The sequence below is a fragment of the Luteococcus sanguinis genome (genome assembly GCF_039527675.1).
GTDB classification, from domain to species: Bacteria; Actinomycetota; Actinomycetes; order Propionibacteriales; family Propionibacteriaceae; genus Luteococcus; species Luteococcus sanguinis.
The window spans coordinates 107,831-149,427 of sequence record NZ_BAAAKI010000025.1; the positions used below are offsets into that span (position 1 = coordinate 107,831).

Sequence of the window (41,597 nt, forward strand, 5' to 3'; positions counted from 1 at the left end):
GCGGCGCGGTTTGCGTTCGTGATGGGTCAGTTCTCGCGGTGCGCCAGGTAGTAGTCGATCAGGCCCTGGGTGGACGAGTCCTGCTTCGCCTTGGCGTCCTGGTCGCCTTGGACCGCCGGGGCGATCTGCAGCGCGAGCTGCTTGCCGAGCTCGACGCCCCACTGGTCGAAGGAGTCGATGCCCCACACGATGCCCTCGACGAAGGTGATGTGCTCGTACAGGGCGATCAGCTCACCGACCACGGCCGGGGTCAGCCACGACGCCATGATCGAGGTCGTCGGCCTGTTGCCCGGGAAGGTGCGGGCCGGGACGATCGCCTCGGCCGTCCCCTCGGCACGTACCTCGTCGGCCGTCTTGCCGAAGGCCAGGGCCGCGGTCTGGGCGAAGAAGTTGCTGAGGAAGAGCTCGTGGACGTCCGTCTCCCCGTCCTTGACCGGGTGGGCCGGGTTGGCGACGGCGATGAAGTCGGCCGGGATCAGCTTCGTGCCCTGGTGGATCAGCTGGTAGAAGGCGTGCTGGCCGTTGGTGCCGGGCTCGCCCCAGAAGATCTCGCCGGTGCCGGTGGTGACCTCCGAGCCGTCCCAGCGGACGCGCTTGCCATTGGACTCCATCGTCAGTTGCTGCAGGTACGCCGCGAAGCGGTGCAGGTACTGCGCGTAGGGCAGCACCGCGTGGCTCTCGGCCCCGAAGAAGTTGGTGTACCAGACATTCAGCAGGCCCATCAGCAACGGGACATTCCTGCCCGGCTCGGTCTCGCGGAAGTGGACGTCCATCGCGTGCATGCCGGCCAGGAAGTTCTCCCAGTTCTCCTTGCCGAGCGCGACGATCACCGACGTGCCCACGGCCGAGCCGACCGAGTAGCGTCCGCCGACCCAGTTCCAGAAGCCGAAGGCGTTCTCCGGGTCGATGCCGAAGGCGGCGACCTTGTCCAGCGCGGTGGAGACCGCGACGAAGTGCTTGGCGACGGCGTCGGTGGCCTGCTCGTCCGAGCCGTCGATCGCACCCGACTCGGCCAGCTTGCCGAGCAGCCACTCGCGCGCCATCCGGGCGTTGGTGAGGGTTTCGAGCGTGGTGAAGGTCTTAGACGCCACGATGAACAGCGTCTGCTCGGGGTCGAGGTCGGCGACCTTCTCGGCGCAGTCGTTGGGGTCGATGTTGGAGATGAAGCGCGCGTCCGGGCCGGTCTTGTAGGGCTTGAGCGCCTCGTAGACCATGACCGGGCCCAGGTCGGAGCCACCGATGCCGATGTTCACGACCGTGGTGATCGGCTTGCCGGTGACGCCCTTCCACTCGCCGCTGCGGATCTTCTCGGCCCAGACGTAGATCTTGTCGAGCACCTCGTGGACGTCGGCGACGACGTCTTGGCCGTCGACGACCAGTTCGGCGTCGCGCGGCAGGCGCAGGGCGGTGTGCAGCACCGCGCGGTCCTCGGTGACGTTGATGTGCTGGCCGGTGAACATGGCCTCGCGCATCTCGGGGAGCTTGACCTGTTCGGCCAGCTCGAGCAGGGCCGCGAGCACCTCGTCGTCCAGGAAGTTCTTGGACAGGTCGACGTGCAGGTCTGCTGCATCGAAGGAGTAGCGGGACGCGCGCTCGGGGTCGGCGGCGAAGGCGCCGCGCAGGTCGGGAGTGAAGGCGTCGTGGAGCTTGGTCAGTTCCGCCCAGGCGGACGTTGAGGTGGCATCAACCGGTGTCTGCATGGCTCCACCCTATTCACCGCCGGTGCGCCGCGGACAGGGGTGTGCCCATCAGGGCACCGACATGACGGCATCATTGGCAGAACCGGATGGTAGACAGGACGACATGTCCGAACCCCGTTACCTGCCCTGGCTGCGCAAGCTCGTCGCGGTCGACACCACCTCCCGCAACCCCAACGGGAAGCTGATCGCGATGATCGCGGACGAACTGCGCACCCATGGGCTGGAGCCGGTCGTCTTCGACAACCCAGATGGCACCAAGCAGGGGCTGGTGGCCACCATCCCTGCTGCGGACGGCACCACCACCGGCGGCGTGGTGCTGTCGGGGCACACGGACGTCGTCCCCGTCGACGGCCAGCAGTGGACCAGCGACCCATGGACCGTCACCGAACGCGACGGCAAGCTCCATGGCCGCGGCGTGGCAGACATGAAGGGCTACCTCGCCACCATCCTGGCGCTGCTCCCCGAACTCACCGCCGCGCAGCTTTCCCAGCCCATCCACCTGGCCTTCAGCTACGACGAGGAGGTCGGCTGCCGGGGCGGGGACGCCATCGTCGCGAAGCTGCACGAACTGGGACGTGAACCGCGCGCCGCGCTGGTCGGCGAGCCCACCTCCATGCGGGTGATCCGCGCGCACAAGTCGGTGAACCTGTACACGGTCACCTTCACCGGGGTCGGCGCGCATTCGTCCCTGACGGCCAACGGCGTCAATGCCGTCGAGTACGCCGCTCAGCTGGCCTGCTGGTGGCGCGACCTGACCGACGCATGGAAGGCCGAGGGACCCTTCGACGAGGCCTACCCCCTGAAGTGGTCCACCGGTGGCGTCAACCAGTTCACCGGCGGGACGGCGGTCAACATCGTCCCCGCGAAGGCAGAGCTGGTGCTGGAGTTCCGCTCCATCGCCGAGGTGGACGACGACGACGTGCTCGCGCGCACCCGCGCCGAGGTCGACCGGCTGCGGGCGCTGATGCAGGCCGAGAACCCGGCCGCCGACGTGCAGCTGGTGGTGGACGCGGCCGTACCCAGCCTCGACGTACCCGCCGACGCATGGGCCGCGCAACTCGCCGAAGCGACCGGCGGCACCCGCTGCGACGACAAGGTGACCTACGGCACCGAGGCCGGCCAGTTCGCGCGTGGCGGCATCCCGGCCGTGGTGTGCGGCCCCGGCGACATCGCCCAGGCCCACACGCCCGATGAGTGGATCGAACCGAGCCAGCTCGACGCCTGCGCACACCACCTGCTCGCCCTGGTGGCCGAACTCAGCTGAGCTGCGTCAGCCCACTTCCGCCAAAAAAGGCACCAGGGACGGATTCGGTCCCGTGGGGAGACCGGATCCGGCACGGATGCCGATATTGGCGGCGCAGCACCCCGGCGGGATCAGCCGACGGTGAGGTGCACGTGGTCGTAGTGGTTCGCGGTGGTGCTGCCGCGATCCGACATGGAGCGCCAGCCCTCGGACGCACGCTGGGTGGTCCAGATCTGCTGGCTGTAGATGACTTCGGTGATGCCATAGGCGGACGCATTCGCGCGCGCCCAGTTGGCGATCGCCCAGCCGGACGAGCCGGAGATCATCACGTCGAGCGCGCGGCCCTGGCCGTGCTCACCAGAGTCGCCCGCACGGTAGCCGCCGTAGCTGGTGACATAGGGGAAGTTCGCGCACACGGCTTGGTAGACGCTGCGCGTCGAGGAGGTCAGGTGGTTCACGATCGAGGTGCTGACGGTGCAGCTGCCCGAGGTGCTCGCGGCCTTCGTGGAGGTGCTCGACGTGCTGGAGCTGCTGCTCGAGCTGGACGAGCCTGACGAGGATGACGAGGACGACGAGGCGTCGGCGTCGGCGTCGTCGGCGGTCGCGACCACCGGCTTGGCGCGCGCGAGGTAGTCGCGGCTCACCCAGGCGGACGTGCCGTCGAGGCTGACCTGGCGGAATCCGTTCATGAAGTTGTCGGTGACCGAGATGCTCTCGCCCACCTGCAAGGTGTCCAGCTTGCGCGCGCTGGAGCTGGGCAGCGCTCGCACGTTCACCACGGAGGTGGCGTAGCGGGTTCCGGTGATGGTGCCGAGCGCGGGCACGGTCGCGGTGGCGCTCGCGGTCGCTGCCGGGGTGGCCTTCTTCGTCGCGGACGCACTGGCGGTGGCCGAGGCCTTCGCGGTGGTGTTCGGCGCCGAGGGCTTGGCCGACGCCTTGGGGGTGGCGGTCTTCGTCGCCTTCGAAGTGGCCGAGGCTGAGGCGCTGGCGCTGGCGGTGGCCGAGGCCACGGCCGGCCGCACGAGGGAGCGCGAGACGCTGTCACGCGTCCGCACGTCAAGGGTGTCGCTGGTGCTGGTGGGCGCTGAGGGGCTGTGCGCCAGATCGCCCGCCGCACGCGAGGGGACGAACACACCGGCGCCCAGCACGATCGCCAGGGCTGCCGTGGCGGCGATCGGGGCGATGGTGGTGCGCACCAGATCGCGGGGAGCCTCCGTGGCGAAGCTGCCCTCGTCGCCAGCGAAGGCCGCCGGGATCTCGACCGCCTCGAACGCGTCGCCGGGGACGGCAACGCCACGGCGAGGGTTGGTGGACACCTCGGGCGTCAGGTCGGCATCGGACAGGGAGCGACGGGGCGTCGACAAGAGAGGGTCCCCTCGGGATCGTGGTCAGGAAAGTTCGGCGTACCGCGAACGGCACCACCAAGGATACTGAGACAACTATAAGGATTTCCTGAGTGTCACCAAACCCGCTGGTCACAGCAGGCCCACGGCCGCGCCACCCTCTCGAGTGGCGCGTCGTTGCCGAGCTGAAGTCAGGCCGCGATGCTCCCGACCATCGTCGAGCAAGACCCGGCGACTCCACGCACCAGCCCCTCATCATGGGTGGCGAGGTAGGTGCCGGTCATACCGTCGCAGGTGACGAGCAGGTATTGCGCGAAGTCATCCACCGGCCGCGGCAGCCGAATGCCGGACGCCCTCTCGTGGGCCTCCAGCGACGCGGTCAGCTGCTCCAGACGACGCTGGCGCCATTCGGCGGGCACCTCCTGCAGGCCCTCGGTACGCAGCGCGTAGTCGCACAGCTCGCAGAGGGTGCGATGCACCTCGGTGCGTGCCACCAGGTCGTCCAGGTGGTGGCCGAGGATGCTGGCCACCAGGCCCTCCACGGAATCGCCCTCGGGCCGCCAGGCCACGTCGTCGGCCAGTTCGCCGGTGACCAGGGCGGAGAGGGCCTCGCCCATCAGATTCTGGTGGCTCTCGAAGGCGTAGTGGAAGCTCGCCAGCGGCATCCCGGCCTCGGCCGCGATCGCCCGTGTCGTCGCGGCGGGAACGCCGCTCTCCCCGATCACCCGCAGCGCGGCCTCGATCAACTTGTGGCGGCGCTCCGCCAGACTCATCCGAGTCATCCCCGAACCTCCAACTACCAAGAACACGGCCCGCGCCCGTTGACAGAGGCGCGGGTGCCTTCTCCCCCCGAGGGAGTCGAGCACAACAGACAATGGTCCATTTCAACCATCGCTTCCCAGTGTGGCACGGCGAGCCCCCCAATTCGCCACCGCTTGCATGCCTAGATTTGGTCGCGCCGGCACGACGGGAGGACCATGCGAACACAACACCCAGCACTGGCTGCAATGGTGCTGGCAGCTGCGATCGCGGCGCCCTATGGCGGCGTCGCGGCAGCGGCCCCCAGCCCACCCACTTCCCTTCAGGTACTGGCAGAACCGCGCCTCAATGCCAGCTTTGCGGGCCAGGGCAGCACCCTCTCGGTGACTGGGAAACTCGTGTCGGACACGGGGCGCCCGCTTGCTGGACGAACGATCCAACTGACCCTGGACGGTGTGTGGCAGACGTCCCAGACCACTGCCCGAAATGGTTCGTTCAACTTTTCGCATCGGGTGCCGGCGGGCACTCCCGTGCGCAGCCACGAGGTGGTCGTCTCCACCGAACCGGTCACCGGCTGGACCGAGGCGACCGTCCACGGGAAGGTAACCGTCGGACGGCTGCGGACCGCCCGGTTGAGCGCGGCGATCAACAACCCGCGCGGGCGTGCGTCCAGCAGCCTGGTGCTGTCGGGACGTGTGACCGACACGGCCGGAATGGCCCTGGCGGGCGTCTTCGTGCAGGGCCATTTCCCCGACGGCGAGTGGACGGACTCGTTCGCGACGGACGCCCAGGGACGGTTCTCGGGAAGCTTCACCATCCCTGCCGACAGCACCGTGGGAACGGCGACGATCCAGGTCGTGCTGGATGGTCTCAGCGGGTATGGCGCCAAGCCCGTCCCCGTGACCTATGCGGTGCTGCCCGGGAGCGCGAGCCCGTCTGCCCGTGCCGAGCCGAGCGCCACCGAGATGGCCTCCCCGGAGGCGATCGGCACGCTCGACCCTGACCTGAACCGCCCGACGGTCGCGAGCGCCCCCCCGGCTCCGGTGACCCCGCCGACGACACCACCGGCTGGTGGCGGGGTGGCTGCCGTCCCCGCTGGTGCGTGGGCGATGGCGGGGCTGGTGGGCATCGGGCTGGCCGTCTCGGTGGGGATGCTCGGGCGCGGGATGGGCGATGAGGCCGGCGTCGAGGAAGAGGTCGAGGGACGCCTGATCGGCGGCCCCGACTAGGGTTGGGCCATGTCTTCCGAGCAGTCCGAACCCGGCCCGCACATGTCCGAACCGTCAGCGCAGACGGCGCCGGGGAACGCCCCCTCGGACGGCTGGATGCGGCCGGAGCAGATGCGCGCCAGCAAGCCGACGAACCGGTTGCCGTGGGTGCTGGTGGCGATGCTGACCGCCTTGTCGATCGGACTCACTGGTCTGTTGTTCGCGCAGGGGCAGGAACTTCAGCGGCTGCGTAACCAGACCACGACGGCAACGCCGAGTGGGGCTGCTACCGGGGCAGTCGCGTCGGCCGCGCCCTCCACCCCGTCCGCCCAGGCCGTGGAGCTGATGAAGAAGCTGCCGCACCGCACACCGGGTGACCCGACCGCGATGGGGGAGGTGGACGCGCCGGTCGTCATGGTGACGTGGAGTGATTTCCGCTGCCCCTTCTGCTCGGTGTGGTCCCGGACGACCTTGGAGGAACTCAAGCCCTATGTTCGCTCCGGTTCGCTGCGCATCGAGCACCGCGACCTGGTGCTGTTCGGGGACGAGTCACTGAACACCGCGAAGGCGGCGAGAGCGGCCGGGGAGCAGGAACGCTTCTGGCAGTTCTACGCGGCGGTGCATGACGAGGCCCCGACCAGTGGTCACCCCACCATCACCGAGAAGAACCTGCTCGCCTTTGCCGAGAAGGCAGGCGTGAACGACATGGTGCAGTTCAAGAAGGACTACGCCTCGGCCGAGATCGCGGCAGCCGTGAACAAGGACACCGCGGAGGCCCGCGAGATCGGGCTCACCGGGACGCCGTTCTTCATCATCAACACGACCCCGCTCTCGGGAGCGCAACCCCTTGCCGTGTTCACCCAGGTGATCGAGGGCCACGGCGGCAGGAAGTAGTAGCTGGCCACAGGGACCCCTCGGCGAGTGTTGGCCGGGCTCCCGGGCTCGCCCCCTCGGGAACTACTCGACGGCGGTGACGAAGGTCTGGCAGCGCTCCCGCAGGCTGCCCAACGGACCGCCGGTGAAGGCGTCCCCGACCAACGCAGCGTCCAACATCACGAAGGCGGCGCCGTTCTCGACCCAGCGACGGGCGGAGTAGGCACCCAGACCCCCGCGAGCGCCCAGCACGACGCCCGGGGTCAGGTCGGCCAGGAACTCCGGGTAGGACGCCCCCATCACCTCGGCCGGGGCGACGACCACCGCGTCCACGCCCGTCGAGGCCGTCGCTCGGATCTCGGTGGGGGTCAGCGCCAGGCCGACCACCGCACGTCCGGCGTCGTGGATGCGGGCGACGATCCCAGCGTCCACCCAGCGCGGCATCACGACTGGCGCGGGGCCGGCCAGCACCTCGTCCAGCTGGTCGAGTTCGACGTCGTGCGCGATGAAGGTGGCTCGGGGACCGAAGATGGCCGCCAGCCGGGCGAGGTCGTCCGCGCGTCCGGCGGGCAGGCTGAACACGCGGATGCCCTCCTGCACCATCACCTCGATCGCGCCGACCAGCGAACCGGTGGCCGCCTGCGGCACCAGCGCGCAGATCTTCGTGTCGAGCAGTGCGGCGGGCAGGCGGGTCTCAGTCTCCATGCGGCAATCCTGCCCGATCGCGTTCGTCCAACCACACCCAGGCCAGCCCGCCGGCCAGCAGCACGACGCCGACCAGCACGCCCACGGCGGCGCCGGTGCCGCCGAGCCCATGGATCCAGTTCTCCAGCCGGTACTGGCGATCGGCGTCGAGCAACCCGCCCGCCGTGCCGCCGGTGATCAGCAGGAAGCCGCCCAGCGCGACGAAGACCAGTCCGGTGATGATCTGGGTGACGGTGGTAATGAGCGGCCCGATGCCGCCGATCGGCCCGAAGGTGACCGGACGCGGGCGCAGCCAGCTGCGGCGGGACAGCCCGAGACGGTCCCAGACCAGCGCGAGCAGGAACAACGGCACCACCATCCCCAACGCGAAGGTGGCCATCAGGAGGGCGGCATGGACGGGTGATCCGCCCATCGCGGCCATGGTGAGCACCGAGCCGAGGATGGGCCCGGTGCAGCCGGTGGCCAGGCCATAGCTGGCGCCAAGGGTCCAGATCGCCAGTGGGGTGGCCGGGTCGAGACGGTTGGCGCGGGTCCCGGCACCGGGCAGGCGCAGGGAGAAGCCAGCGGCGGTGACCAGCCCCAGTGCCAGCAACACCACGGCGCCCACGCGCAGGAGTTGCTGGGGGTTGATCGGGAGCGCCTGCCCCAGTGAGCCGGCGAGCACACCCAGGGGAACCATCGTGCAGAGCAGGCCGAACCAGAACAGGACGCAGCGCCCGACCAGGGTTCCGGTACGGGTGAAGGCAAAGGCGAAGAAGCTGGGCAGCAACAAGGCCGCGCACGGGCTGAAGAGGGCCGCGACGCCGCCGAGGAAGGCCACCACGAAGCTGGTCTGCTGCACGTCCCGAAGGCTATCGGGGGATGGTTGTCAGCCCGCCGACGCCACCTTTTCCCGGTCCATGACAGCATGGAGCGCAATGAACCTCCTCGAGCACCTTCCCGCCGCGGGCGACCGCGGCCCCGACGCCCTCTACGCCGCCTTCACCGACTGGACCACCAGCCGCGGGATCAGCCTGTACCCGCACCAGAAGGAGGCGATCCTGGAGATCCTGAGCGGCAACAATGCGATCGTCATGACCCCGACCGGCTCGGGCAAGTCGCTGATCGCGCTGGCGGCGCACTTCGCTGCCGTCGCCGAGGGGCACCGCACCTGGTACACCGCGCCGATCAAGGCCCTGGTCAGCGAGAAGTTCTTCGCGCTGTGTGATGCCTTCGGCGCCGAGAACGTCGGCATGGTCACCGGTGACGCGTCGGTGAACCAGGACGCGCCGATCATCTGCGCCACCGCGGAGATCCTGGCGAACCTGGCGTTGCGCGAGGGACGCACGGCCGACGTCGGCCAGGTCGTGATGGACGAGTTCCACTTCATCGCCGACCCCGACCGCGGGTGGGCCTGGCAGGTCGGCGTCCAGGAACTGCCGCAGGCGCAGTTCGTCATCATGTCGGCCACTCTCGGCGACGTCACCCAGTTGTGCGACGACCTGACGCGCCGCACCGGACGCGAGACCGCCGTCATCGCGGACGCCATCCGCCCGGTCCCGCTGGTCTACACCTGGGCGATGACGCCCATCCACGAGACCGTCGAGGAACTCGTCAAGACCCACCAGGCGCCGGTGTACATCGTCCACCAGACCCAGGCCGCTGCCCTGGAGCGCGCGCAGTCGCTGCTGTCGGTGACCCTGGTGAACACCGCCGAGAAGCACGAGATCGTCGACGCGATGGGCCACTTCCGGTTCGCCGGCGGCTTCGGCAAGACGCTGGAGAAGCTCGTCCGGGCAGGGATCGGCGTGCACCACGCCGGGATGCTCCCCCGCTACCGGAGGCTGGTCGAGACGCTTGCCCAGCGTGGCCTGCTGAAGGTGATCTGCGGCACCGACACCTTGGGCGTCGGCATCAACGTCCCCATCCGCACGGTGCTGTTCACCGCGTTGACGAAGTTCGACGGACGACGCGTGCGGACGCTGCGTTCGCGGGAGTTCCACCAGATCGCCGGACGTGCGGGGCGGGCCGGTTTCGACACCACCGGTTATGTCGTCGCGCAGGCACCCGAGCACGTGATCGAGAACGAGCGACTGCTGGCCAAGGCCGGCGACGACCCGAAGAAGCAGCGCAAGGTGGTGCGCAAGAAGCCGCCGGAGGGTTTCGTCAGCTGGACCGAGGAGGGCTTCCATCGGCTGATCGGCTCCACCCCCGAGACGCTGCACGCGCGAATGCGGATCACGCACGCGATGCTGTTGAACCTGCTGGAGCGCGACGAGCCGATCACCGAGTCGGTGGTCTCACTGGTGCAGGGGGCGGTGTCGGATCCCAAGGCCCAGAGGCAGTTGCTGCGCCGGGCCCTGCAGATCGGACGCTCCCTGATCGAGGCCGGGATCGTCGTCGCGCACCATGAGCCGGGCAAGCCGACCCGCTACGAGCTGGACGTCGACCTGCAGTCGAACTTCGCGTTGAACCAGCCGTTGTCGGCGTTCGCGATGGCGGCCTTCGAGCTGCTGGACGAGGACTCGCACACCTACCCGCTCGACCTGGTCAGCGTCATCGAGTCGACGCTGGAGGACCCGATGCCGATCCTGCTGCAGCAGCAGTTCCGGGCGCGTGGGGAGGCCGTCGCGGAGATGAAGGCGGACGGCTATGAGTACGAGGAGCGGATGGCGGCGCTGGAGGAGGTCACCTGGCCCAAGCCGCTCGAGGAGCTGCTGCAGCACGCGCTGACCGTCTACGCCGCCGCGCATCCTTGGCTGGCCGAGGCGCAGCTGAGCCCCAAGTCGATCGTCCGGGAAATGTTCGAGCGGGCGATGACCTTCGGTGAGTACGTCGCCTTCCACAAGATCGAGCGGGTCGAGGGGCTGCTGCTGCGCTACCTCAGCGATGCCTACCGGGCGCTGCGGCACAGCGTCCCCGAGCGCTTCGTCACCGAGGAACTGGAAGACCTGGTCGAGTGGCTGGGCGAGGTGATCCGGCTGACCGACAGCTCGTTGTTGGACGAGTGGGAGGCGCTGACCGACCCGGACGCCGATGCCGAGGCCCGGTTGAAGGCGCTGACGCACCCGACGGCGCCACAGCGTCCGGTGACCGGGAACGCGCGGGCCTTCCGGGTGCTGGTGCGCAATGCGATGTTCCGGCACGTGGAGCTGATGGCCGACGACCTGGTCGACGAGCTGGCTGAGCTGGATGCTCGCGATCCGCAGGTCGTGATGACCGCGGATGCCTGGGACAAGGCCCTGGGTGCCTACTGGGACGACCACGACGAGATCGGTCTGGACGGGGACGCGCGCGGCCCGAAGCTGTTCGTCGTCGAGGAGTTCGGACGGACCTGGCGGGTGGCGCAGATCATCGCCGACCCCGAAGGCGACCACGACTGGCAGCTGCACGCCTCCATCGACCTGGACGCGTGTGACGAGGCCGGCGAGCTGGTGTTGCACGTGCTCGGTTTCGCCCGGGTGGATTCGTAGTTCGTCGCGAACTGCTGTTGGTTCGGCTCGTCTGGTCCTAGGCTCGTCGTGAGCGACCACCGAGGAGGAAACATGGAGCTGACCAGCACCTCGATCCCTGCCGGGACGAACATCGACCTGCGGTACGCCGAGCAGGGAGCGGGCGGTGAGAACGTCCGTCCGGCCCTGGCGTGGAGCGATGCGCCGGAGGGGACGAAGAGTTTCGCGATCACCTGCTACGACCCGGACGCCCCGACCGGCTCGGGCTGGTGGCACTGGGTCGCCGTGGACATCCCCGCGGACGTGACCTCGCTGGAGGAGGGCGCCGAACTGCCGTCGTCGGTACGGGAGTGGGTCAACGACTACGGCTATGTGGGCTACGGCGGCCCGTGCCCGCCACCCGGACCCGCGCACCACTACGTCTTCACCGTCTACGCGATGCCGACCGAGAAGTTGGACGTGCCCGACGACGCCCCCAGTGCGCCGCTGCGGTTCACGATTCTGGCGCAGGCGCTGGACGAGGCGAGCTTCACCGGCCTGTTCGCGCTGCAGAGCTGAGTTCGCAGGCTGGTTCAGCGGGCGACAAGAACCTCTGGACGCTGGGCGGCGCACCCCCTAGCGTCAACCATGACGGCACAACCATGACGACACAACCATGACGACACAACCATGAAGGGAACGACCATGAGCGAGCACACGCCCGACGGCAGCTACAACGAGGCCGAGCGCACTGACGTCGAGCTGGACCAGACCGGCTACCGCAACACCAAGCGCGACGAGACCCACGTCGACCAGACGGGCTACAAGGGCGTCACGCGCGGCGTGGTGCACCACGAGCACGCGCACAACGACGGCACCGTGAAGAACGACGAGCACTGAGTTCTCAGCACCCCGGACTGGGTGGAGTTACTGCCGTAGTTGGCAGGAACCCCACCCAGTCCGTCGTCGTTGGGCGCTGTCAGCCCTGCACCTGGTCACCGAGAGCATGGACGTGCTGCAGCCCCCTGGGTGGCGTCGGCGCGTGTCGTCGCGAATCGGTGCTTGCCAGTGGTGCTGATCAGCGACAGCACCTGCCCGGCACCGAGCGGGACGACGGACTCGACGCCCTTCACCGGATCGGCTTGACGCCGGATGACGGATCAGGCGAGGTGCCCTCGACGATGACCCCTTCCGAGGTCCAGCCGTCGAGTGCCACGTCCAACCCCTCGAGTGAGGTTTGTGGTTACGTCGTGGGCGTCATCAGCGCGTGGAGCAATGATTGTGATTTCGTGACCCAGCCGACGATGCCGCCCTGCGCGCTGATCATGGCCAGGGCATGTTCGTGAAATTCGGGGAAGTATGAGGCGGTGCAGTCGGACAGAACGAGGCACTCGAATCCGCGGTCGTTGGCTTCGCGCGCGGTGGTCTGGACGCATACCTCTGTCGTGACTCCACAGATGACCAGCTGGGCGATGCCTTGGGCTCGAAGTATGGTTTCGAGGTCAGTGGCGTAGAAGGCCCCTTTGCCGGGCTTGTCCAGCACGACCTCCCCTGGGATTGGGGCGAGTTCGTCGATGATTTCATGGCCTTCTTCCCCGCGGATGAGGACGCGTCCACGGGGGCCGGGGTCGCCGATTCGCAGCGTGCGCTTGCCGCGGTTGAGCTTCGAGGGGAAAAGGTCTGACAGGTCGGGCCGGTGTCCTTCTCGGGTGTGGATCACGGGTCGGCCTGTTGACCGCCATGCTCCCAAGAGTGCGCGGGTGGGTTCGACCGAGGCACGCAGGGGGGTGACGTCGTTGCCCAGGGAGGCACCGAAACCGCCTTCCTCCATGAAGTCGCGCTGGAAGTCGATGCACACCAAGGCGGCACGATCCAGGTCGAACTCGAAGGGTGATGGGATAGCCCTGATCGTGGTCATCGTTCCTCCTGGTCGTGCAGCCATTGCGCCCAGTTGCCGGTGGCGGTGATGTCCTCGCCGGTGGCGCCGATGCCGACGCAGGCCAAGGTGGATGAGCCATTCGCGGTGGTGATGTGTCCGAGGCCGAGTGGCGGCTTGAACAGGTCGGTGACCAAGGTGCCCACGTTTGCGGTGGGAATGCGCCAAAGCTCTCCGCGCAAGACGGCACCGGTGCCCGGGGCGGGGACGATCGCTGGACGTGGGGGAGTCATGTCGAGCACGATCATGCGGTAGTCGTTGCTGGTGGTGATCTCGCCGAGGTGGCGGGCGCCCAGCTGTTCCAGTTCGTGGTTGAGGGGCTGGCCGCTCATGTGGGCGCCGAAGATTGCGACCTCGGTCCCGCCCGGCGGGAGCAGGGGTGATTGCTCGCCCAGGATCCGGGCGCCCACGTCGAGCAAGACTTGGTCGTGGAAGGCGGGACCGATGAGCGTGATGCCGTCGGTGGTGGTCGTTGTCTGTTCGGGCAGGCCCGGAATGGCGACGGCGCACAGGTCCAGCAGGTTCACGAAGTTGGTGAATGTGCCGATCGTGCTGTTGAGCCCGATGGGGTCGTCGGCGACGGCGTCGGTGGTGGGGTGGATCGGCGACGTTGGCACGAGCAGGATGTCGATGTCACGGAACAGAGTGCGTACGTGGCGTTTGGCGGCGAGCAGGTGGTGCTGGTCGCGGATGACCTGGGCCCCTTGGGTCTTGCAGGCGGCAGCGACGATCTTCTCGACCACGGGATCGAGCTCACCGGGGTGTTGGGCGGCGACCTCACCGAATGCCTCGGCGCGCTCTGCGACCAAGGCGCCGTCGTAGAGCAGCCGCGCGGCTTGGAACAGGGGGTCGATGTCGACCTCGACGGTGGTCAGTCCGAGAGAGGCGAGGCGCTCACGGGCTGTAGCAAAGTCACGGGCCGTTTCTCGGTCCAGGCTGGTCAGGTTGGGCGGCGCGGGGATGGCCAGGCGCGGGCTTCGGGGAGCGGCCAAGGGCGCGTCAGCGGGCCAAGTCCGTGAGCGGGCATCGTGGGGGTCGCACTGGGCGATCGTGCGCAGGGCGGCAGTGGCGATCGTGAGGTTGGCACCGAATACGGAGACGGTGTCGTAGCTGCGGCACGCGGGCACTACGCCGGTGGTGGAGACCAGGCCCAGAGTGGGTTTGAGGCCGACGCCGACCTGCGCGCGCTCATCCAGGCCACCACTCCCTCCGCCGAGTCCCGGACCACGCTGGATTGACGGGCGGCGGTGGCCGTCAGGTGATCGAACGCGAAGCCTTCTGCGCGAGTTGGGCTACGGACGTCGCCAACTCCTTGGCGCAAACGGCCTAACTCCTTGCCCACAAGGCCTGACGTGCCCTGATGCCGCGCCAAAAACACGGGCGAATGTTGGGTCACGGTCACCGGGCCAACCGCTCGGCACAAGAACGGCCTCACCTTGCTCTTGATCTCGTTCCGGCCTCGTGGGTCGCGCAACCCCGCTCCCACAAGGGATGACTGCTCGCCGCTCGCCCAGGAAGCGACCTGGGGAGTCACAGGGAGACCGGTCCGGGGGCTGCGGCCTGGAGTACGTCGAACCGGTCTTGTGTCCTTGAGGCCCCGCCAGGGCCCAGGAAGGGACAGTGCCATGACCATACGGACCTACGAGTCGTTGCCCACGGCCGCCGCCCGGATCGGGGTCAGCGTGAAGACCATCCGCCGGCGAATCGCCGAGGGCGTCCTGCCCGTGTACCGATGCGGCCGCATCCTCAGGCTGGACCCGGACGACGTCGACGCCATGTTCCGTCGGTACCCGCAGTGGACCCCCGAGTCGGAGTTCAGTTCTACGCGACGCCGGCAGGCGCGACGGGCGTCGTAGCGCTCGCCCCTCGAAGCCAATGGCTGCGGTGTGGGGGGTGGCCCAGATCACGGCGCGGGTCAACTCATTCGGCCCTGGTGGTCGATCGTGTTCTGTACCTCGCCGGACGGGAACCTTTACACGCCGCGAACTGGGATGACTGAATGGTGACGTCGTAGGGGATATTGGTCCGTGTCGAGGGGGCTGGTGATGCGCTGGAGAGGCCCACGAACGCCCATTTCTGTTTCAAGCGGGGAGACGCGGCCGATGGGTTTGTCGACGTTCTTGACGGGTCGGCGATCTCGTCGGGAGATTGGGTCGCCTGAGCCCGGTGGTCAGGCGAACAGGCTGGTGCCGTATCGCAGCACGATGGCGGCGACGATGAAGGTGAGCCACAGCCACACGACGAGGGCGTCCAGCGCCATCCGCTGCGCCGCAAGCAGCGCGGCTTGTGCCCGTGGGGGTAGGTACAGGTTGTCGTGGCGGATGTTGTACCGCGTGAGGGAGGCGAACACCAAGGTGGTGGACAGCGTGACGAGCAGGCACCAGGGGCAGAGTGCTCCGATGTTGAACATGGCTTCATAGAACAGCCAGTAGGCGAAGAGGAATCCGAGGGTGTAGACGACTTGCGCGGCGAACATGAACCATCTGGGGAACCGGACACTGGCCAGGCTGGCGAGGGCGATGGTGATCACGACTGGTTCGGCGATGAGACCGAGGAAGGCGTTGGGAAATCCGAAGACGCTGGCCTGCCAGGACTGGCCGACGGTGCCGCAGCTGATGGTGGCGTTGATGTTGCAGGAGAGGTTGACGTCGGGATTGGCGGCCAGGGCGACCGCGTCCACGGACAGCACGAAGGAGGCGGTCAGGCTCAGGGCTGCCGAGAACAACATGGTGGCGAAGGTCCAGGTGTCGGCCTGCCGCAGCCGATGCCAGCGTTCCATCAGCTCAGTCATTCGCGTCGGCCTTGATCGCGGTGGTGAGGGGCCCGACGGAGTAGAGGTCGCCCTTGAAGGGCTTGCCGTCGATGAGAACGGTGGGGGTGCCGGTGATGCCGGAGGCGAAGTCGGCCTTGGTGCCCTGGTCGACCCAGCTGGTGTTGGCCTGCTGCTTGAAGCCGGCGACCACGTTTGGGTCCACCCCGGCGGCGGTCGCCAACGTGGCGATTTGGTCGTCAGTGAGTCCGTTGCCACCCTCGGTGGGCTGGTTGGCGAAGAGCGCGTCGTTGAAGGCCATCGCGCTGTCGGGGTCGGCCTTGGCGGCGGTGACGAACGCGTTGGCCGCGCGTGTGGAATAGCGGGTGCCGTTGGAGGCCCGGTCGAGGAAGGACATGGGGTGGATCTCGAGTTGGATGGTGCCCTCGGCCACCAGACGGTTGAGTTCGTCGCCGTTGGTGGCGTCGAAGCGGCCGCAGAAGGGGCACATGTAGTCCTGGTACACGCTCACTCTCACCGGCGCGCCGGTTTGGCCAACCGTGATGGTCCAGGCATCACTGCCCGCAGCAGCGGCGTTGGCTGTGACGGTCCCCGGGGTTGGGGTGCCGGGCTTCGGGGTCTGGGCGAGTACCGCGACCCAGACCAGGACGCCGATCAGGGTGGCGGCGACCGTGGCCACCAGGATGATGGTGACGCGTCGGCGGATGCGTTGCTCTCGGGCAGCCTGGGCCTGTTGGGCGGCCAGTTGCTGGCGGCGGCTTCCGGACGGAGGGGTGGACGCAGGGGGCGGAGTGGTCTTGGGCATGCGTGTCAGCTTTCGATTGGCTTGGGTGAGGGCGCGGTCGCCCGGGGGCCGGTGCTGGACGCGCTGACACCAAGGCAGCGGGGAGGGGCGGCCTCCACCAGGGAGGCCCTCAAGCCGCGTGCATTCGCTCACCGGCTCGCCCGTGACGGCGGCCGATGGTGGCAGTCAGCCCAGCAGAAGAAGCCTGGGCGGACCCCGCCGGCTGAGCGCTCGCCGCGAGGCCACGCGACGGAGGTCTGGAACCCGGGGCGCGCCAAGCCGCGGGGCTCGGGGACTGACTGGCACCGACAGCGTGGAGCGTGCCACAAGGGTGTGTCGGCTCAGCCAGGCGCGGGCACGGCGCAACAGCACCCGGAACGCCACACCGAGGCCGACAACGTTCAGCAGTCCGAGCAGGGCCAACCCCAACGTGGACAGACAGAGGGCTAGCACCAAGTGGTTGGCATGCACCACGGCCTGCGCAGCGTCGACCATGCCGCTTGCGCACGCCTGGTTCTCGCGGACCAGGTCCAGGTGCAGCCCTAGCCAGGACAACCCGGACGGCAGGCTGACACAGGCCATCTCGGGGCCCGATCCCATCTCGATCCGAGGCAGCACCGACGAGGCGGCCAGCGCGAGCAGCGCCAGTGGCACCACGCGCCCGGCCACCACCCCGACGCCCTGTAACCGTCTCAGCGGAGGACCTGCCTTTCGAACAAGCTAGCGGCCCCATCATACGGTCGAGTGCAACCGATCCCACTCCTAACCCGCCATGCGCTATCATCGTCGCATGACGATCACATCGACTAGTTCGGGCTGTACGGTGACCGAGGCCCAGGGGGGCCTCAGCGTCGCGGCAGCGTTGTTCCACGGGCTATCTGACCCTTCCCGGCTGGCGATCCTGCAGCACCTGACCTTGGGCGAGCACCGGGTGCGGGACCTGACCGAGCACTTGGGGCTGGCGCAGTCGACGGTGAGCGCACACTTGGCCTGCCTGCGCGAGTGCGGCCTGGTGTCGTCGCGGCCCGAGGGGCGGGCGTCGTTGTTCTCGCTGACCTGCGCGCCACAACTGCTGGCGGTCCTGGGGGCGGCCGAGCAGCTGCTGGCCAGCACCGGCTATGCGGTGGCGCTGTGTCCCAACTACGGCGTGGGGACAGTCGGGAACCCGACACCAGATGAGTTGAAGACCCACGCCAGCATGGGAGGCACGCGATGAGCCAGCACGACACGTCCGGGCGAAAGACACCCGTCGACACCCAGGAGGCTGACGACGCGCTGGCGGATCGGGACGTGCTCGGCGATGTTGAAGACCACGAGGATGACGACGACGATGCGGTGGAGCACCTGTGGCAGGTGCGTGACATCCAGCTGGGGTTGGTGTCCGGCGTCCTGCTGCTGGCCGGTTTCCTGGCCGGCCTGGCCGGATGGGAGACGGTCGGGCTCGTCCTGAGTGGGGTGGCGTTGCTGGTGGGCGGGTCGACGTTCGTACCGGGTGCGTTGAAGAAGCTCGCGAAGGGCAAGCTGGGAGTGGGTCTACTGATGACCATCGGCGCCGTGGGCGCCACCCTCCTGGGCCAGGTCGAGGAAGCCGCGACTCTGGCGTTCCTGTTCTCCCTCAGCGAGGGCCTGGAGGACTACTCGCTGGCCAGGACCCGGCACAGTTTGCGCGCCCTGCTTGACCTGGTCCCCCGGCAGGCCACCGTGCTGCGCGACGGTGTGGAGGTTGTCGTCGATCCCGACGAGCTCATCCTGGGCGACCTGATGGTGGTCAAGCCGGGCGAACGGCTCGCCACCGACGGCGTCATCCGCACCGGACGGACAGCCTTGGACACCTCGGCGATCACCGGCGAATCCATGCCGATCGAGGTCGGCCCCTCCGACGAGGTGTACGCCGGTGCGATCAACGGCACCGGCATCCTCGAGGTGGAGGTGACCTCGACGGCGGACAACAACTCGCTGGCCCGGATCGTGCACATCGTCGAGGCCGAGTCGTCCCGGCGCGGGGCCACCCAACGGCTCGCCGACAGGATCGCGAAACCGTTGGTACCGGGGATCCTCTTTGCAGCGGCCTTGACTGTGGTCGCCGGCTTCGCCGTGGGCGACCCCGGCCTGTGGCTGCAACGAGCGCTGGTCATGGTGGTCGCCGCGTCCCCCTGCGCCCTGGCCATTTCGGTGCCGGTCACCGTCGTGGCATCCATCGGGGCGGCCAGCCGGCGCGGCATCCTCGTCAAGGGTGGCGCCGCGATGGAGGTCCTCGGCAAGGTCCGCACCGTCGCCCTGGACAAGACCGGAACCCTCACCCGCAACCAACCCATCGTCATCGAGGTGACAACCACCGGCCCGCACACCCGCGAGCAGGTGCTCGCCTGGGCCGCCGCGCTTGAGGCACGCAGCGAGCACCCCCTCGCCAAAGCCATCCTCGCCGCCACCGAAACCACCACGACCGCCGACGACGTGCAGGCGGCCGTCGGCGCCGGACTGACCGGCACCCTGGACGGGCACAGCCTAAGGTTGGGGCGTCCCGGCTGGATCGAGGCAGGCCCACTCGCCGGCGACATCGACCGGATGCAACAAGCCGGGGCCACCGCCGTCCTCGTCGAGGTCGACGGGCAGACCACCGGCGCGATCGCGGTCCGCGACGAACTCCGCCCCGAAGCCGCCCATGTCGTCGCCCACTTCCGCTCCCACGGCTACGCCGTCGCGATGCTCACCGGGGACAACCCCACCACCGCCCGAGCCCTCGCCGCCGAGGCCGGGATCACCGACGTGCACGCCGACCTGCGACCCGAGGACAAGTCGACCATCATCCACAGGCTGCGGGAAAGGGGCCAGGTCACCGCGATGGTCGGCGACGGCGTCAACGACGCCCCCGCGCTGGCCAGCGCCGACCTGGGCGTGGCCATGGGCGCCATGGGCACCGACGTCGCCATCGAAACCGCCGACGTCGCCCTGATGGGCGACGACCTGCGCCTCCTGCCGCACGCGTTCGATCACGCCCGCTACACGCGCCGGATCATGCTGCAGAACGTGGTCCTGTCGATCGCGTTGATCGCGGTCCTGATCCCGCTCGCCCTGTTCGGCGTCCTGGGGTTGGCGGCCGTGGTGCTGGTTCACGAGGTGGCCGAGGTGTTCGTGATCGCCAACGGTGTCCGCGCTGGCCGCACCACCCACCTGCCCACCCTCACCGCATTGGCCGACAGGCCCGCCCTCCAAGGAGCGACAGCGTGAGCACGGGCCACGACCACGCGCCGCAGGGCACCCATCGGGGCAAGTTGGCGATCGCGTTCGGGATCACTGTCACCATCCTGGTCGCCGAGCTCATCGGCGCGTGGTGGACCAACAGCCTGGCGCTGTTGGTCGACGCCGGCCACATGCTCACCGACGCCTCGGGCCTGCTGATGGCGCTCATCGCCGCAAACCTCGCCCTTCGTCCACCCACCCCCGAACGCACCTGGGGTTGGCGGCGCTCCGAAGTGCTGGCCGCTGGAGCCCAAGCCGCGGTCCTGCTCGGGGTCGGGGTGTACGCGTTCGTCGAGGGTGTTCGGCGCCTGTGGACGCCCCCGGAGGTCACCGCCGGCGGGCTGCTGGTGTTCGGCATCGTCGGTCTGGTCGGCAACATCGTCTCGATGCTGGTACTCAGCTCGGGCCGCGGTGCGAACCTCAACATGCGCGCCGCCTTCCTTGAGGTCGTCAACGACGCCCTCGGATCGGTGGCGGTGATCGTGAGCGCGGTCGTGATTGCGCTGACAGGGTGGACCCGGATCGACGCCCTCGCAGGCATGCTGATCGCGACCCTGATCGTGCCGCGGGCGATCACCATCCTGCGGGAGGCGGGGAGCATCCTGCTGGAGTCCACTCCTCCGGGGTTGAACCTCGAAGAGGTCCGTCGTCACATCCTGGAGGTGCCGCACGTGGTGGGGGTGCACGACCTGCACGCTTCCACCATCGCCACCGGTCTGCCGGTCCTCACCGCCCACGTTGTGGTCGAGGAGGCCTGCTTCGCCGACGGCCACGCCGCCCAGATGCTGACTGATCTCCAAGCGTGTGTGGCCGACCACTTCGACGTGAGCGTCGAGCACTCCACCTTCCAACTCGAATCACCCGACCACGCGCAACGCGAACACACCACACACAGCTAGCTCCCCCCAACCCGCAGGCCAGGGGTACACAGCTCTTGGCGACACTCCGAGCTGGGAAACTTGCACCATGGACACACTCAGATCAATCGCCTTGTTCATCGCGGCAGCCATCGCCGAGATCGGCGGAGCCTGGCTCGTCTGGCAAGGAGTACGCGAACACCGCGGCTGGATCTGGATCGGTGCCGGCGTCATCGCCCTCGGCCTGTACGGCTTCGTCGCCACCCTGCAACCCGACCCGAACTTCGGCCGCATCCTCGCCGCCTACGGCGGAGTCTTCGTCGCAGGCTCCCTTGTGTGGGGCATGACCTTCGACGGCTTCCGTCCCGACCGCTACGACATCCTCGGCGCCCTCATGTGCCTGATCGGCGTCGCCGTCATCATGTACTCGCCACGCGCCGCCTGACCCCAGTCCCACGCGCATCTTCTGAGACGGCGATGACCAGACCGGCAGTGTGGTGGCCGTTTCCAGCGTCAAGGATCTGGCTCGGTGACCGGAACTGCTCGCCGTGGCGCCCCCTGTGCCGGGCCAAGTCAGAGGATCGAGCTGAGGTCTGACCCGACGGTGGGATAGGCAGCAGTCATTGACTTCAGTTGACTGGTGGTCAGGTTGAGCTTCATGGCGAGGGCGATGAGATTGACGACCTCGCCGTACTCGGGGCCGAGAAGGTGCGCTCCGACAATCCGGTCGCTGGATCGGTCGACAAGGATCTTGGTGGCTGCGGTGGTCTCACCGATCCGGTAGTTGGAGTACCAGCCACTGGTGTCGCGGTAGCGGACGTCGATGTCGATGCCTTGATCGCGGGCTTCTTGTTCGAGCATCCCGACCCGAGCCACTTCGGGGATCGTGAAGACCGCCGTGGGGACACCGCTGTAGTCGGGGACGGTCGTCGAGGCCTTGAGCATGTTGGACGCGGCGACCTTGCCCTCAAACACCGCGACTGGGGTCAGCGGCATCCCCGGGGTGTTGGCGGCGTCGCCGGCGGCGTAGACGGCTGCGTTGCTGGTGCTCTGCAGGTGGGGAGAGACCCGCACTCCACGTTCGTCCCACTCGACCGCGGCGGCGTCCAGGTTGAGGCCGGCCAGCTCCGGGACTCGGCCGGCTCCGTGCACGACGAGGTCGAACCCCACCGTCTCGGATTGACCGGATCGCTCCACACTGACCTGAAACCCTCTCCGGGACTTCTCGATCGCGGTGATCGTGGTGGAGCGCCACAACTCGATCCCAACCTCACCGCCGCGGCTGACCAGGAGTTCGACGAGGTCGGGGTCGAACGCCTTGAGCGGCCTTGGCCCGCGGTCGAGGATGACCGGGGTGCTGCCCGCGCGTGCCGCGATGTGGGCGAACTCGAAGGAGATGAAACCGCCACCGACGAACAGGATCCGTCGCGGCAATGCGGGGAGCTCCATGAAGTCGGTGCTGTCGACCAGGTGTTCGTGACCGTGGAATTCCAGTGGCCGGGGGCGAGCGCCGGCGGCGATCAGGAAGTGTGCGGCGTGGTAGGAGATGCCCTCGATCGCCATGGTGTTCGGTCCAGTGAACCGCGCCTGGCCGTGCAGCGCGTCCACTCCGTTGCCGGAGAGTCCGTCCTCCATCCTTCTCGGGACCGGGTCGGTGAAGCCGTGCTTGTGCTGGATCAAGTCGGCCCAGTTGATCGACAGGCCGGCAGCGTCGATTCCTTTGCCCCGCATCAGTCGGGCGCTGTCGATGATCTCGGCACCGCGACGCAGGATCTTCTTCGGGTCGCACCCACGCAGTGCGCAGGTGCCGCCGTACGGAAGCGCGTCGACGATCGCGACGCGCCAGCCCGCGGCAGCACACTTGTTCGCCGCAGTCACACCAGCCATGCCCGCGCCGATCACGATCAGGTCATAGCCGGGGGTCATCACGCCTCATCGCGCGAAAGACCAAGCGCTCCCCGGAGTTGCTCCAAGGAGGGCACGCCAGCCATCCCGTCAGGGGTCCGGTAGATCCGGCAGGACAATCCCACGCTCGAGCCTGGCCCAGCGAAGACATCCACACCGTCGACCAGGATGCTCGGCGAGCCGAGGAACCGCAGCCGTTCTGCGTCTTCCAGCGTTTCGACGCGGCGATGGCTTACTACGACCCCCGGTGACTCGGCAGCGATCGCGTCAAGTCGTCGGGCGGCGATCTTCCAGTTCGGGCAGTCGTCGAAGTACAACAGTGAGACGTCCATGTCCACGACGGTAAACCTTGTACCGTGGTAGAAGGTCAAGTAGGGGGCGGAAGAGATGTTGATCGGTGAGCTTGCCCTGGCAACTGGGATGAGCAGGCAAACCATTCGGTTCTATGAACGCAAGGGCCTCCTGCCCGAGGCGTCCCGGGGCCCCAACGGCTACCGCGTCTACGACGATTCGACGCTCGCCCGGTTGCGCTTCGTCAATCTGGCGCAAGCAGCAGGCATGACACTGTCCGAGATCCACCGCATCATCGAGCTTCGCGAGGACGGGATTGTCCCCTGTGCGCACGTGGTCACGCTCATCGACAACAAGCTGGTCGAAGTCCGCGCACGCATAAGACACCTTGCCGCCCTGCAAGCGGAACTCGAAGGACTACTCCAACACAGCCGCCTGCTCGACCCCGCGGACTGCGCAGACGACGACATCTGCCACATACTCACCTGACCTGACTGGAAGTGTCATGGCCGTGCCACGAATCAGGAGCCGCGCCGAACCATCATCGTCTGGCGACTCACCGAGCTACGGCTGAACGTCCTGTCGCAAACGCCGACATGCGTGCAGCCAGTTGAGCGTCGCGTTCGGCCGCCACATGCTGGTAGCGCATGGCCATGTTCGGCGTACTGTGTCCGATCCGCGCCTGGAGCTCGGCCAGGGTGGCTCCCAATTGCGCGGCCAGCGTCGCACTCGTATGACGCAGCCCGTGAACCGTTAAGCCAGGCATGTTGATGGCCGCCTTGCCCTTGTCGTGGGCAACCCGCAGAACGCTGTCGTTGAGCGGCGAGTGTCCATCCCTGGCCGGGAGCAGCAACGCCTCCCGATCACGCACCGGCTGGCGCGCCGCCCACTCCCGCAACGCCGGAAGGAGGTGGGGAGGGATGGATACCGACCTGACCCCGGCGTCCGTCTTGGGTGGGCCGATCAGGAGCTGCCCCTTGAGTCGCACGACGGCCTGACGGACATGCACCACACCGATGTCCAGATCTAGGTCACGAACGCGGAGCCCCCGCACCTCGCCGGAACGCAACCCGCACCAACCGGCCAGCAACAGCGGTACCCGACGCGCCTCGGGCACGGCAGCCAGGTAGCGGTTGAGCTGGTCGACGGTGAGCACGTCGATCTCCCGCGCCCGCTCCTTCTGGGTGCCCGCCTTCACCCGGCACGGGCTGACCTCCACGAGCCGCTCCTCGACGGCCTCTTTGAAGATCGATTTGAGCAGCCCGTAGGCGTTGGCCTGCTGGGTGGGCGTCGACCGCATCCCGGCATACCAGGTGGAGATCTCCGCGGCGGTGATCTCGCCCAGAGGCCGCGTGGCGAACGCCGGAAGGATCGTCAACCGGAGCAGCTTCGCGTACAGCGCCGCCGTGCCGGGTCGAATCCGGCGGCGGACCACCACGGTAGCGGCGTAATCACCCAGCAGCAGGGGCGCCTCCTGAACCTCCCGGACCTGACGGGCCGGCGGCTCCCACTCGCCGCGACTGATCATCCGTTCCTGGTCGACCAGCCACCCCTCGGCGTCGATCCGGGCGACGAAGGTGATCGGAGCGCTGTGCCGGCTGCCGTCGGGGCCGGTGTAGCGCGCCCGGTACCGCCCACTCGGCAGCTGGCCGACCTCACCGAAGCCGCGCTTGCCCTTGGCCCGTGGTCTACCCATGATGCGCCCCTCCCGTCACGCTTCGTAACGGGCACGAGGACGCTTGGGTGGACAGCGGGCGAAGCCGACGATGTTCCCCACGCCCCGGATGTCGTGGGGAATACGTGGGGAACCGTGGGGAATACGTGGGGAATGGGAGGCCTCTGAAGGCCATCCGTGTCCATGAGAGTCCACAACTGAGAAGGACCGAAGTCCTTGTCAGAGGGGATTTGATGTAGTCAGGGGACCATACATCGTTGTGCGCGAGAGAGGAGTTGAACCTCCACGTCCCAAGGGACACTGGCACCTGAAGCCAGCGCGTCTGCCATTCCGCCACTCGCGCAACACCGACCTCTTGCGAAGCCAGCTGGAAGAACTTAGCACAAGCGCCGCGCCCGACGCACATCGAGCCTGATGGGCGCCTGACGCTCGTCCCCAGAACAGCGTTACTGGACGAGCGCCCCATAACAATGGGATCAGCTACCCACAAAGGATCCCCATGCGCACCGCAGCCCTGGCCATTGCCGCCGCACTTGTCCTCGTCCCCGCGACCGCCCTGCCCGCGCAGGCCGCGACGCCGGTGACCTTCACAAAGTGGGTCGCGGACCCTCCTGGTACCGACAAGTCCAACAACGCCAGCTACAACAGCGAGTACATCGTCATCAAGAATGTCAGCTCCAAGGCCGTGAGCATGACCGGCTGGACCGTGAAGGACAAGGGCAACCTGCACACCTTCGCCTTCCCGAAGAACTTCACCCTCAAGCGCGGCGCGTCCGTCACCCTGCACAGCGGGCAGGGGACCAACTCCGCGTCCCACGTCTACTTCAACTCCAAGCGCAACGGCTACGTCTGGAACAACACCGGCGACGTCGCCACCCTGCGCAAGGGCACGACGATCATGAAGGTCTGCACCTACAAGCAGGGCGAGCGCGGCGGGGCGAAGTACTGCTGAACCGCGACGCCGACCCGGCGCCAGTTGCCGGGGCTGGGAGAATCGACGGCGTGAGCGAGACCTTCTACGACGCCGTCGGCGGCCACGAGACCTTCACGAAGCTGGTGCACCGCTTCTACGAGCAGGTCGCCGCCGACCCCGACTTCCGGGCGATGTACCCCGAACAAGACCTCGGCCCCGCCGAGGAGCGGCTGCGGATGTTCCTGGAGCAGTACTGGGGAGGCCCGACCACCTACCACGAGCAGCGCGGCCACCCACGCCTGCGGATGCGGCACAACGTCTTCCGCGTCACCCCCGCGGCCCGCGACACCTGGCTGAAGTACATGCTGACGAGCGTGGACGAACTGGAACTCGCGCCCCAGGCCGACGCCGAACTGCGGGACTACCTCACCCGCGCCGCCCACTCGCTGGTCAACACCTTCGAGTGACCGACGCCCTTCAGGGGATCACTGGCAGGCAGGGATCACTTGGCAGGCAGGGGCAGCGCGCTGTCGACGACGCCCACGGCCAGTAACTCACGGCTGAGGATCGGGGCGAGCGTCCCGGACATAGGTGTTGGTCAGGTGCGAACCCTGCCGGTAGATGAGCACGTCGCCGATCACCGCCGGGCACACCTTCTGGTCCGGGCAGATCCACTGGTTCATCGAGACGAACTGCACGCCCGGGACGCGCGCACTGGCCTGCCTCAGGGCCGGCGTCCCATGCCCGTCGCTGCTGGGGAAGGAGCACTTCGAGAAGTCCTCCCCCTTGGTCTGCACCAAGCACTCGTCCACCGTCTTGCCGGCAGGGAAGTCCGTGGACGTGCTGCTCGGGTTGTCCGCGATCGTCACCACCTTCGCGCCGGTGGCCCGCAGCGCGGTGAGGGACTTCACGTAGGCGTCGATGGTGTCCTGGTCAACCTTCGCGGCGCGGAAGTTCCGGCTGCTGCGCACGCCGCTGACGATCACCACGTCCGGGCGGTGCTCAGGGGTCTGGAGCCGGGCGATGGAGTTGCGGACGAACTCCCCGCACTCGGGGAAGGGCTTTCCGGCCTCCAGCGGGATGGCCTCGTTGAACGAGCACGAACCCTTCAGGTACAGCTCGATCCGCCAGTCGTGGACGGCACCGATCTCCGTCAGCGCGTCGACCCACTGGGTGGCCTTGGAGTCGCCGACGAGGGCCACCCGCACCGAACCGGACGAGTTGCCGACGACGCAGTCGTCGCGGGGCGTCGTCTCCCCGACACCCATCTGGCAGTCCATGCCGTAGACCGCCGGGATGTCCTTGTGGGCCAGCCTCCGGCGGGGCCGATGAGCGCGCCCAACCACGGGCGGGCGGGAGCGCCCGCGAACCAGAAGTGACGCACTAGCGTCGGCGTCGTGGACGAACTGCTGGTGGAGAAGGTGCTGCGCTGCGCCGAGCTGGTGCCAGCCGGACGCGTCGCCAGCTACGGCGACGTCGCGTCCATCGTCGGCACCGGACCACGGCTCGTCGGGCGGGTGATGGCTCAGTGGGGTTCGCAGGTCTGCTGGTGGCGCATCACCAACCACTCCGGCGACCTGCCAAGCCACCTGCTGGCCGAGGCCGAACCCCACTGGCGGGCGGAGGGCATCACGCTCAAGCCGAACGGCCGCGGCTGCCGGTTCGCCGACCACCGCGCCGACCTGGATGAGCTCAACGACCAGTGGCAGCGCGCGACCAACGACCTGACCGACCAGCGACCTGACCGACCCATGACCTGACCGACCGGTGATCCACCGAGGTTGTGGGCCCAACGGTCATAGATCAGCGCTTGGATCGTTCACAAGCCCATTTCCCCTGCCATCCCAGTGGGAATCGCACACAGCTCACGACCAACAGGCGAGCAGGAACCCACCCCAGGGGCCCAACCCGGTCAGACCGTGGTCTCAACCTGCCCTTGAAGGACTGGGGCCTTCAGCTGTTGGTCAGTAGTATCAACTGGGCCACGCGTGGAGAGGAGGGTCCATGGGACTGTTCGACAAGTTCGAGAACCGCATCGAGGGTGCCGTCAGCGGCGTCTTCGCGCGCGCGTTCAAGGGCGACGTGCAGCCCGTCGAGATCGCCCAGCGCCTCCAGCGCGAGCTCGACTCCGAGGCCAAGCTCCTCAGCCGCGACAAGCGCCTGGTGCCCAACGAGTTCACCGTCCTGCTCAGTCAGCACGACTACGACCGCCTGGTGCCCTACTCCAAGACCCTCACCGCCGAGATCGTCCCGGAGCTGCGCGAGCACGCCGCCGAGCGTCACTACGTCTTCAATGGCCCGATCGCGATCGCCTACGAGCTCGCCCCGAACCTGCCCACCGGCCGTTTCCAGGTGCAGTCGCAGGCGATGGCTGGCATCGAGCAGGCCGACGGGCCCGCGTCCACGACGATGATCCGACGCGCCCCGCTGGTGCTCGAGGTCAACGGTGTGCGCCACCCGCTCACCCCGCCCGGCCTGGTGATCGGACGCGGTTCCGAGGCCGACCTGCGCATCAACGACCCGGGGGTCAGCCGTCGTCACGCCCAGATCCACGTCAACGGCGCCGGTGAGGAACTGGCGATCAGCATCGAGGACCTCGGCTCCACCAACGGCATCATCGTCAACGGCGCGAAGGTTGCCCACGCGAACCTGGACGACGGCTCCCGCATCGAGATCGGCTCGACGCGCATGCTCGTCCATTCGCCTGCGGGAGCGTAGCCCTTTGAGCGAAATCGTGGTCGTGGGCCTGCGGATCATCTTCCTGGCCCTGCTGTGGCTGTTCATCCTGTTCGCCGCCAATGTCATCCGCACCGACATCTTCGGCCAGCGGGTCACCCGCGCACGCACCGAGGACGTCCCGACCGGGCCGCGCCGCCTGATCGTGACCGAGGGACGTTCCCAGGGCGCCGCCTACCGCCTCGACCAGAACCTGTTGAGCATCGGACGCGCCGCCGACTCCACCGTGCTGATCGACGACGACTACGCCTCCACCCGCCACGCGCACGTGCTGCGTGACGACCAGGACCGCTGGATCGTCGAAGACCTGCACTCCACCAACGGCACCTACGTCAACGGCCAGCGCATCGAGGCCCCGACCATCATCACGCCGGACGATGTGGTGCGCATCGGCCGCACCCAACTGCGCCTGGAGGGCTGATGGTCTTCAGCCTCGACACCCGGTCGCACTCCGAGATCGGCCTGGTGCGCAAGAACAACCAGGACTCCGGCTTCCACTCGCCCAACATGCTGCTCGTCGCCGACGGCATGGGTGGCGCCGCGGCCGGCGACCTCGCGTCCTCGGTCGCGACCCAGCAGATCAGCAAGGTCGACTCCCGGCAGGAACTCGACCAGGCGCACGAGGTGCTGGCCGGTGCGCTGAGCCGCGCCAATGACGCCATCGCCGACCTGATCGACGCCGATCCCGCGCTGGACGGCATGGGGACGACGGTCACCGCGGCCCTGTTCACCGGCACCCAGCTGGCGATGGCCCACATCGGCGACTCCCGCGCCTACCTGCTGCGCGGCGGACGCCTGCACCGCCTCACCCATGACCACTCCTGGGTGCAGTCGCTGGTCGACGAGGGCAAGATCACCGAGGCCGACGCCGCGATCCACCCGCACCGTTCGTTGCTGCTGCGCGTGCTCAACGGCCAGTCGACCCACGAACCCGACCTCGAGACCGTCGACCTGCAGCTGGACGACCGCCTGCTGCTCTGCTCGGACGGGCTGTGCGGGTTCACCACCGAAACCGAGATGGCCCGGGCGATGCGCGACTGCACCCCCGAGGCCGCCGTCGCGCAACTCGTGCAGCTCGCCCACCGCGGTGGCGGTGCCGACAACATCACCGTGGTGGTCTCGGACGTCGTCCCGCAGTCGGACGAACTGGACGCGCTCCCGGGCACCACGATCGGCGCCGCGGCCGAGTACACCGCCCCGATCCTGGAGCACCACACGCTGAGCGGCGCCGAGGGCGTCGTGCTGGCCCCCGAACCCGCCGCCGAGGCCGAGCGCTTCGTCACCTCCCCCGACCAGGTGCCGCACCTGGACGAGGAGGTGCTGCGCTATGCGCCCCGCGCCCGCAGCCGACGCCCCGTCATCGCCACGCTGGCGCTGTTCACGTCGGTCGCCCTGCTCGCGGCCGCCGCCCTGTGGGGTGCCTGGCGCTACACCCAGGGCCAGTACTACGTCGGTGAGGACGCCTCGCGGGTCGCCATCTTCCAGGGCGTGCCGGGCAATGTCTTCGGCAAGAAGCTCTCCCACGTCGCCGAGGCGGAGTCGACGCTCGTGGACGACCTGCCCGCCTACTACCGCCAGCAGGTGCGCTCCACGATCCCGGTGGCATCGCTGGAGGCGGCCCGCACCACCACCGCCGAGCTCAAGGTCCGTGCCGACCAGTGCATCCGGATCCGGGCCCAGCGCCAGACCGCCCCCTCGGCCTCTGCGTCCGCGTCGGCGTCCGCGACGGCCAACGCGCCCGTGAGCACCGTGAGCCCCACCGCCTCGGTGAGCGAAACCGCAGCGCTGCCCACCCAGACGCCCAGCCAGGCGGTGACAGCGCTTCCCACCCCGTCCGAGGGAGAGTGCTGATGGACGAGGTGCTCGTCTACCGCAAGCGGCGCAACATCGAGCTGCTGATGGACCTCTTCGCCCTGGCCCTCGGCCTGGGCGGTTGGGCACTGACCAACATGAACCTCTACGGCGAGATCCCGGCCTCCTGGCCACGGATCGTCGGCGTGTGGGCGGCGATCGGCCTGGCCGTCCACCTGTTGGTGCGCTGGAAGCTGGCCTGGGCCGACCCGCTGATCGTCCCCTGCGTGCTGCTGCTCAACGGCCTCGGGCTGGCGATGATCTTCCGGCTCGACCAAGTCAGCGAACCCGTCGCCCATGACGCGCGCACCCAGCTGCTGTGGACCCTGCTCGGCGTCATCGCCTTCACCGCCACCATCGTCGTGCTGCGCGACCACCGCCGCCTGCAGCGCTTCCCGTACATCTTCTTCCTCTCGGGCCTGCTGCTCCTGCTGCTGCCGCTGGTTCCCGGGCTGGGACGCGCACAGTACGGCGCCCGGATCTGGATCCACTTCGGCCCCTACTCCTTCCAGCCCGCCGAGATCGCGAAGATCCTGCTGGCCATCGCCTTCGCGGCCTACCTGACCGAGCACCGCGACGTGCTCGCGCTGGCCGGGCGCCGGGTGCTGGGCATCGAGTTCCCGCGTCTGCGCGACCTCGGGCCGATCGTCATCATGTGGCTCGCCAGTCTCGCCGTGCTCGTCTTCCAGAACGACCTGGGCACCTCGCTGTTGTTCTTCGGGCTGTTCGTGATGATGCTCTACGTCGCCACCGAGAAGGCGGGCTGGGCCATCCTCGGCCTCGTGATGACCGCCGTCGGCGGCCTGCTCGCCTACCAGTTCGCCGGGCACGTGCGGGTGCGCGTCAGCTCGTGGCTGCACCCCTTCGACGACTACGACTCCAACTACCAGGTGATCCAGGCGCAGTTCGGCTACGCCTGGGGCGGCCTGACCGGCCGCGGCTGGGGGCTGGGACGACCGGGGCTGACCCCGCTGGCGAAGAGCGACTTCATCGCCGGCGCGATCGGCGAGGAGCTCGGCGTGCTGGGGCTGATGGCCGTCGTGATGGTCTACGCCCTGATCGTCTTCCGCGGCCTGCGCATGGCGCTGGCCAGCAATGATCCCTTCGGAAAGCTGCTCGGCGCCGGCCTGAGCTTCGTGTTCGCGTTGCAGGTGTTCGCGATCATCGGCGGCGTCACCCGCCTGTTGCCGCTGACCGGCCTGACCACGCCCTTCATGAGCCGCGGCGGGTCGTCGATGATCAGCAACTGGGTGATCGTCGCGATCATGCTGGTGATCTCCCACCAGGCCCGCATCCCCACCGTTGCCGCCCCCAGTTCGAGGGAGCTGACCATCTCCGACGACGACACCCAAGTGATCCCGGCGGTGCGCGCATGAACCGTCCGATCAGACGCCTTGCCGTCGTTGCCACCCTGATGTTCTTCGCCCTGTTGGCCAACCTGACGATCCTGTCGGTCGTCCGGGCCGACTCGCTGAACAATGACCCCCGCAACCGCCGCACCCGCGAGGCCGAGTTCGCGCAGGACCGCGGCGCGATCATGGTGGGCAACACCCCGATCGCTTCCACCAAGGCCGCGACCGGACGGTTCAAGTTCGTCCGCAACTACTCCAGCGGCGAGCTCTACGCGCCGGTCACCGGCTACTACTCCTACGACTACGCGCGTTCCGGGCTGGAGCAGACCTACAACACGCAGCTCTCCGGCTCGGACGACTCGCAGTTCTTCCGCAATGTGGTCGCCATGCTGAGCGGCAAGAAGCGCGCCGGAGCCAGCGTCTACACCACCATCGACGCCCGCGCCCAGAAGGCTGCCGCGCAGGCCCTCGGTGACCGGACGGGTGCCGTGGTCGCGATCGAGCCCTCCACCGGCGCGATCCGGGCGATGGTCTCCAGCCCGTCCTATGACCCGAACACGCTCAGCACCACCGACCTGAAGGCCGCGCAGACCGCGTGGAAGAGCCTCAACGCCGACACCGAGCGCCCGATGGCCAACCGCGCCACCCGCGAGATCTACCCGCCCGGCTCGACCTTCAAGCTGGTCACCGCCGCCGCGGCGCTGGAGAATGGGATGAGCGCCGACACCCAGGTCGCGTCCCCGTCGTCGATGACCTTGCCGCAGAGCACGTCCAAGCTCTCCAACGAGGTCGACTGCGGCGGGTCGAAGTCGACGATCGCACACGCGCTGGAGGTCAGCTGCAACACGGCCTTCGCGAACCTGGGCCTCACGCTCGGTGACGCGAAGCTGCGCGAGCAGGCGCAGAAGTTCGGCTTCGACTCCAGCTACTCCGACGACCTCGAGCCAGCCACCAGCGTCTTCCCCGACACCGTCGACAAGCCGCAGCTCGCGATGAGCGCGATCGGCCAGTACGAGGTGGCCGCCTCGCCACTGCAGATGGCGATGGTGGCCGCGGCGATCGCCAACGACGGACAGGCGATGGAGCCCTACCTGGTGCAGGAGGTGCGCGCGCAGGACCTGTCGGTGATCAGCTCGCACAGCGCCGAGAAGCTCCAGCGGGCGATGAGCACGACGAATGCCCAGGCACTGCAACAGATGATGGTGGACGTGGTGACCCAGGGCACCGGCCAGCGGGCCGCCGTCTCCGGGGTCACCGTCGGTGGCAAGACCGGAACCGCACAGTCCGACCCGAGCCGTCCGCCCTATGCCTGGTTCGTGGGCTGGTCCAAGGATCCCGACCTGGCCATCGCGGTGTTCGTGGAGGACTCCAAGATCGAGCGCAGCGAGATTGCGGGCGGAAGAGTGGCCGGCCCGGTCTTCGCGTCCGTGGTGGAGGCCATGCGATGAACACACCGTCACGCGGCGCGGTTGCGGCGCCCCTCAGCCTCCCCTCACCCCCTTCTCACAATGACCACGCACAATGGATCGGTTGCCCGACCGAAAGGATGAGCCGATGAGCGACGACAGCCGCACGCTGCTTGGTGATCGCTATGCGCTCGACCAGGTGATCGGACGCGGAGGCATGGCCGAGGTGTGGAAGGCGCACGACGTCCGGCTGGGCCGCGAGGTCGCCGTGAAGCGCCTGCGCGTCGACCTCGCCACCGACCCCACCTTCCAGGCCCGGTTCCGCCGCGAGGCGCAGTCGGCCGCCGGGCTGAACCACCCCAACATCGTCGCCACCTACGACACGGGCGAGGAGGTGGACGAGAAGACCGGGCTCCACGTGCCCTACATCGTGATGGAACTGGTCGAGGGCCACACCCTGCGCGACCTGCTGCGGCAGGACCGTCGGATCCGGCCCGAACTCGCGCTGGAGTTCGCCCAGGGTGTGCTGGACGCGCTGGCCTATTCCCACAAGGCCGGCATCATCCACCGCGACATCAAGCCCGCGAACGTGATGATCACCCCGTCCGGACGCGTGAAGGTGATGGACTTCGGCATCGCCCGCGCCGTCGCCGACACGTCCGCGACGATGACGCAGACCGCCGCCGTGATCGGCACCGCCCAGTACCTCTCCCCCGAGCAGGCCCGCGGCGAGCAGGTCGACAACCGTTCGGACGTCTACGCCGCCGGCTGCCTGCTCTACGAGCTGCTCGTCGGACGTCCGCCGTTCATCGGCGACTCCCCCGTGAGCGTCGCCTACCAGCACGTCCGCGAGACCCCGACCCCGCCGTCCCACCTGGACCCCGAGTTGACCCCCGCGATGGACGCCGTCGTGCTGAAGTCGCTGGCCAAGAGCCCGTCCGACCGCTACCAGGACGCCAAGGAGATGCGCGATGACATCTCGCGCCTGCTGGCCGGTGAGCCGGTGCTGGCCGCCCCCGTGGTCCCGCCGATGACCGTTGCGGAACCGACCGCCGTGACGCAGGTCGCTCCCGCCGCCGGGGCCGCCGCGGCGGCCTCCATCGGTGCGGCGTCGGCGAACCAGACCAACCTCGACACCCTGCCGCCGGACACCCTGCCGCCGGACACCCTGGCCGGGCAGACGGGCTCCCTGCAGGCGGTCGACGAGAAGCGCCGCAACCCGATCCTGTGGGTGGTGCTCGCGCTGGCAGGCCTGCTCGCCGTGATCGGCCTCGGCGTCGCGGTCTACCTGAACTCCGGCAACGGCACCAACGACCTCATCCCGGTGCGCTCCTATGTCGGCTTCACCGAGACCCAGGCGACGAACATGCTGGAGAGCGACGGCTTCGAGGTCGCCTCCGAGCACGTCACCGGTGCGGACGACTCGACGGTCGGAACGGTCACGAAACAAGACCCGAATGCTGGCGAACTCGCCTCCGGGTCGACAGTGACGATCACCGTCAACGATGGTCCGAAGACCTCCAAGGTGCCCAAGGGCATCATCGGCGCCACCGAGGCGGAGGCGAAGAAGCTGCTGGTGGACGCAGGCTTCGACGAGGACAAGATCACCTTCACCGAGGCGACCGCCGCGCAGGAGAACGCGCACCTCGACTTCGAGGCGGGTCAGGTGGTCGCGGTGAACCCGGCCGAGGCGGCCGACGTGCCCGCCACGCAGAAGTTCACCCTCGCGCTGGCGACTGGAAAGTCCAGCGTCCCCAACCTGCTGGGGTTGACGCAGGAGCAGGCCGCCCAGAAGGCCAAGAGCGCCGGCTTCGAGCTCGAGGTCTCCGACACCCGCGTGCCCGGGGCGGCAGACTCGGTCGACAAGGTGGCCAAGCAGTCCCCCAACGGCGACGAGGTCGTCGAACGGACGCAGAAGATCACGGTCTCGCTGGGCTCGCTCCAGCCCACGGCCGCCACCAGCACCGCCCAGCCGACCCAGACGACGCCCGCGACGGTGACCCTGCCGGACACCGTGGGCCAGACCCAGGGCGCGGCTGTCGCGGCCATCGCCGATGCAGGCTTCACCTCGGACGTCGTCGTGCTGACCCGTGACGTCACCGACGAGACGCAGAACGGTTTGGTCGTGGAGCAGGCCCCCGGCACGGGCAGCTACTCCACCGACCAGGTGATCACGATCTACGTCGGCAGATACACGGCACCGGCCACCAGCGCACCGGCCACCCCGTCACGCGCGTCCGCTCCTGCCTCGAGCGCGGCAACCTCAACGCCCAGCTGATTGAAGCCGTGCTGGCCGGTGTCTTCGGCCCGGCCTGGTGGCACCCGGCGAGTCAGCCCAGCCGCATCAGGGGGGTGAGGTCCTTTGCCCGCTCGATGGCGCCCTCGTCCCCACAGGTCGCGAGCCAGTTGGCGAGCATTTGGTAGCCACCCTGGGTGAGCACGCTCTCCGGGTGGAACTGCACTGACTCGGTCGGGTGTTCCCGATGCCGCACCGCCATGATGACCCCACTCTCGGTGCGGGCCGTCACCTCCAGCACGTCCGGGAGCGTCTCCGGGACGATCGCCAGCGAGTGGTAGCGGGTGCAGGTGATCGGGCTGGGCAGCCCGGCGAAGACGCCCTGGCCCTCGTGGAAGACGTCCGAGGTCTTGCCGTGCAACAGCTCGGGGGCCCGGTCGACGACGCCGCCGAAGGCGACCCCCATCGACTGCAGACCCAGGCAGACGCCGAAGATCGGCACCCGTCCGCTGGTGGTCTTCAGCAACTCGACGCAGACGCCGGCCTCCTCGGGCGTCCCGGGGCCGGGGCTCAGCAGCACGCCGTCGAACCCGTCCGCCCAGTCAGCAGAGGAAAAACGCTCGTCATCATTGCGCCAGACCTGCAGCTCGTCCACGCCGATCTCGTACAGGTACTGGACGATGTTGTAGACGAAGGAGTCGTAGTTGTCGACGACGAGAATGCGGGCCATGGGGGCCATTGTGCCGCGCGGACAGCAACCGGAGTAGGTTTGCCCAGTCGCCGTCAGGGGAATCCGGTGCGAGACCGGAACTGACCCGCAGCCGTGAGGGATCACGCCCCGCGCATCCGCGTGAGAGGTCCCGAGTCGGAATGCCTGCCGGTGACGATGACTCACGAACCCGTCGAGGCCGCGGGAGAGTCCAGGGCCCCACCTCCCTGCTCGCGGCGCACAGGAAAGGACCCACTTCCAATGTTCCGCAAGCCCTCGAGCCTCGCCGCAGGCCTGGCCGCCACCGCGCTCGGCCTTTCGCTCGCCGCCTCCCCCGCACTGACCTCCCCCGCCCACGCAGACGAGAGCACCGCCGCCGGTTGCGTCGCGGCCGGCAAGGTCTGGCTGCTGGTGGTCACCGATGCCGACAAGCAGCTGGCCAACGAGTGCGTGGGCACCCCGAAGACCGGCACCGAGGCCCTGCAGGCCGCCGACCTCAAGCTGGTGCGCGACAAGTCGAACTTCATCTGCACCATCGGCGGCTACCCCGCCGCCTGCCCGGCCACCTCCAACGGGCAGTTCTGGAGCTACTACACGCTGACCCCCGGGGGCAAGTGGACCTTCTCCCCCAAGGGTGCCGACGAGGCCGTCCCGGCCGCCGGCAGCGTCCAGGGCTGGTGCTACAACGCACCCAAGACCAAGAGCTGTGACATGCCGGTGCTGTCGCTCGCCGCTGCCTCCGCCCCCGCGTCGGCGTCGGCGTCGGCGTCGGCGTCAGCGTCCGCTTCAGGTGCGCCCACCAACACCGCGGACGACTCCTCGTCCACGCCGTGGGGCGTGCTGGGGACGATCGCCGTCCTGCTCGCCGCCGGAGCCGGCTACCTCGGCTGGCGCCGCAACCAGACGCGCTGACCACCGCCGTCATGGCCCGCTCGGTCCGCGTCGCCCAGGCACCCCTCGTCCAGGCACCCGCCGCCCCACCCACCTCCTCCGCGAGGCGGGTGGGCCGCGTCGTGCACCCGATGGCGTGGTGGGCCTGGGCATTGTCGGCGGCGATCGCGGTGAGCCTGGTGCACAACCCGCTGCTGGTGGTGCTGATGACCGTGGCGGTGTGGCTGGTGGTCGGGGGCCGGCGGACGCGCGCACCCTGGGCCCGGGCCGCGGGCGCCTACCTGGTGGTGGCGCTGGTGATCGTCGCGATCCGGATGACCAGCCAGGTGCTGATCGGGCTCAACCGGTCCGGGACGGTGCTGTTCACGCTGCCCCAGCTGCAGTTGCCGGCCTGGATGGCGGGCATCAGGCTTGGCGGTCCGGTCACCCTGGACGCGCTGCTCTACACCTTGTATGACTCCTTGCAGCTGGTCGGGATGCTGCTGTGCGTGGGCGCCGCGAATGCGCTGGCGAACCCCAAGCGCGCGCTGCGGGCGGTCCCGCCGGCGCTGTACCAGTTCTCGGTGGCGCTGGTGATCGCGCTGTCGGTCGCGCCGCAGCTGATCGAGAGCGTCCAGCGGGTCCGGCGGGCGCGACGCCTGCGTGGCGGCGCGTCGACCGGCTGGCGTGCGGTGCGAGCGGTCGTCGTCCCGGTGCTCGAGGACTCGATCGAACGCTCGCTGCAGCTGGCTGCGGGCATGGAGTCGCGGGGCTATGGCCGCACCAACCAGCAGGCGCGGGTTGGCTGGGGCACCACGTCGCTGCTGGTCGGGGCGATGTTGCTGCTGGTCAACGGCCTCTTCCTGACGCTGGCGACACTGCACCGCTGGCCCTGGCTGATGGTGCTGGCCGGCGTCGGCTGCGCGTGGCTGGGGCTGCGCACGTCCGGACGACGACTCCAGGTGACCCGCTACCGTCCCGACGTCTGGGAGCGCCCCGAGTGGTCGGTCGTGGCCGCTGGGCTCTCGGCGCTGGCGTGCGTGGTCTGGCTGGGCAGCGCCCTACCGGTCGAGATGACGCCGGTGACCTCGCCGCCCGAGTGGCCGCAGCTGCACCCGCTGATGTTGTTGCCCGTCATCGCCCTCGCGTCGCCGCTGCTGACGACGCCCGCGCCCGCCCGGGACGACCTGTGATCACCTTCGACGACGTCACCATCACCTACCCCGAGGCAACCCGCCCGACCTTGGACCATGTCTCGTTCACCATCGACGACGGCGACCTCTGCCTGGTGGTCGGACGCACCGGCACCGGAAAGTCGACGCTGCTGGGTGCGATCAACGGGCTGGTACCGCACTTCAGCGGCGGTCACCTGCGCGGACGGGTGCTCGTCGACGGACGATCGACGGCCGACTTCCGCCCCCGCGACCTGGCCGAAACCGTCGGCTTCGTCGGGCAGAACCCCTTGTCGGGCTTCGTCACCGACCGCGTCGAGGACGAGGTCGCGTACGGCATGGAGCAACTGGGCATCGCACCGCACGCCATGCGCAAGCGGGTCGAGGAGACCCTGGACGTGATGGGCATCGCCGACCTGCGCCGCCGCTCGCTGGTGGAGCTGTCCGGAGGGCAGCAACAGCGCGTTGCCATCGCCGCCGTGCTCGCAGCCCAGCCCCGGGTGGTGGTGCTCGACGAACCCACGTCGGCGCTCGACCCGACCGCCGCGCAGGACGTGCTCGCCTCCATCACCACGCTGGTGCACGAGGTGGGGCTGACCGTGGTGCTGGCCGAGCATCGGCTGGAGCGGGTGATGCAGGCCGCCGACCAGGTGCTCTGGCTGCCCGGCGACGGACGCGCCGAGCTCGGCCCCGCGGCCGAGGTGCTGGCCCGGGCCGACGTGGTGCCCCCGCTCAGTGAGCTGGCCCGGATGCTGGGCTGGGACCAGGTTCCGTTGTCGGTTCGGGACGCCCGTCGTCGCGTCGCCCGGGAAAAGATCATCCTGTCCGATCGCTCCCCAAGCCTGAGCCGCCCAAACCGTTCCCCGAGCCTGTCGATGGGTGCCGCCCACGTCGCCGACCTCACCGTCACCTACGGCGACCTGCTGGCCGTCGACCGACTCAGCCTCACCCTCAACGCCGGTGAGGTGACCGCCCTGATGGGGCGCAATGGCGCCGGGAAGTCGTCCCTTCTGTGGGCGCTGCAGGGCGCGACCGCCAGCTCCGGCACCATCGACGTCGGGGGCATCGACCCCCGCACCGTCCCCGCCGCCCGCGCCCGGGAGGCCGTCTCGCTCGTCCCCCAGAACGCCGCCGACCTGCTCTACCTGCACTCGGTGGCCGACGAGTGCGCACAGGCGGACGTCGAGTCGGGCGCCGCCCCCGGCACCACCCGCGCGATCCTGGACGATCTGGGCGCCAACCTGCCCGATGAGCGCCACCCGCGCGACCTGTCCGAGGGGCAGCGGCTGGCGCTGGTGCTGGCGATCCAGCTGGCCGCCTCACCCAGGCTGGTGCTGCTGGACGAGCCCACCCGCGGGCTGGACTACGCGATGAAACAGCACCTGCGCACGATCCTCGACCGGCTCGCCACCGACGGTGCATCCGTGCTGGTCAGCACCCACGACGTCGAGTTCGCGGCCGCCGCCACCTCCCGCACCATCGTGATGGCTGACGGGGACGTGGTCGCCGACGGGCCCACCCGCGAGGTCTGCACCTCGTCCCCGGTCTTCGCGCCGCAGACGGCCAAGGTCTTCCACCCGGCGCCGGTGCTCACCCCGCACGACATCGCCGAGTTGCTGGTGCGCGCATGAATGCCGTCGCCCTCACCCACCGCTCCCGGCTCGCGCTGGCCGTGACGGCCGCCCTGGCCCTGTTCGCCTTCGGCTGGCCGTTGTTGTGGCCGCCGTCCGCCTCGATGGACGGGGCTTCGCAGGCGCCGCTGCTGTTCGCGCTGGTGCTGCCGGCCGTGATCGGTCTGGCCGTCGCCGAGATCAGTTCGGACGGGTTGGAGGTCAAGGCGCTCGCGCTGCTCGGGGTGCTGTCGGCGGTGGGGGCGATCCTGCGTCCGCTCGGCGCCGGGACCGCCGGGCTGGAGACCGTCTTCTTCACGGTGATCCTGGCCGGCCGCGTGTTCGGCCCGGGCTTCGGCTTCCTGCTGGGCAACTCGACGCTGTTCGTGTCCGCGCTGCTGATGGCGGGCGTCGGCCCGTGGTTGCCCTACCAGATGCTGGCGGCGGGCTTCGTCGGACTGGTCGCCGGATTGTTGCCCCGCGTGTCCGGACGAGCGGAGGTCGCCCTGCTGGCGGCCTACGGCGCGGTGGCGGGTTTCGGCTACGGCCTGTTGATGGACTTCGCCTTCTGGCCGTTCAGCTTGGGCAACGAGACCCAGCTGAGCTTCGACGGCGCGGCCTCGGCGTGGACCAACATGCACCACTTTCTGCTCTACAAGCTGGCCACCGCCATGGGTTGGGATGCCGGACGCGCGATCAGCAATGCGGCCTTCATCGTCTTGTTGGGTCCCGCGCTGCTGAGGGTGCTGCGCCGGGCCGCCCGTCGCGCTGCCTTCGACTGACCTGATCGTGTGCCCCGAGTCTGTTGCGGGGCCCTCCGGCCACCTGCACCGCAAGAACTAGGGCTGAGCTGTCGCCGACTTCAGGTCCAAGAGCCCCTGATAGGCCGGCAGCGTCGCGCTGGCCAGCCGCTGTTGTGACCAGCCGAGGTGGTAGGCGTCCACGTACTCCCGGTAGATCCGCACCTCGTCCGAGGACGCCAGCGCAGCCTCCATCGCGTCCGGGTCACCGATCGCGGTGATGACATAGGGCGGCGCGTAGGGGATGCCGCGCAGGACGACCGTGTTGCCGACGCATTTGATGCCGGTGATCGAGGTGATCCGCTGGTCCTGGATGGTCATCGCCTCAGCGCCCGCACCCCACAAGACGTTGGCGACCATCTGGATGTCCTGCTGGTGGACGACGAGCAGGTCAGGGTCCAGGCCGGCGGGCTGGACGCTCAGCGGCGCATCGGTCAGCGTGACCCGCACCGCCGGCCCCTTCACCGCGCTCAGACCTGCCTGCGCGCCCGCCGTCGCCAACTCGGACGCGATGGTCGGGTCCGCGGCAGTCTGGCCCGACAAGGCGTCCACCTCGGTGCGCAACTGCTCCACCTGGCGTGACAGTGCCCGGTTCTCCTGCGCTCGGCCCTGCACCAGCCCGATCAGGTCGTTGTTGCGGTTGGGACGAAGATCGGTCCCCCTCGAGGTGGTCGCGGAGCTCGCCATCATGAAGCCGGCCAGGGCAATCACCAGCAGCGATGCGACACGGCCGGGGCCGCTGACCCGCCGGCCGCGGTTGCGGCGGGCGGCCCGGCGCAGGCTCGCGCCGAAGCGCCCACTCAGCGTCTCGTGCTCCACCCGACTAGGCTAGCCCGCGAGGAAGACCCCCAGCCGGACCACGTCCGGCGCCGAAACAGGAGATGAACCTTGCCCGAGTCGAAGCCCCGCAAGGAAGCTGCCGAGAAGCAAAAGGACATCAAGGCGCACGAGCTGGAGGACCAGCGCGCCGCCGTGGCGCGCAAGAGCCTGCCCAAGAACCGCAGCTGGGTGCCGTGGGTGTTCATCCCGGTCGGCCTGCTCGGTGTGATCTGGCTGGTGCTCTACTACATCGCCGGCACCGACATCCCGGGCATGCGCGACCTGGGCAACTGGAACATCGCCATCGGCATGGGCCTGATGGCCGCCAGCTTCGGCCTGGCCACCCTCTGGACCTAGTTGTTGGTGGCAGGGACGTTCATGACAGTTGGCGGGTTGACGTGAAGGGAGGACCCCCGTTGGGTTG

Annotated in this window: 42 protein-coding genes, 1 tRNA gene and 1 riboswitch; of the genes, 26 read left to right on the plus strand and 17 right to left on the minus strand. The window is 68.7% G+C overall.

The genetic code is table 11. The annotated features are described in order from the left end of the window. Positions 1-26: 26 nt before the first annotated feature. Positions 27-1,700 carry a glucose-6-phosphate isomerase gene (gene pgi / locus ABD089_RS13420; RefSeq protein WP_343886967.1) on the minus strand — a complete coding sequence of 558 codons (1,674 nt, stop codon included), beginning with the start codon at positions 1,698-1,700 and terminating at the stop codon, positions 27-29. A 103-nt stretch (positions 1,701-1,803) separates the two neighbouring features. Here pgi and argE point away from each other — a divergent pair, with 103 nt between their 5' ends. After that, entirely contained in the window at positions 1,804-2,964 is a 1,161-nt protein-coding gene (argE, locus tag ABD089_RS13425; protein WP_343886968.1) for an acetylornithine deacetylase, read from the plus strand. 110 nt (positions 2,965-3,074) lie between these two features. On the opposite strand, the gene ABD089_RS13430 is transcribed toward argE, so the two are convergent. Both ABD089_RS13430 and ABD089_RS13435 read right to left on the minus strand, forming a co-directional pair. Then, the gene (locus ABD089_RS13430) at positions 3,075-4,307 is read right to left on the minus strand and encodes an SH3 domain-containing protein (RefSeq protein WP_343886969.1); all 1,233 of its coding nucleotides are present in this window, start codon (positions 4,305-4,307) and stop codon (positions 3,075-3,077) included. 170 nt (positions 4,308-4,477) lie between these two features. Continuing rightward, complete coding sequence (locus tag ABD089_RS13435) at positions 4,478-5,059, minus strand: TetR/AcrR family transcriptional regulator (RefSeq protein WP_343886970.1); 582 nt, start codon at positions 5,057-5,059, stop codon at positions 4,478-4,480. 204 nt (positions 5,060-5,263) lie between these two features. On the opposite strand from ABD089_RS13435, the gene ABD089_RS13440 reads away from it, so the two are divergent. Both ABD089_RS13440 and ABD089_RS13445 read left to right on the plus strand, forming a co-directional pair. After that, positions 5,264-6,274 (plus strand): collagen binding domain-containing protein, encoded by a 1,011-nt coding sequence (locus ABD089_RS13440; protein ID WP_343886971.1) that lies wholly within the window; start codon positions 5,264-5,266, stop codon positions 6,272-6,274. Positions 6,275-6,283: 9 nt separating this feature from the next. Beyond that, on the plus strand, positions 6,284-7,147 hold the full coding sequence (locus ABD089_RS13445; RefSeq protein ID WP_343886972.1) for a DsbA family protein: 864 nt from the start codon (positions 6,284-6,286) through the stop codon (positions 7,145-7,147). A gap of 63 nt (positions 7,148-7,210) precedes the next feature. Here the strand turns inward: ABD089_RS13445 and ABD089_RS13450 are convergent, their stop codons facing one another. Together ABD089_RS13450 and ABD089_RS13455 are read right to left on the minus strand one after the other, a co-directional pair. Further along, positions 7,211-7,831, minus strand: coding sequence for an aldolase (locus ABD089_RS13450; RefSeq protein ID WP_343886973.1), 621 nt, complete (start codon positions 7,829-7,831; stop codon positions 7,211-7,213). Then, on the minus strand, positions 7,821-8,672 hold the full coding sequence (locus ABD089_RS13455; protein ID WP_343886974.1) for a cytochrome c biogenesis CcdA family protein: 852 nt from the start codon (positions 8,670-8,672) through the stop codon (positions 7,821-7,823). The genes ABD089_RS13450 and ABD089_RS13455 overlap by 11 nt, the downstream gene beginning before the upstream one ends. A 76-nt stretch (positions 8,673-8,748) precedes the next feature. Between ABD089_RS13455 and ABD089_RS13460 the strand changes: the two genes are divergently transcribed. From ABD089_RS13460 to ABD089_RS13470, 3 genes are all read left to right on the plus strand, one after another. Then, a complete protein-coding gene (locus ABD089_RS13460; RefSeq protein ID WP_343886975.1) occupies positions 8,749-11,283 on the plus strand; it encodes a DEAD/DEAH box helicase in 2,535 nt (844 codons plus the stop codon). Between the two features lie 72 nt (positions 11,284-11,355). After that, positions 11,356-11,820: a YbhB/YbcL family Raf kinase inhibitor-like protein gene (locus tag ABD089_RS13465; protein ID WP_343886976.1), complete on the plus strand. Its 465-nt coding sequence runs from the start codon at positions 11,356-11,358 to the stop codon at positions 11,818-11,820. 126 nt (positions 11,821-11,946) lie between these two features. Then, positions 11,947-12,141 (plus strand): hypothetical protein, encoded by a 195-nt coding sequence (locus ABD089_RS13470; protein WP_343886977.1) that lies wholly within the window; start codon positions 11,947-11,949, stop codon positions 12,139-12,141. A gap of 343 nt (positions 12,142-12,484) precedes the next feature. Here ABD089_RS13470 and ABD089_RS13475 read toward each other — a convergent pair whose 3' ends face one another. Both ABD089_RS13475 and ABD089_RS13480 read right to left on the minus strand, forming a co-directional pair. Further along, positions 12,485-13,159, minus strand: coding sequence for a cysteine hydrolase family protein (locus tag ABD089_RS13475; RefSeq protein ID WP_343886978.1), 675 nt, complete (start codon positions 13,157-13,159; stop codon positions 12,485-12,487). Further along, on the minus strand, positions 13,156-14,412 hold the full coding sequence (locus tag ABD089_RS13480; protein WP_343887011.1) for an allophanate hydrolase-related protein: 1,257 nt from the start codon (positions 14,410-14,412) through the stop codon (positions 13,156-13,158). The genes ABD089_RS13475 and ABD089_RS13480 overlap by 4 nt, the downstream gene beginning before the upstream one ends. 390 nt (positions 14,413-14,802) lie before the next feature. Here ABD089_RS13480 and ABD089_RS13485 point away from each other — a divergent pair, with 390 nt between their 5' ends. Beyond that, entirely contained in the window at positions 14,803-15,033 is a 231-nt protein-coding gene (locus ABD089_RS13485; RefSeq protein ID WP_343886979.1) for a helix-turn-helix domain-containing protein, read from the plus strand. A gap of 314 nt (positions 15,034-15,347) precedes the next feature. Here ABD089_RS13485 and ABD089_RS13490 read toward each other — a convergent pair whose 3' ends face one another. The 3 genes from ABD089_RS13490 to ABD089_RS13500 all read right to left on the minus strand — a co-directional run bounded on the left by ABD089_RS13490 (position 15,348) and on the right by ABD089_RS13500 (position 17,400). Continuing rightward, positions 15,348-15,968, minus strand: coding sequence for a vitamin K epoxide reductase family protein (locus ABD089_RS13490; protein ID WP_343886980.1), 621 nt, complete (start codon positions 15,966-15,968; stop codon positions 15,348-15,350). Continuing rightward, a complete protein-coding gene (locus ABD089_RS13495) occupies positions 15,961-16,752 on the minus strand; it encodes a DsbA family protein (RefSeq protein WP_343886981.1) in 792 nt (263 codons plus the stop codon). Before ABD089_RS13495 ends, ABD089_RS13490 begins: the two co-directional genes overlap by 8 nt. Before the next feature lie 165 nt (positions 16,753-16,917). After that, on the minus strand, positions 16,918-17,400 hold the full coding sequence (locus ABD089_RS13500) for a hypothetical protein (protein WP_343886982.1): 483 nt from the start codon (positions 17,398-17,400) through the stop codon (positions 16,918-16,920). Positions 17,401-17,521: 121 nt separating this feature from the next. On the opposite strand from ABD089_RS13500, the gene ABD089_RS13505 reads away from it, so the two are divergent. The 4 genes from ABD089_RS13505 (at position 17,522) to ABD089_RS13520 (ending at position 21,273) form a co-directional block, all read left to right on the plus strand. Then, positions 17,522-17,947 carry an ArsR/SmtB family transcription factor gene (locus tag ABD089_RS13505; protein WP_343886983.1) on the plus strand — a complete coding sequence of 142 codons (426 nt, stop codon included), beginning with the start codon at positions 17,522-17,524 and terminating at the stop codon, positions 17,945-17,947. Then, positions 17,944-19,959 (plus strand): heavy metal translocating P-type ATPase, encoded by a 2,016-nt coding sequence (locus tag ABD089_RS13510; protein ID WP_343886984.1) that lies wholly within the window; start codon positions 17,944-17,946, stop codon positions 19,957-19,959. Before ABD089_RS13505 ends, ABD089_RS13510 begins: the two co-directional genes overlap by 4 nt. Continuing rightward, positions 19,956-20,870 (plus strand): cation diffusion facilitator family transporter, encoded by a 915-nt coding sequence (locus ABD089_RS13515; protein WP_343886985.1) that lies wholly within the window; start codon positions 19,956-19,958, stop codon positions 20,868-20,870. The genes ABD089_RS13510 and ABD089_RS13515 overlap by 4 nt, the downstream gene beginning before the upstream one ends. Positions 20,871-20,937: 67 nt before the next feature. After that, complete coding sequence (locus ABD089_RS13520) at positions 20,938-21,273, plus strand: YnfA family protein (RefSeq protein ID WP_343886987.1); 336 nt, start codon at positions 20,938-20,940, stop codon at positions 21,271-21,273. Between the two features lie 128 nt (positions 21,274-21,401). On the opposite strand, the gene ABD089_RS13525 is transcribed toward ABD089_RS13520, so the two are convergent. Both ABD089_RS13525 and ABD089_RS13530 read right to left on the minus strand, forming a co-directional pair. After that, positions 21,402-22,754, minus strand: coding sequence for a dihydrolipoyl dehydrogenase family protein (locus ABD089_RS13525; RefSeq protein ID WP_343886988.1), 1,353 nt, complete (start codon positions 22,752-22,754; stop codon positions 21,402-21,404). After that, a complete protein-coding gene (locus ABD089_RS13530) occupies positions 22,754-23,065 on the minus strand; it encodes a DF family (seleno)protein (protein WP_343886989.1) in 312 nt (103 codons plus the stop codon). Before ABD089_RS13530 ends, ABD089_RS13525 begins: the two co-directional genes overlap by 1 nt. 55 nt (positions 23,066-23,120) lie before the next feature. Here ABD089_RS13530 and ABD089_RS13535 point away from each other — a divergent pair, with 55 nt between their 5' ends. Beyond that, positions 23,121-23,513 carry a heavy metal-responsive transcriptional regulator gene (locus ABD089_RS13535; RefSeq protein WP_343886990.1) on the plus strand — a complete coding sequence of 131 codons (393 nt, stop codon included), beginning with the start codon at positions 23,121-23,123 and terminating at the stop codon, positions 23,511-23,513. Positions 23,514-23,580: 67 nt separating this feature from the next. Here the strand turns inward: ABD089_RS13535 and ABD089_RS13540 are convergent, their stop codons facing one another. Further along, entirely contained in the window at positions 23,581-24,720 is a 1,140-nt protein-coding gene (locus tag ABD089_RS13540) for a tyrosine-type recombinase/integrase (protein WP_343886991.1), read from the minus strand. Between the two features lie 239 nt (positions 24,721-24,959). Next, positions 24,960-25,042 (minus strand) — tRNA-Leu (locus ABD089_RS13545). A gap of 156 nt (positions 25,043-25,198) precedes the next feature. Between ABD089_RS13545 and ABD089_RS13550 the strand changes: the two genes are divergently transcribed. Together ABD089_RS13550 and ABD089_RS13555 are read left to right on the plus strand one after the other, a co-directional pair. Next, a complete protein-coding gene (locus tag ABD089_RS13550) occupies positions 25,199-25,651 on the plus strand; it encodes a lamin tail domain-containing protein (RefSeq protein WP_343886992.1) in 453 nt (150 codons plus the stop codon). A gap of 50 nt (positions 25,652-25,701) precedes the next feature. Further along, complete coding sequence (locus ABD089_RS13555; RefSeq protein ID WP_343886994.1) at positions 25,702-26,079, plus strand: globin; 378 nt, start codon at positions 25,702-25,704, stop codon at positions 26,077-26,079. An 87-nt stretch (positions 26,080-26,166) separates the two neighbouring features. Here the strand turns inward: ABD089_RS13555 and ABD089_RS13560 are convergent, their stop codons facing one another. After that, on the minus strand, positions 26,167-26,892 hold the full coding sequence (locus ABD089_RS13560) for an SGNH hydrolase domain-containing protein (protein ID WP_343886995.1): 726 nt from the start codon (positions 26,890-26,892) through the stop codon (positions 26,167-26,169). 117 nt (positions 26,893-27,009) lie between these two features. Here ABD089_RS13560 and ABD089_RS13565 point away from each other — a divergent pair, with 117 nt between their 5' ends. The 7 genes from ABD089_RS13565 (at position 27,010) to pknB (ending at position 35,235) form a co-directional block, all read left to right on the plus strand. Continuing rightward, entirely contained in the window at positions 27,010-27,372 is a 363-nt protein-coding gene (locus ABD089_RS13565) for an MGMT family protein (RefSeq protein WP_343886996.1), read from the plus strand. A 244-nt stretch (positions 27,373-27,616) separates the two neighbouring features. Continuing rightward, complete coding sequence (locus tag ABD089_RS13570; protein WP_343886997.1) at positions 27,617-28,330, plus strand: FHA domain-containing protein; 714 nt, start codon at positions 27,617-27,619, stop codon at positions 28,328-28,330. A gap of 4 nt (positions 28,331-28,334) precedes the next feature. Next, complete coding sequence (locus ABD089_RS13575) at positions 28,335-28,769, plus strand: FHA domain-containing protein FhaB/FipA (RefSeq protein WP_343886998.1); 435 nt, start codon at positions 28,335-28,337, stop codon at positions 28,767-28,769. Next, positions 28,769-30,199, plus strand: a complete 1,431-nt coding sequence (locus ABD089_RS13580; RefSeq protein ID WP_343886999.1) for a PP2C family protein-serine/threonine phosphatase — start codon at positions 28,769-28,771, stop codon at positions 30,197-30,199. Before ABD089_RS13575 ends, ABD089_RS13580 begins: the two co-directional genes overlap by 1 nt. Continuing rightward, positions 30,199-31,575 (plus strand): FtsW/RodA/SpoVE family cell cycle protein, encoded by a 1,377-nt coding sequence (locus tag ABD089_RS13585; RefSeq protein WP_343887000.1) that lies wholly within the window; start codon positions 30,199-30,201, stop codon positions 31,573-31,575. Before ABD089_RS13580 ends, ABD089_RS13585 begins: the two co-directional genes overlap by 1 nt. Then, positions 31,572-32,999: a peptidoglycan D,D-transpeptidase FtsI family protein gene (locus ABD089_RS13590; RefSeq protein WP_343887001.1), complete on the plus strand. Its 1,428-nt coding sequence runs from the start codon at positions 31,572-31,574 to the stop codon at positions 32,997-32,999. Before ABD089_RS13585 ends, ABD089_RS13590 begins: the two co-directional genes overlap by 4 nt. A 106-nt stretch (positions 33,000-33,105) precedes the next feature. After that, positions 33,106-35,235 carry a Stk1 family PASTA domain-containing Ser/Thr kinase gene (gene pknB, locus ABD089_RS13595; protein ID WP_343887002.1) on the plus strand — a complete coding sequence of 710 codons (2,130 nt, stop codon included), beginning with the start codon at positions 33,106-33,108 and terminating at the stop codon, positions 35,233-35,235. Positions 35,236-35,287: 52 nt separating this feature from the next. Here pknB and ABD089_RS13600 read toward each other — a convergent pair whose 3' ends face one another. Beyond that, positions 35,288-35,923, minus strand: a complete 636-nt coding sequence (locus tag ABD089_RS13600; RefSeq protein ID WP_343887003.1) for an aminodeoxychorismate/anthranilate synthase component II — start codon at positions 35,921-35,923, stop codon at positions 35,288-35,290. Positions 35,924-35,941: 18 nt separating this feature from the next. Beyond that, a riboswitch (cobalamin riboswitch) is annotated at positions 35,942-36,089 on the plus strand. A 74-nt stretch (positions 36,090-36,163) separates the two neighbouring features. On the opposite strand from ABD089_RS13600, the gene ABD089_RS13605 reads away from it, so the two are divergent. The 4 genes from ABD089_RS13605 to ABD089_RS13620 are packed head-to-tail and all read left to right on the plus strand — an operon-like array spanning position 36,164 to position 40,336. Then, the gene (locus ABD089_RS13605; protein WP_343887004.1) at positions 36,164-36,814 is read left to right on the plus strand and encodes a hypothetical protein; all 651 of its coding nucleotides are present in this window, start codon (positions 36,164-36,166) and stop codon (positions 36,812-36,814) included. 11 nt (positions 36,815-36,825) lie between these two features. Next, on the plus strand, positions 36,826-37,965 hold the full coding sequence (locus tag ABD089_RS13610; RefSeq protein WP_343887005.1) for a CbiQ family ECF transporter T component: 1,140 nt from the start codon (positions 36,826-36,828) through the stop codon (positions 37,963-37,965). Further along, positions 37,962-39,575 carry an ABC transporter ATP-binding protein gene (locus ABD089_RS13615; protein WP_343887006.1) on the plus strand — a complete coding sequence of 538 codons (1,614 nt, stop codon included), beginning with the start codon at positions 37,962-37,964 and terminating at the stop codon, positions 39,573-39,575. The genes ABD089_RS13610 and ABD089_RS13615 overlap by 4 nt, the downstream gene beginning before the upstream one ends. Then, positions 39,572-40,336 carry an ECF transporter S component gene (locus tag ABD089_RS13620; RefSeq protein ID WP_343887007.1) on the plus strand — a complete coding sequence of 255 codons (765 nt, stop codon included), beginning with the start codon at positions 39,572-39,574 and terminating at the stop codon, positions 40,334-40,336. The genes ABD089_RS13615 and ABD089_RS13620 overlap by 4 nt, the downstream gene beginning before the upstream one ends. 57 nt (positions 40,337-40,393) lie before the next feature. Here the strand turns inward: ABD089_RS13620 and ABD089_RS13625 are convergent, their stop codons facing one another. Continuing rightward, positions 40,394-41,173 carry a DUF881 domain-containing protein gene (locus ABD089_RS13625; protein WP_343887008.1) on the minus strand — a complete coding sequence of 260 codons (780 nt, stop codon included), beginning with the start codon at positions 41,171-41,173 and terminating at the stop codon, positions 40,394-40,396. 69 nt (positions 41,174-41,242) lie between these two features. Between ABD089_RS13625 and ABD089_RS13630 the strand changes: the two genes are divergently transcribed. Continuing rightward, entirely contained in the window at positions 41,243-41,530 is a 288-nt protein-coding gene (locus ABD089_RS13630) for a cell division protein CrgA (RefSeq protein ID WP_343887009.1), read from the plus strand. Positions 41,531-41,597: the final 67 nt, after the last annotated feature.

What these genes read in the sequence shown, in the direction of transcription:
- ABD089_RS13525 (WP_343886988.1), bottom strand. Translation starts at nt 22,754, where the DNA reads ATGACCCCCGGCTATGACCTGATCGTGATCGGCGCGGGCATGGCTGGT.
- ABD089_RS13535 (WP_343886990.1), top strand. Translation starts at nt 23,121, where the DNA reads ATGTTGATCGGTGAGCTTGCCCTGGCAACTGGGATGAGCAGGCAAACC.
- ABD089_RS13510 (WP_343886984.1), top strand. Translation starts at nt 17,944, where the DNA reads ATGAGCCAGCACGACACGTCCGGGCGAAAGACACCCGTCGACACCCAG.
- ABD089_RS13435 (WP_343886970.1), bottom strand. Translation starts at nt 5,059, where the DNA reads ATGAGTCTGGCGGAGCGCCGCCACAAGTTGATCGAGGCCGCGCTGCGG.
- ABD089_RS13505 (WP_343886983.1), top strand. Translation starts at nt 17,522, where the DNA reads ATGACGATCACATCGACTAGTTCGGGCTGTACGGTGACCGAGGCCCAG.
- ABD089_RS13450 (WP_343886973.1), bottom strand. Translation starts at nt 7,831, where the DNA reads ATGGAGACTGAGACCCGCCTGCCCGCCGCACTGCTCGACACGAAGATC.
- ABD089_RS13520 (WP_343886987.1), top strand. Translation starts at nt 20,938, where the DNA reads ATGGACACACTCAGATCAATCGCCTTGTTCATCGCGGCAGCCATCGCC.
- argE (WP_343886968.1), top strand. Translation starts at nt 1,804, where the DNA reads ATGTCCGAACCCCGTTACCTGCCCTGGCTGCGCAAGCTCGTCGCGGTC.
- ABD089_RS13560 (WP_343886995.1), bottom strand. Translation starts at nt 26,892, where the DNA reads ATGGACTGCCAGATGGGTGTCGGGGAGACGACGCCCCGCGACGACTGC.
- ABD089_RS13600 (WP_343887003.1), bottom strand. Translation starts at nt 35,923, where the DNA reads ATGGCCCGCATTCTCGTCGTCGACAACTACGACTCCTTCGTCTACAAC.
- ABD089_RS13590 (WP_343887001.1), top strand. Translation starts at nt 31,572, where the DNA reads ATGAACCGTCCGATCAGACGCCTTGCCGTCGTTGCCACCCTGATGTTC.
- ABD089_RS13550 (WP_343886992.1), top strand. Translation starts at nt 25,199, where the DNA reads ATGCGCACCGCAGCCCTGGCCATTGCCGCCGCACTTGTCCTCGTCCCC.
- ABD089_RS13580 (WP_343886999.1), top strand. Translation starts at nt 28,769, where the DNA reads ATGGTCTTCAGCCTCGACACCCGGTCGCACTCCGAGATCGGCCTGGTG.
- ABD089_RS13605 (WP_343887004.1), top strand. Translation starts at nt 36,164, where the DNA reads ATGTTCCGCAAGCCCTCGAGCCTCGCCGCAGGCCTGGCCGCCACCGCG.
- pknB (WP_343887002.1), top strand. Translation starts at nt 33,106, where the DNA reads ATGAGCGACGACAGCCGCACGCTGCTTGGTGATCGCTATGCGCTCGAC.
- ABD089_RS13495 (WP_343886981.1), bottom strand. Translation starts at nt 16,752, where the DNA reads ATGCCCAAGACCACTCCGCCCCCTGCGTCCACCCCTCCGTCCGGAAGC.
- ABD089_RS13470 (WP_343886977.1), top strand. Translation starts at nt 11,947, where the DNA reads ATGAGCGAGCACACGCCCGACGGCAGCTACAACGAGGCCGAGCGCACT.
- ABD089_RS13440 (WP_343886971.1), top strand. Translation starts at nt 5,264, where the DNA reads ATGCGAACACAACACCCAGCACTGGCTGCAATGGTGCTGGCAGCTGCG.
- pgi (WP_343886967.1), bottom strand. Translation starts at nt 1,700, where the DNA reads ATGCAGACACCGGTTGATGCCACCTCAACGTCCGCCTGGGCGGAACTG.
- ABD089_RS13490 (WP_343886980.1), bottom strand. Translation starts at nt 15,968, where the DNA reads ATGACTGAGCTGATGGAACGCTGGCATCGGCTGCGGCAGGCCGACACC.
- ABD089_RS13570 (WP_343886997.1), top strand. Translation starts at nt 27,617, where the DNA reads ATGGGACTGTTCGACAAGTTCGAGAACCGCATCGAGGGTGCCGTCAGC.
- ABD089_RS13610 (WP_343887005.1), top strand. Translation starts at nt 36,826, where the DNA reads ATGGCCCGCTCGGTCCGCGTCGCCCAGGCACCCCTCGTCCAGGCACCC.
- ABD089_RS13465 (WP_343886976.1), top strand. Translation starts at nt 11,356, where the DNA reads ATGGAGCTGACCAGCACCTCGATCCCTGCCGGGACGAACATCGACCTG.
- ABD089_RS13540 (WP_343886991.1), bottom strand. Translation starts at nt 24,720, where the DNA reads ATGGGTAGACCACGGGCCAAGGGCAAGCGCGGCTTCGGTGAGGTCGGC.
- ABD089_RS13530 (WP_343886989.1), bottom strand. Translation starts at nt 23,065, where the DNA reads ATGGACGTCTCACTGTTGTACTTCGACGACTGCCCGAACTGGAAGATC.
- ABD089_RS13620 (WP_343887007.1), top strand. Translation starts at nt 39,572, where the DNA reads ATGAATGCCGTCGCCCTCACCCACCGCTCCCGGCTCGCGCTGGCCGTG.
- ABD089_RS13460 (WP_343886975.1), top strand. Translation starts at nt 8,749, where the DNA reads ATGAACCTCCTCGAGCACCTTCCCGCCGCGGGCGACCGCGGCCCCGAC.
- ABD089_RS13485 (WP_343886979.1), top strand. Translation starts at nt 14,803, where the DNA reads ATGACCATACGGACCTACGAGTCGTTGCCCACGGCCGCCGCCCGGATC.
- ABD089_RS13475 (WP_343886978.1), bottom strand. Translation starts at nt 13,159, where the DNA reads ATGACCACGATCAGGGCTATCCCATCACCCTTCGAGTTCGACCTGGAT.
- ABD089_RS13585 (WP_343887000.1), top strand. Translation starts at nt 30,199, where the DNA reads ATGGACGAGGTGCTCGTCTACCGCAAGCGGCGCAACATCGAGCTGCTG.
- ABD089_RS13445 (WP_343886972.1), top strand. Translation starts at nt 6,284, where the DNA reads ATGTCTTCCGAGCAGTCCGAACCCGGCCCGCACATGTCCGAACCGTCA.